Genomic DNA, 56,519 nt, shown 5'->3' with positions numbered 1-56,519 from the left:
CGGGCGGTGCGCCCGACCCCACGTGCCCGGGGCACAACTCCCAGCTCACCCCACCGGCCCAGCGCGGCATGGCTTCGCGTGTTCGAGGGAATACCCCTGACAGGTCGGCGTCCGGTCAAAAACCAGGCGGACGTCGTGTCCAAGTGAGCGGCATGGAGTCCGCTCGCCCGGGAGGCCCTTTGCACACGAAGGACCGTACGCCCAACGCGGCCGACGCGGAGGGCCGGTTTCCGGCCCGTGCTTCGGGGCCCGAACCCGGTCCGTCCTCTCCCATTGGGATGCTCCGCGACGCCGTCGCACCCCAACCTCGTCCGAGGGGGTACGTCCTTCCGTGGTGACCAGCACAAAGCGCCGCATGCCCGACAGGCGCACCTATGTTCTCGACACCAGCGTCCTGCTGGCCGATCCCAACGCCATGGCCCGGTTCGACGAGCACGAAGTGGTGCTCCCGATCGTCGTGGTCACGGAACTGGAGGCCAAACGGCACCATCCGGAACTCGGCTACTTCGCCCGGCAGGCCCTGCGCCTGCTGGACGACTTCCGGGTCCGCTACGGCCGGCTGGACGACGCGATCCCGCTAGGGGATCTGGGCGGGACACTGCGCGTCGAACTCAACCATTCCGACCCCGGCGTACTGCCAGCCGGCTACCGGTTGGGGGACAACGACTCACGGATCCTCGCGGTCGCGCGCAACCTCCAGGCCGAGGGGTACGACGTCACCGTCGTCTCCAAGGACCTGCCCCTGCGCATCAAGGCGTCCTCGGTCGGTCTCCTCGCCGAGGAGTACCGCGCCGAACTCGCCATCACCGACTCCGGCTGGACCGGCATGTCGGAGGTCCCGCTCTCCGGCGAGCAGGTCGACCTGCTCTACGGGGAGGAGACGCTGTACGTTCCCGAGGCCGCCGAACTTCCCGTGCACACCGGACTGGTCCTCCAGTCCGAGCGCGGCAAGGCGCTCGGCCGGGTCACCGCCGAGGGCAATGTGCGCCTGGTCCGCGGCGACCGGGAGGTCTTCGGCATCCACGGCCGCAGCGCCGAACAGCGCATCGCCCTCGATCTGCTCCTCGACCAGGACGTCGGCATCGTGTCGCTGGGCGGCCGGGCCGGCACCGGAAAGTCGGCGCTGGCGCTCTGCGCCGGTCTCGAAGCCGTCCTGGAGCGCAGGCAGCACCAGAAGGTGATGGTCTTCCGCCCGCTGTACGCGGTCGGCGGGCAGGAACTGGGCTATCTCCCCGGCACCGAGGCCGAGAAGATGAGCCCCTGGGCGCAGGCCGTCTTCGACACGCTCTCGGCCGTGGCCGGGCGCGAGGTCATCGAAGAGGTGCTGGGACGCGGGATGCTGGAGATCCTGCCGCTCACCCACATCCGGGGCCGTTCGCTCCACGACGCCTTCGTGATCGTCGACGAGGCGCAGTCGCTCGAACGGAACGTACTGCTGACCGTGTTGTCCCGGATCGGCGCGAATTCCCGGGTGGTGCTCACGCATGACGTGGCCCAGCGGGACAACCTCAGGGTCGGCCGGTACGACGGAGTGGTCGCCGTGGTCGAGAAGCTGAAGGGTCATCCGCTCTTCGCGCACGTCACCCTCAGCCGCTCCGAGCGCTCCCGGATCGCCGCGCTGGTGACCGAAATGCTGGAGGAAGGTCAGATCTGATACGGGATGCGACAGTTGGTGCCGCCCGGCGGGCGAAGCAGCTTAGCCGGGCGGCACCGTGCTGCGGCACCATTTCCGTAAATCACTTGCTCCAAACGAGGTGTGAGCTTTAACACGCAACAGAGAATTGCTTCCCGGCGTGCCGTTCCGGCAGAGTCTTGCTTCCGTCAGGCCCCGCATACGGCACACCCGCACCTCCAGAGGTGCCACGCACCACACAACTCAACAAACGCCGTCCGTATGCCGCCCGCGAGCACCACGCGGCGCTTCCTCCGGGGAGTCGCCCACCGGGCCAGTGCCTCCCGTGACCCAGGCAGTAGGGAGGCCAGCGCCAGGGGCACGATTGCGTCCGCGAGGTCACCTAAGCGGGCGATGCTGGAAGGACACCGTGTGAGCCGGATCTCGGTCCGGGGGTTCGCCGTGGCATCTGCCACCGCCGTGACCACCGTTGGCGCCGTCGTGGGCGTTGCATCGGGCAGCACCCCTGCTGTCGACGACAACAACTTCGAGGCGACCGCAGCCGACACCACGCTGCTCGCAGACATCCCCGCGGGCCAGCAGGCCCAGGTGCAGACCGCCTCGCTGACACAGCAGGCCGACGCCCAGGCCTCCGCGGCCGACGCAGCCGCGAAGAAGTCCGTGGAGGAAGCGGCCCGCATCCAGGCCGCCAAGGACGCCAAGTCGAAGAAGGCGGCGGCCGAGGACAGGCTGGAGCAGGAGCGCAAGGAGAAGAAGGAGCGCGCCGAGCGCGCCAGCCGCTCCTCGGTCCGCAGCGCCTCCTCCTTCGCCCAGCAGGGCTCGTACACCGTGGCCGAGATCCAGGCGATGGCGCGTCAGATCGTGCCCGCCGACCAGTTCCAGTGCTTCAGCAACATCGTGAACGTCGAGTCGAGCTGGAACTACCGGGCGAGCAACCCGTCTTCCGGTGCCTACGGCCTCGTCCAGGCGCTGCCCGGCTCGAAGATGGCATCTGCCGGCGCCGACTGGCAGACCAACCCGGCCACGCAGATCAAGTGGGGCCTCGACTACATGAACAGTGGCCGCTACGGAAGCCCGTGCGCCGCCTGGTCGTTCTGGCAGGCCAACCACTGGTACTAGGACCCTGAACCTCCCGAGGTTCGCGTTCCTCTCGTGCGGAGCCCCTCACCGTCCTACGGTGGGGGGCTTCGCGCGTGTACGGTCGGTCCGAACCGTCCAGTGGGGGGAGCGGTGGGGAGAGTAAACGGGGGAAGAGGAACGATCATGTCGAAACTTCCGGGCTGGCTCGGCCGGCTGGGCGCCGAACTGACCGAGCTGGGGGACCGGCTGGAGCGGCGCAGGGACGAGGCCGTGGGCCAGGGGTCCGGGCGGGCCGAGCTGCCGGGGTCCGCCGGGGACGTGACCGCCTCCGCCGTGCCCGCCGCGGACGTTCCGGCCGAAGCGGCGCGGCACGCGGACGACCGCGTCCCGCCACCGCCCTCGTACGCCCCTTCCGTCGCCGCCCGGCCCGATCCGGTCGCGGCGATCCCCTGGGGGATGCGCGTCGCGGCCGAGGCGGGCTGGCGGCTGCTCGTCCTGGCGGGCACCCTCTGGGTGCTGATGAAGGTCATCAGCGCCGTGCAGCTGGTGGTTCTGGCGTTCGTCGCCGCGCTGCTCGTCACCGCGATGCTCCAGCCGACCGTCGCCCGGCTGCGCCGCTACGGGCTGCCGCGCGGTCTGGCCACCGCCGTCACGGCGATCCTGGGCTTCGTCGTCATGGGCCTGGTCGGCTGGTTCGTGGTCTGGCAGGTCATGGACAACCTCGACACCCTCTCCGACCGGGTGCGGGACGGTATCGACGAGTTGAAGCGCTGGCTGCTCGACAGCCCGTTCCACGTCACCGAGCAGCAGATCAACGACATCGCGAAGAACCTCAACGACACCATCGGCACCAACACCGAGCAGATCACCTCCGCGGGGCTGGAGGGCGTCACCGTGATGGTGGAGGTCCTCACCGGGATACTGCTGGCGATGTTCTCGACGCTCTTCCTGCTGTACGACGGAAGGCGCATCTGGCACTGGGTGCTGAAGCTGGTGCCGGCCCAGGCCCGGCCCGGGGTGGCGGGCGCCGGGCCGCGCGCCTGGCGGACGCTGACCTCCTACGTGCGGGGCACCGTCATAGTGGCGCTGATCGACGCGATCTTCATCGGGCTCGGGATCTTCTTCCTCGACGTGCCGATGGCGGTGCCGCTGGCCGTCTTCATCTTCCTCTTCGCCTTCATCCCGCTGATCGGTGCCGTGGTCTCCGGGGCGCTGGCGGTGGTCGTCGCGCTGGTCACCGAGGGCGTGTTCACCGCCCTGATGGTGCTGGCGGTGGTGCTCGCCGTGCAGCAGATCGAGGGTCATGTGCTCCAGCCCTTCATCCTGGGACGCGCGGTGCGGGTGCATCCGCTCGCCGTCGTCCTCTCGGTCGCGGCGGGCGGCATGATCGCGGGCATCGGCGGTGCGGTCGTCGCGGTGCCGCTGGTCGCGGTCACCAACACGGTGGTCGGCTATCTGCGGACGTACGGGCAGGAACAGGCCCTGAGATACACGCCGTCCCCGCGCGGGGCGACCGCGGTCGACGTCGCTCCGACCCCCGCGCCGGGCTCACGGCCCGAGGGCACCGGCCACGACGAGGACGGCGACGGCGCAGGCAGCACGAAGGCCGGGCCCGGCAAGTAGGGCCCGCCGCGGACGCGGGACGCACGGGTACAGGAGAGAAGGGCCCCGGGACGGTCGGTCGTCCACGGGGCCCTTCTCGTACAGGGGGTACTACTGGTCCTACTCGGCGAGCACGGCCTCGGCATCGAGGGTCACGCCGACCGCCTGGATCACCGAGGCGATCTTGACGGCTTCCTGAATGGTCTCACGGTCCACGCCGGCCTTGCGCAGCACCTGCTCGTGGGAGTCCAGGCACTGGCCGCAGCCGTTGATCGCGGAGACGGCGAGCGACCACAGCTCGAAGTCGATCTTCTCCACGCCGGGCTTGCCGATGACGTTCATCCGCAGACCCGCACGGAGCGTCCCGTACTCGGGGTCCGACAGCAGGTGCCGGGTCCGGTAGAAGACGTTGTTCATCGCCATGATGGCGGCGGCCGACTTCGCGGCGGTGTACGCCTCCGCGGAGAGGTTGGCCTTCGCCTCCGGCTCCAGCTCGCGCAGCACCTTCGGCGAGCGCGAGGCGATCGCGCAGGCGAGGACGGTGCCCCACAGCTGCTGCTGCGTAAGGAGCGCCGTGTCGTCGGCGTTGCCGATGACCGAGCCGAGGTTCAGCTTCAGGTCCTTGGCGAAGTCCGGAACGGCGGCCTTCAGTTCGTCGAGTGCCATGTCGCTGTCAGCTCACTCGCCCGAGAGCAGGGCGACCGGGTCGAGGGTGTTCTCGCCCTTGGTCCAGTTGCACGGGCACAGCTCGTCGGTCTGCAGGGCGTCCAGGACCCGCAGGACCTCCTTGGGGTTACGGCCCACGGAACCGGCGGTCACCATCGTGAACTGGATCTCGTTGTTCTGGTCGACGATGAAGACGGCGCGCTGGGCGAAGCCGTCCTCGCCCTCGATGCCGAGGTCACGCATGAGCTCGTGCTTCGAGTCGGCCATCATCGGGAACGGCAGGTCGGTCAGGTCCGGGTGGTCCTTGCGCCAGGCGTGGTGCACGAACTCGGAGTCACCGGAGAAGCCGAGGATCTGGGCGTCACGGTCGGCGAACTCCTCGTTCAGCTTGCCGAACGCGGCGATCTCGGTGGGGCACACGAAGGTGAAGTCCTTCGGCCACGCGAAGACGATCTTCCACTTGCCCTCGTAGGTCTTGTGGTTGATCTGCTCGAACTCCTTGCCGCTCTCCAGCGAGACACAAGCAGTCAGGTCGAACTCGGGGAACTTGTCACCGACAGTGAGCACGCGCTCTCCTTGTAGCGTTGGAATTCCCTTTTGGGGGGAGTTCCTGAGGGTTGGACGGAGTCCACCTTGGCACAGAGTGCATTGATCGCGGAAATAGCTACACTCGGCCGTGGTGATCGGAGGTGCCTATCAGTGGCTCAGGGAAATCAGGGCAGCAGGCCCAAACAACCCAGCCTGTCGCAGCTGCGCGCCTTCGTGGCCGTCGCGGAATATCTGCACTTCAGGGACGCGGCGGCAGCAATCGGGATGAGTCAGCCGGCGCTGTCCGGGGCCGTGTCGGCGCTGGAGGAGGCACTGGGTGTCCAGCTCATCGAGCGTACGACGCGAAAGGTCCTGCTGTCGCCGGCCGGGGAGCGGCTCGCGGTGCGGGCCCGCGCGGTGCTGGAGGCCGTCGGCGAGCTGATGGAGGAGGCCGAGGCGGTCCGGGCGCCGTTCACCGGGGTGCTCAGGCTCGGAGTGATCCCGACCGTCGCCCCTTACCTGCTGCCGACGGTGCTGCGGCTGGTCCATGAGCGCTACCCGGAGCTCGACCTCCAGGTGCACGAGGAGCAGACCTCCTCGCTGCTGGAGGGGCTGGCCGCGGGAAGGCTCGATCTGCTGCTGCTCGCCGTTCCGCTCGGGGTGCCGGGTGTCACCGAACTCCCGCTCTTCGACGAGGACTTCGTCCTGGTGATGGAGCAGGACCACTGGCTGGGCGGGCGCGTCGACATTCCGCGCGAGGCGCTGCGCGAGCTGCCGCTGCTGCTGCTCGACGAGGGGCACTGCCTGCGCGACCAGGCCCTGGACATCTGCCGGGAGGCGGGCCGCACGGAGGGGGCGCCGGTCACCACGACCGCGGCCGGGCTCTCCACGCTGGTCCAGCTGGTGGCCGGCGGGCTCGGGGTGACGCTGCTGCCGCGGACCGCGGTGACGGTCGAGACCGGCCGCAACGAGGCGCTGATCACCGGGTACTTCGCGGAGCCGGCACCGTCGAGGCGGGTGGCGCTGGGGATGCGGACCGGGGCGGCGCGGCACGAGGAGTTCGAGGAGTTCGCGGCGGCGCTGCGGGAGGCGATGCGGGGGCTGCCGGTACGGGTGGCGGGCGGCCCGCGGAACGACCGAAGCGGCTGAATCGACTGAAGGGGGTGTGGTTCCGCAGGACCGCACCCCCTCCGTTCACCACCGCTCCGTCACTCCGTGCGCAGGCCCTCCGGCCGCATCATGCGCCACAGCGAGGGCAGGGACACCAGCGTGACCAGCAGGATCAGCGCCGCACCCGCGCCGGTCATCGGCACGAACAGCCACCAGTCGGTGATCTTCTTGTCGAGCATGGTGATCAGCGCCGCGCCCAGGCCGAGCCCGCCCGCCACGGCGACCGTCAGCCCGATGACCACGGGTACGGCGGTCTGCCAGAGCACCGACCAGCCGAGGGTGGAGCGCCGGGTACCGAAGGCGACCAGGACCGACAGCAGGCGCTTGCGTTCGCGCAGCTGCTCCAGCTGGGAGACCAGCATCGCGGCGGCGATCAGCAGCAGCGTCGAGGTCGCGCCGACCTGGAGGCCGCGCTGCACACTGGCGTACTTCTCGTCACGGGTCTTCGACGTGAGGGACGCGACCCGCATCGCGGGGTCGATCCGGGCCGCCGTGTTCCGTACGTACTCCGCGGCGTCCTCGACGCTCTCGTCGACCCGGATCTGCGCCTGGGTCGTCGCGCCCGGCAGCTTGCTCGGGTCGAGCGCGCCGATGGTGGCCATGATGCCCCAGGAGTCCTCGCCCAGCGGATCGTGGCGGGCCTGGACCGTCCGGGAGCCGGCGGGCAGGGTCCACCGCATCGGCTTCTGGCCGTAGCCCGAGCCGATCAGGACCTCCTCGCCCTTGCGGGCCGTCACATCGACCCAGTCGGACATCTCCTTGTCGTTCCTGGGGTGAGCCACGAAGGTGTCGCCGTCCGCGCAGGAGCCGATCCGGGCGAGTTCGCGCAGGGTCGCGCAGTCACCGACGATGAGACTGGTGGTCGGCTGGACGTCGGACTTCGAGTACTTGCCGGGCCTGGTGGCGTACGTCTCGACCTTCCCGATGACGGCGTCCACCCCCTTGGTGGCCTTGAACTCCTCGATGGTCCGGGTGGCCGCCCCGAGTTCGACCTTCTCGGAGTACGTGTAGAACTGGGCCCGCGACGGGTCCTGCCCGGTCACCCTGCTGAACTCGTCGCCCACCGCGGCGAACAGCATCTGCAGCGCCACCGCTCCCGCGACCGCGACCGTGATGCCGCTCACCGCGCGGGAGGCGGCCCCGCTGCTCAGCTGGAGCCTGCGGGTGGCGAGCTGCCAGGGCACCGGGCCGCCGTGCAGCCGGTTCACGCACGCCTCGACCAGCCAGGGCAGCAGCAGCGCGAGCCCGACCAGGACCAGCACGGCCCCGCCCGCGATCGGATACGGGTTGACCGGGGTGAACTCGTCGACCTTGCCGGTCATCCAGAGCACCGCCAGGCCCGCGACCGGCATCGGCAGCCGCCACCAGAGCCGGCGCCGGCGGTTGCCGCCGCCCCGTACGACGCCGAGCGGTTCGATCACCACCGAGCGCATCGCGACCAGCGTGACCAGCACCGCCGCCACCGGGACCGAGACGACGACCAGCGCCGTCAGCGCGGGGTCGGGCACCAGGTCGGACGGGAAGACGCTGACGTTCCACACCTCGATGTGACCGATGAATCGGCGCCCCAGCAGGAAGAGCACCGCCCCGGTCAGCACGCCGAGGAGCGCCCCGAACAGGGCCTCGCCGGCCGCGATCCGACGGGTCATCCGGATGTCCGTACCGACCAGCCGCAGCGCGGCGAGCCTGCGGTCGCGGCGGTCGCCGCCGAACCGCACCGCCGTCGCGATGAAGATCGCGATCGGCACCAGCAGTACCACGCAGATCATGATGATCAGCACGACGAGGACGGGCGGCATCTCCTCGCCCTGCCCCGGATCGCCGTAACCGGCGATCCGGTGGCCGCCGTCGGCGGGGGTCAGGGTGTCGCTGCCCGCGTAGTAGACCAGGTCGCCCGGCGAGACCAGGCCGGAGTCGGCGATCGTGCCGGTGATCCGGTACGGCAGCCGCTCCTTGAGGAGGCTGCCCTCCGAGGAGCCCAGCAGTTCCTTCAGCGCGGGGGAGACCACCATGTCGCCCGCGCCGGGGAAGCGTGCGACGCCCGGCGGGACGACCGGGTGCGTACCGTCCGCGCGCATCAGCCAGCCCTCGACGGTACGGCTGCGGTACTCGGTCTCCGAGTTGATCCGCAGCACCGAGGCGTCGGTCTTCCTGGCCTGCGCGTCGGGCCCGCCGGGAACGGTGCTCTCGGCGCGGGCCTCGCTGCGCGCGGAACGCTCCTGGAGCAGATGCGGTGCCGAGGCGGCGGTCAGCAGCAGTGCCACACCGAGACCGACGCCGACGGCGGTCAGCAGGGTGCGGGTCCAGCCCTCGCGCCCGCCGCCGGAGGCGAAGCGGATGCCGAGGCCGAGGTCGCGGAACCAGGCGGCGGCGCCGGTCGGCGGGCTGGGCACGGGCGGTGCCGCGGCCGGCGCCTCCTTCCGGTCGAGCAGCGTCATACGGCGTGCTCCAGGTCGCGGGTCCGGCCGTCGCGCACGGTGACGTCGCGGTCGGAGTACGCGGCGACCCGGGCCTCGTGGGTCACCAGGACCACGGCGACGTTGGTCGACCGGGCCGCCTCGGTGAGCAGCTCCATGACCCGTTCGCCGTTGAGGGAGTCCAGGGCGCCGGTCGGCTCGTCGGCGAAGATCACCTTGGGCGATGCGGCCAGCGCGCGGGCCACGGCGACGCGCTGTCCCTGCCCGCCGGAGATCTCGCCGGGCCGCTTGGCGCCGACGGTCTCGACCTCCAGGCGCTCCAGCCAGTGGCGGGCGGTGCGCTCGGCGTCCTTGCGCCTGGCGCCGTTGAGCCGGATCGGCAGGGCGACGTTCTCCACACAGGTCAGCTCCGGGACGAGCTGGCCGAACTGGAAGACGAAGCCGAACTCGGTGCGGCGCAGGGCGCTGCGTTGGGCGTCCGACATCGCGGAGAGCTCGCGGCCCGCGTAGGTGATCGTGCCCCGGTCGGGGGTGACGATGCCGGCGAGGCAGTGCAGCAGGGTGGACTTGCCGGAGCCGGAGGGGCCCATCACGGCGACGACCTCACCGGGGTGGATGGAGAACGACGCGCCGTCGAGCGCGGGCGTATGGCCGTACGCCTTGTGCAGGCCGTCGGCGCTGAGCAGGGAGCCGGCGGGGATCACGCGACCACCTCCGCGGCGAGCCGGTCGAGCCGGGCGGCGGTCAGTTCCAGCCAGCGCAGATCGGCTTCGAGGTGGAAGAGGGCGTGGTCGCAGATCAGCTGATCGGCGAGGTCGCCCTTGCGTTTGCGGTCGGTGAGTATGCGCATCAGGCGCAGGTGCTCGGTGCGCTGGGAATCCAGCAGGGCCTCGGCGCTGCGGCCGGTGAGCAGGGCCAGGACGACCTTGGTGTAGAGCGTCGACTGGAGGTACGGCTCGGGCTTCTCCGGCTGCGCGAGCCAGGAGCTGACATCGGTGATCCCGGCCTCGGTGATGGCGTACCGCTTGCGTTCCGGGCCGCCGCCGCTCTCCACGCCGTCGACCTCGACGAGGCCGTTCTTGAGCAGCCGGGACATGGTCGAGTAGACCTGGCCGTAGTGCAGGGGGCGGTCGTGACCGAACTTCTCGTCGAACGTCCGCTTGAGGTCGTAGCCGTGGCGGGGGCCGGACTCCAGGAGTCCGAGCAGGGTGTGACCGATTGACATGCCGAGCACTGTACTCGGCGTGTATACCCCTGGTGTATACCGGGGTTCCGCTTCCGGAATCCCGACTTCCGGAACCCCGGAGCTCAGGTGCCGGGCGGGCCCGGAGCATCCTTCGGGGGTCGCCCCCGGCGGGGGATCGGCCGTGCCGTGCCCGGCAGGCGGCCCGCCTCGGCCAGCGCCCTGCGCAGCAGGAACTCGATCTGCGCGTTCGCGCTGCGCAGTTCGTCCGAGGCCCAGCGGGCCAGCGCGTCATGCACCGCGGGATCCAGCCGCAACAGCATCTGCTTGCGCTGCGGCGGGGTCCTGCGGGCCGGCGGGGTCTGTTCGGTCACTGGTAAAGAGTGCCCGTGTTCAGCACCGGCTGGGCCGCGCGGTCACCGCACAGGACCACCATCAGATTGCTGACCATGGCCGCCTTGCGCTCCGAGTCCAGCTCGACGATGTCCTGCTCGGCGATCCGGGTGAGCGCCATCTCGACCATGCCGACCGCACCCTCGACGATCTGCTGCCGGGCCGCGACCACCGCGCCGGCCTGCTGGCGCTGGAGCATCGCGGAGGCGATCTCGGGGGCGTACGCGAGGTGGCTGAAGCGCGACTCGATGATCCGTACGCCGGCGGCCTGGACCCGGGCGGTGAGCTCCACGGCCAGCTTCTCGGTGATCTCCTCCGCGTTGCCGCGCAGCGAGAGGCCGCCCTCGTCGTGGGCGTCGTACGGGTACTCGATCGCGATGTGCCGGACGGCCGCCTCGGTCTGGGTGGCGACGAACTCCAGGAAGTCGTCGACCTCGAAGAGCGCCTGCGCGGTGTCCTCGACCTTCCAGACGACGATCGCGGCGAGCTCGATCGGGTTGCCGTAGGCGTCGTTGACCTTCAGGACCGCGGTCTCGTGGTTGCGGACCCGGGTGGAGATCTTCCGGCTGCTGGTGAGCGGATTGATCCAGCGGAGCCCGTCGGCGCGGATCGTGCCGACGTACCGGCCGAAGAGCTGGATCACCCGGGCCTCGCCCGGTGCGACCATCTTCACACCCGTCATGCAGAAGAACGAGACGATGACGAGAAGCACCCCGAAGATGCAGACCGGGATGCCCAGGCCGTTGTTGCCGTTCGAGCCGACCACACCGCCGACGATGGCGAGACCGATGCCGGTGATCACGCCGACCACGGTCAGCAGCAGTCCGAGACCGCCGGGAATGCTGTGCGCCGACACCTCTCTCACCTGCGGCTCGGGCATCTGGGGCGTGTCGGGAGCGAGGTCGGCGGCAAGGGTGGTCACTGTGTGTGGATTGTCGTGATCGGTCATGGGATCCCCCGTTTGGAAAGTCCGGCTCAGTGCTAGCAATGTGATTACACATTACCTGTGTTCGCAACCTTGGGCACCCTTCATGAGTCGGTTCCCTTAAGAACGGGTGCTGATTGTCACGTCCGTAAAAGACCGCATCGCTCGCTTTTTGTCCTGGCCGACGGTGTTAGCTGGTTTGGCTGAGCGGATCTGGTCGAGCAGAGAAACGGGAGCAACACAGCGATGGGTCGAGCGGATGCGCGACGAGCCCAGCGGCGCGGAGCGCGGCGGGCCGCGAAGAGCGGCGGCATACGCAGACTCTTCACCTGGAAGAAGATGCTGGGCACCTTCCTCGGGTTCTGCCTGCTGATCATGGGCGCCTTCGTCGCCCTCTACATGTACGTGGACATCCCGAAGGCCAACGCCCTGGCCGAGCGGCAGAGCAACGTCTACCAGTACAGCGACGGGTCACTGCTGACCCGGACCGGCACGGACGGGGTCAACCGTCAGATCGTGGACCTGGCCGAGGTCCCCCTGAAGGTGCAGCACGCCTTCGTCGCCGCCGAGAACAAGTCCTTCTACGACGACGAGGGCATCGACCTGAAGGGCACCACCCGAGGCATCCTCAACACCCTCAGCGGCAAGGGCAAGCAGGGTGGCTCGACCATCACCCAGCAGTACGTGAAGAACTACTACCTGACGCAGGACCCGACGATCAGCCGGAAGCTCAAGGAACTGGTGATCTCGCTCAAGGTCGACAGCAAGAAGAGCAAGGAATACATCCTCGCCGGGTACATCAACACCGCGTACTACGGGCGCGGCGCGAGCGGCATCCAGGCCGCCGCGCAGGCCTACTACGGGGTCGACGCAAAGGACCTCACCGTCTCCCAGGGCGCCTACCTGGCCTCTGTGCTCCAGGCCCCCAGCCAGTACGACTGGCAGACCGCCACCCCGACGGGCAAGAAGCTGGTCAAGGACCGCTGGGCCTATACCCTCGACAACATGGTCGAGATGCACTGGCTCGACAAGGCCGAGCGCGACAAGCTCGAATTCCCGGTCCCGGGCAAGGCCAAGCCGGCCAAGGGCATGGAGGGCCAGACCGGTTACCTCGTCGAGGCGGCCAACCAGGAGCTGGACAAGCAGGGCATCACCGCGGATATGCGGCGGGCCGGCGGCTGGACCTTCACGCTCAACATCGAAAAGAAGCGGCAGAAGCAGCTGGAGCAGTCCGTCAACCGCCAGCTGGAGTCCAAGCTGGACCGCAAGGGCAACAAGGTCGACGCGACCGTCCAGGCGGGCGCCACCTCCGTCGACCCGAAGACCGGCGCCGTCGTCGCGATGTACGGCGGAGTGGGCTACACCGAGCACTACATCTCCAACGCCACCCGCCAGGACTACCAGCCTGCCTCCACCTTCAAGCCGCTGGTGTTCGCCTCCGCGCTGGAGAACGAGTCGAAGACCCAGGACGGCGACCTGATCGGCGTCAACACCCGCTACGACGGCACCAGCAAGCGGCCCGTGGTCGGCAGCGACACCCCGTTCGCCCCGGAGAACGAGGACGAGCAGAGCTACGGCAGCGTCACCGTGCAGAAGGCGATGAACGCGTCGATCAACTCGGCCTTCGCGCAGATGGTCGTCGACGTCGGCCCGCCCGCGGTGAAGAAGACCGCGCTGGCCCTCGGCGTACCGGACAAGAACTTCCCCGAGCGCCCCGCCATCACGCTCGGCACCATGAACGCCTCGACCTGGGACATGGCGGGCGCGTACGCCACGCTCGACAACCACGGCAAGAAGGTCACCCCGTACATCGTGAAGTCGGCCAAGCACCGTGAGCGGACGGTCGAGCCGGTCGAGGGCATCGGCAGCCAGGTGATCAGCCGCAAGTCCGCCGACACCGTGACCTCCGTGCTGACCGGCGTGGTGGACAGCGGCTCCGGCCGGGCGGCCAACACCTCGGCGTACGAGGCGGCGGGTAAGACGGGCACGTCGGAGAACAACAAGTCGGCCTGGTTCGCCGGTTACACCCCCGAGCTCACCACCGTCGTCGCGCTCTTCGGCGAATCGCCCAAGGAGGGCGGCGGCCAGGTCAGCCTGACCGGCACGGCCAACTCCGGCCGGGCCAACGGCGGTGGCTTCCCGGCGCAGATCTGGGCGGACTACACGCTCGGCGCGCTGGGCGGCGGCTCCAGTGCCCAGTTCGACCTGGAGGACGTCGAGCGCGGACAGTCCACCGTCCCGTCCTCGCCGTCGACGACCCCCTCGCAGACGGCGAGCACCGACACGACCGCGTCGCAGTCGCCGGACGTGCCCTCGCAGAGCGCGAGCAAGTCGCCCGACGTGCCGCCGAGCAAGTCGCCGGACGTGCCGCCGCCGAGCAAGTCGCCGGACGTGCCGCCGCCGACCCAGTCCCCGGAGCTGCCGGGCAGCGGCGGGGTCCCTGGCAAGCCGGCCGACGGCAACGAGAACAACATCGTCAACAACGCTCCTCCCGCCCGATGAGCGCCTGAGCCGGCGGTGAACACATGAGTCAGGGGCGGTGCCGGCCGGCACCGCCCCTGACCCCTTTCCCGCGGGTCTTTCCGTGGGTCAGCCGCCGTTGACCTTCTTGGCGATCCGGTCGCCGAGGTCCTTGTCCACGTTGCGCCAGTACTGCAGCGCGCGCTCCAGGACCGGGGCGCTCACCCCGTCCAGCAGATGGCCGGAAATGTTCCCTACCAGCCGCTCGCGGGCCGCGTCGTCGAGCACCTTGCGCACCATCGTGCCCGCCTGGCCCCAGTCGTCGTCCTCGCTGTGCAGCTTGTACGCCTCGTGGACCATCTCGCCCGCCGTCGCCCAGCCCGCCGGGTCGCCGTAGCGCGCGGTGTCCGCCGCCGGGCCGCCGTAGGAGTTCGGCGCGTAGACCGCTCCCGTACGGCTCGGCTCGTACCGCATCGGGCCGTCCTTCGCGTACGAGTTCCGGCCGAACCGCGGACGGTTCGGGGGCAGCTGCGCGTAGTTCGGGCCGATCCGGTACCGGTGGGTGTCCGGGTACGAGAAGAGCCGGCCGAGCAGCATCTTGTCGGGCGACGGACCGATGCCGGGCACCAGGTTCGACGGCTCGAAGGACGCCTGCTCGATGTGGACGAAGAAGTCCTCCGGGTTCTCGTTCAGCGTCATCCGGCCGACTTCGATCTCCGGGTAGTCGCCGTGCGGCCACACCTTCGTGAGGTCGAACGGGTTGAACCGGTAGTCGGGTGCGTCGTCGAACGGCATGACCTGGATGTACAGCGTCCAGCTCGGATGGTCACCGCGCTTGATCGCCTCGAACAGGTCGCGGCGGTGGACGTCGCCGTCCACACCGGCCATCCGGTCGGCCTCGTCCTGCGTGTAGAAGTCGATGCCCTGGTCGGTCTTGAAGCGGTACTTCACCCAGAACCGCTCGCCGCCCGCGTTGACCCACATGTAGGTGTGCGAGCTGTAGCCGTTCATATGGCGGTACGTCTTCGGGATGCCCCGGTCGCCCATCAGCCACGTCACCATGTGCGCGGACTCGGGGGACAGGGTCCAGAAGTCCCACTGCATGTCGTGGTCGCGCACCGCGCTGTCCGGACGGCGCTTCTGCGAGCGGATGAAGTCCTGGAACTTCATGGGGTCACGTACGAAGAAGATCGGTGTGTTGTTGCCGACCATGTCGTAGTTGCCCTGCTCGGTGTAGAACTTCAGGGCGAATCCACGAGGGTCCCGCCAGGTGTCGGGGGAACCCTGCTCCCCGGCGACCGTGGAGAACCGGGCGAGCATGGCGGTCTGCTTGCCCGGCTGGAACAGGTCGGCCTTGGTGAACTGGCTGACGTCGTTGGTCACCTTGAAGGTGCCGTACGCGCCGGATCCCTTGGCGTGAACCACTCGTTCGGGGACCCGTTCGCGGTTGAACTGGGCCATCTTCTCGATGAGGTAGTGGTCCTGGAGCAGGATCGGTCCGTCGGATCCGACAGTGAGCGAGTGTTCATCGCTCTCCACCGGGATTCCGGCATTGTTCGTGGTGTACGGGGTGTTTTTGGTCTTCGATTCCTCGGACACGAGCGTCCTCCCGTCGGTGGGGGGTTCGGTCAGGCCGTCTCGTTCACGACTGAAGTCAAACCCGCCGACAGGAGGTCGGCAACATTTCACTACCGTGCGTACAGGGCTCTGCCCCGCGCCCGTTCCATGCCCTTGTGCCGCTCCTTCGCCGGCCCGGCTACTGGCCCGGGGACGGCATCTCGAACCAGACCACCTTGCCGGTCGAGAGGCGTGTCGCCCCCCACCGCCTGGCCAGCCGGTTCACCAGGAACAGGCCGCGCCCGCCCTCGTCCATGTCACGCGCCCGGCGCTGCCGGGGCAGCTGCGGGGAGTCGTCGCCGACCTCGCAGCGCAGCACGTCGGTGCGCAGCAGCCGCAGCGTCACCGGCCGCTCCGCGTAACGCACCGCATTGGTCACCACCTCGCTGATCAGCAGCTCCACCGAGTCGGAGAGATCGTCGAGACCCCAGCGGCTGAGCGCGCGGCGGGCCAGCCTGCGGGCCCGGCCCGGCGCGGTCTCCTCCGGTTCGAGGTGCCAGTAGGCGACATCGCTCGGTGCGATGCCGCCGAACCGGGCGGCGAGCAGCGCGATGTCGTCGTCCCGGTCGCCCGGACCGAGCATGTCCAGCACGTCGTCGCAGAGCGCCTCCAGCGGCGGCGAGTGGTCCGGGCCGGTCAGGCGGGCGGTGGCGGCGAGCCGTTCGCGCAGCTGCTCGATCCCGGTCCAGACGTCCCGCAGCCGGGACTCCACCAGGCCGTCGGTGTACAGCAGCAGCGTGCCTCCCGCGGGCGCGTCCAGCTCGACGGCCTCGAAGTCCACCCCGCCGACGCCGATCGGGGCGCCCGGCGGCACCCGCAGCACCTCCGCACGGCCGCCCAGGTGGAGCAGGACGGGCGGCGGATGCCCGGCGTTGGCGATCGTGATCCGGTGCGCGACCGGGTCGTACACCGCGTACAGGCAGGTCGCCATGCGGTCGCTGCCGAGCCGCTGGGCCTGCTCGTCGAGGTGGTGCAGCACCTCCTGCGGCGGCAGGTCGAGCTGGGCCAGGGTCTGCGCGGTGGTGCGCAGCTGGCCCATGATCGCCGCGGACGTCATGGAGTGGCCCATGACGTCGCCGACGACCAGGGCGACCCGGCTGCCGGGCAGCGGGATCGCGTCGTACCAGTCGCCGCCGACCCGGGCCGTCTCGGCGGCCGGGAGATAGCGGGAGGCGAGCCGGACGCCGGTCGGCTGCGGCAGCGAGTCGGGCAGCATGGTGCGCTGGAGCTCGTCGGCGATGTACGCCTCGCGCCCGTACAGCACGGCCTTGTCGATGCCGAGCGCGGTGTGCGTCGCCAGCTGGGCCGCGACCAGCAGGTCGTTGGACTCGAAGGGCGGCCGCTCCGTGCCGCGCAGGAAGACGGCGGCGCCGATCACCCGCCGCCGGCCGCGCAGCGGGGCGAGGATCGCGCGGTGTCCGGTGGGTACGGTCCGGCCGGCGCCGAGCAGCTCGGGCAGCGCGGCACGGGCCGCCGCCGAGTCCCCGAAGACCGGCCGTACCCCGCGCAGCACCTCGGCCAGCGCGCCGCCGGAGCGGACCTCGCACAGCTCGGCCGCGGGCATCAGATCGCCGTGCGGATCGATGACGGGCAGCCGCAGCCGCTCGGTCTCCGACAAGCTGTCCGTCTCCTCGCTCAGCCGCAGCCGGTCGGACCGGCGCAGCCGCAGCACGAAGGGGGAGACCGGCCGCTCGTCACCGACCGGGAGCGGGTCGCGGAGGTAGACCAGTATGGCGTCGGAGAACGTCGGCACACTGGCCCGGCACAGGCCCAGCACGATCTCGTCCAGGTCTATGCCGCGGGCGATCCGCCGGGTGGCTGCCCCGACGAAACGCAGCCGGTCGCCCTCGCGACGGGCTGCGGCCTGTGGGTCGAGTCCTGCGGGGCCGGTCGCGGGGCCGGCTGCCGGCCCCGGAGCCGCGGCCGGGCCGGGGATCGCGGCGGTGGCAGGGGAAGCGGCCGGCGCGGCGTCCTGCTGCCGCGGCCGGGTGCGTTCCTGCGACCGGGCGGCGAGAGGCTGCCGGCCTTCGTGGGAGGTGGGGTGCTCCGTCACGCGTGGGGTTCCGTCCGTCCGGGCCGGTTGTATGAGGCAATCACCTCGTGGGGCGTTACTGTGCCCCGGCAAGAGCGGCGATAACAACGGCTGTCACCGGATGCCCCGGAACGAGGGGCTGAAACCGGATGCTTGCGGGGTTGGCCGGTGACAACGTTTCCGGCGACGGGGCAGGCAACAGCGAGCACGTCTCCACCCCCTCGTAGTGGTTCATACGATTCATACGTCTGATGTGGCTCATACAGCTCATGCAGTACGCGGTGCTCGTGCGATGACTTGTGGTCAGTTCGCGCGCCGCGCCTCCCGGTTGGGTCGGAGCGGCAGCCCGGAGGACGATCCTACGTTTGTCCCCCTGGGGTGCATCAAGGGTCTCACGACGGCGTATACGAGGGGGTGCGGTCCCAGTCATCCGGAAGCGCGGGAACACGCCATTGTGGATCGGGCCGCCAGTCCTCCCAGCCGTCCCGGAACGGAGCGCCCCACTCCTCGATCAGCCCGACGGCGGCCCGGCCCGCCTCCCGCACCCGCCGCGCGGTCCGCGGGGCCATCAGGCCGGCCCGCTGCGCCATGGCGAACTCGTCCTCGTCGCGCCAGACCCAGCTGCGGTCCGGATACACGGAGATGTCGAGAAAGTGATCCTCGGAGTCGACGCCGCCCTGCCAGCGGGTGTGCGGTTCCTCCAGATTCACGTACCAGCTGCGGAACTGCCAGACCGGCTCCCAGAACAGCCAGACCGACCACGGCTCACCGGGCCGGGCCAGCTTCAGCACACCGTTTCCCAGCCAGGGGGAGCGCGCGGTGGTGCGCGGGGCGGTGTAGCGGGTGGCGAGCGGCTCGGCGTGCACCTCCCTGCCGTTCGCCAGCACCGGCTTCACACACTCGGTGCCCGGCGCCACCCACACCGCGAGCAGTTCGTCGGTGTCCTGGACGACGGTGACGGGGCGGCAGATGTGGAACGGGTCCGGGGCCCGCTCCGGCGCCCCGGACCCCGCCGGCGCGCCGTTGCGGCGGTAGCGCCACAGGATCTGATCACCCGGCGCCCAGTGCTCGATGTCTCCGGTACCTGCCATGGACGGATCTTAGAGGGACCGGAAACCCCCTGGGGTCTGTCGTCGAACTGCCGTCTGCCGAGCGGCGACGGCAGTTCGACGACAGGGCCGAGCTGCGACGCAGATCACGGGTGGGTCATACGCAGCACGTCGAGCGCCTCGTCGAGCTGTTCCACGGTGAGGTCGCCCCGCTCGACGTAGCCCGAGTCCAGTACGACCTCGCGAATGGTGCGGCGCTGCGCGAGGGACTTCTTGGCGACCTTCGCCGCCTCCTCGTAGCCGATGTACTTGTTCAGCGGGGTGACGACGGACGGCGAGGACTCGGCGTACTCCCTGGCCCGCTCGACGTTGGCGGTGATGCCGTCGACCGTGCGGTCGGCGAGCAGCCGGGAGGCGTTGGCCAGCAGCCGTACCGACTCCAGCAGGTTCTTGGCGATGACCGGGAGCATCACGTTCAGCTCGAAGTTGCCCGCCGCGCCCGCCACGGCGACCGTCGTGTCGTTCCCCGTCACCTGGGCGGCCACCATCAGGACGGCCTCGGGGATGACCGGATTCACCTTTCCCGGCATGATCGACGAGCCCGGCTGGAGGTCGGGGAGGTTGATCTCTGCCAGGCCGGTGCGCGGTCCGGACGCCATCCAGCGCAGATCGTTGGAGATCTTGGTGAGCGAGACGGCGATGGTACGGAGCTGGCCCGAGGTCTCCACGAGCCCGTCCCGCGCGCCCTGCGCCTCGAAGTGGTCCCGGGCCTCCGCGAGCGGCAGCCCGGTGGCGGAGGCGACCTCGGCGATGACGGCGGCGGAGAAGCCGGGCGGCGTGTTGATGCCGGTGCCCACGGCCGTGCCGCCCAGCGGCAGTTCGGCGAGGCGGGGGAGCGAGGCGCGCAGCCGTTCGATGCCGTACCTGACCTGTGCCGCGTAGCCGCCGAACTCCTGGCCGAGGGTGACGGGGGTGGCGTCCATCAGATGCGTACGCCCCGACTTCACGACCGTCGCGAACTCGGCGGCCTTGCGCTCCAGGGAGGTCGCCAGCCGGTCCAGGGCGGGGATCAGGTCGCCGGTGACGGCCGCCGTCGCGGCGATGTGGATGGAGGACGGGAAGACGTCGTTGGACGACTGCGAGGCGTTGACATGGTCGTTCGGATGGACCTCGCGGCCCAGCCGTTCGGTGGCGAGGGTGGCAAGCACCTCATTGGTGTTCATGTTGGACGAGGTGCCCGACCCGGTCTGGAAGACGTCGACCGGGAACTGGTCGTCCCAGCGCCCCTCGGCGACCTCGGCGGCGGCCTCCTGGATGGCCGCGGCGATGTCCGGGTCGAGCACCTTCAGCTCGGCGTTCACCTTGGCCGCGGCCGCCTTGATTCTGGCCAGGGCCTCGATGTGGGCCCGTTCCAGGCGCTGGCCGGAGACCGGGAAGTTCTCCACCGCGCGCTGAGTCTGGGCCCGCCACTTGGCCTCGGCGGGCACTCTCACCTCGCCCATCGAATCGTGCTCGACGCGGAAATCTCCACCGCTCGCGGGGGACCGCTCGCCTGCTTGTGAGTCGTCCATCTCGTTCAACCTCCTGAAAAAGTTGAGCACTTGTCTTGTTCTTTCTATTCCCAAGATGCCTACCGACCAGTAAATACCGGGGGTAACCACAACCCGGGGAGGCGCAATGAGGCGCATGAGGCACAGGTTCCGCTGTACGGTCGCGGCCGCCGCGGCCATGGCGGCGGCGGTCGGCGGCATGACCGTGGCTGCCGGTACGGCCGGTGCGACGGAGCGGTCCGGTTCCAGCACCACCGCATCCACCCCCCTGTCGCCCGAGCTGGAGGCCATCCGCGCCGCGGAGGCCACCAAGCTGTACGGCGACCCGGCCGAGCGCCCGCTCGCGGACCGCAAGACCGGGCTGATCTCGCTCGGCGACAGCGAGATCTCGGGCGAGGGCGTCGGCACGTACGAGGCCGGCACCAACGGCCCCGACAACTGGTGCCACCGCTCGCCCGACTCCGCCATCCACCGCACCGGCATCCCGGCGGACGTCACGTACAACGTCTCCTGCTCCGGCGCGTACACCGGCAACATCGTGATCGGCGGCTCGAAGCAGTACGCCGACGAGCTCGTGCAGAGCGACAACCTCGCCATCAAGGCCCGCAATACCCGCATCAAGATGATCGTGCTGGTGGCGGGTGCCAACGACGACCTCCAGTTCGGCCCGGTCATGACGGACTGCGTCGAGCGCTGGGTGCTCTCCCAGGGCACCTGCCAGCCCAAGTACGAGGGCGGCTGGCAGGCGCGCGTCGACGGACTCGTCCCCAAGGTCGAGAAGACGGTGCGCGACCTGAAGACCGTCATGTCGGGGGCCGGCTACGCCGACAACGACTACAAGCTCGTGGTCATGGGCTACCCGAGCCCCATCGGCCCGGACTTCTACGACAACCCCAGCTTCCCCGGGAAGCTTCCCGGCGGCTGCGCCGGGTACGACTCCGACGCGGCCTGGGGCCGCAACGTGGCCGTCCCCGCCTTCGAGCGCGGCATGCGCAAGGTCGCCGACGACACCGGGGCCTTCTACCTCGACAACTCCCGGCTCTTCCACGGCCACGAGGTGTGCAGCGAGTCCACCTGGGCCCGCGGTCTCTACATCGACCTCGGACACTTCCCGCCGGACTCCAACTCCCTGCGGCAGTCCTACCACCCGAACGCGAGCGGCCACGGCGCCTTCGCGTCCTGCCTGACCCAGATCTACAACTCCAACCTGCGCCAGGCGAGCTGCGCCGACCCGGCGAGCACCGGAAAGCCGGTACTGCAGGCCGGGGCGTGGGACGACGCCTTCAAGCCCCTGAAGAACGAGGCGACGGGCACCTGTGTGGACGCCCCCGGCTCGGTGACCGGTAACAGCACGAAGATCGGCGGCTGGGACTGCCACGGCGGCCGCAACCAGGGCTGGTGGTACGACTCCGGTACGAAGACCCTCCGTACGGAGCTGAGCCACGACCGGTGCCTGGACATACCTGGCGCCGACTACAAGGCGGGCGCCACGGCCATCCTGTACAACTGCTCGGGCGCGGCCAACCAGCAGTTCGTGAAGCAGTCGGGTACCTTGCGCCCGGCGGCCTCGACCGGACTGTGCCTGACGCTGGCGGCGGCGAAGGACCCGCTGAAGCTCCAGGCCTGCGACGGCAGCGCGCAGCAGCGGTTCGTGTAGCGGTCGCCGTTCTACGAGTGCGTGAAGAAGGGGCGGGGCGTCCGGTGCCGCTCCGCCTCTTCGGGCCGTCCGGCGCGGATCAGCCGGACGTCATGAACGCGCCGAGCGCGGCCGCCAGATGGCCGGGGTCCTCGACCCCGCACAGCTCGCGCGCCGAGTGCATGGACAGCCCCGGCACCCCCACGTCGACCGTCTCCACGCCCAGCCGGGCAGCGGTGAGCGGGCCGATCGACGTACCGCACGGCATCGCGTTGTTGGAGACGAACGGCTGCCACGGCACGCCCGCCCGCTCGCACGCCGCCGCGAACACCGCCATGCCGGTGCTGTCGGTGGCGTACCGCTGGTTGACGTTGACCTTGAGCGCGGGGCCGCCGCCCGGCAGCGGACGGTGGTCCGGGTCGTGCCGCTCCGCGTAGTTGGGGTGCACCGCGTGGGCCATGTCGGCGGAGACGCAGAACGCCCCGGACAGGGCCCGCGACCAGTCCTCCGGGCTGCCGCCGCGGGCGGTGACCGAGCGGCTCAGGACCTGCTCCAGCAGCGGACCCTGCGCACCCGTCGCCGAACCGCTGCCGACCTCCTCGTGGTCGAAGGCGGCCAGGACCGGGATGTACGCCGGCTCGTCGGCCGCGGTCGCCGCGGCCGCCAGGGCCGTGACGCCCGCGTGCACCGAGACCAGGTTGTCCAGCCGAGCCGACACCACGAACTCCCGGTCGGCGCCCAGGTACCCGGGCGGCTGGACGTCATGGAGCATCAGGTCCCAGCCGAGCACCTCGTCCGGGTCCGCCTCGGCGGCCGCCGCGACCCGGCGCAGCAGCGCACCCTCCGCCCGCGGCCCGAGCGCCCAGACCGGAGCGACGTGGCGCTGCGGGTCGAGCGCGAGCGCCTCGTTGACCGTACGGTCCAGATGGATGGCCAACTGGGGTACCCGCAGCAGCGGTTCGTCGATCCGTACGAGCCGGGAGGCGACCCCGCCGCCCGGGGTGCGCACCGCGAGCCGCCCGGAGATGCCGAGGTCGCGGTCGAGCCAGGTGTTCAGCGGAACACCGCCGTAGATCTCCACGCCGATCTGCCGCCAGCCCGCCGATGCGGTGTCGGGGGCGGGCTTGACCCGCAGGTTCGGGGAGTCGGTGTGGGCGCCGACGATCCGGAAGGGGGTGTGCGCCGGGGCCCCCTCGGGGACGTACCAGGCGATCAACGCACCGGCGCGGGCGACGAAGCTGCCGCCGGTCGTGCCCGTCCAGTCGTCGGTGCCCCGCAGTTCACGGAAGCCCGCCTTCTCCAGGCGCTCGGCGGAACCTGCCACCGCGTGGTACGGGGAAGGGCTGGCACTGATGAAGGAAAGCAGGTCGTCGGTGTGGCTGCGGTGGGTAAGCGGCGTCATCGGGCGTCCGCCTTTCCGGAGTTCGACGGTGAGGGTGGAGGAACCCGCGCCGGGCCGTTGGGTGCGGCGCGGTGCGGGCGGTGTGCGAGGCGTGGCCGGCCTCCGGGCACCCGGGCGATCCGGCGGGGGTGCCGGTCCTCAGGGGCGGGTATCCCGGGGCCGGGCCGGCCGAGTGGTGCGGGAACGTCCGACAACCCACCAAAGCGGGCCGGTACGGCGCAAGTCCGCAGCGCGGCCCGCTGCGTGAAAGCGGCGGTGCCCGACCGTCCGCGGCGGCGGCGTTCCCCGGTGCGGGCAGGGGCGTGCCGGGGCAGGCACCGGGAGCGTGCGGGACACCACGGCGTGCGCCCGGCCCCTCGCCGAGCCCGCCGAGATTGGCCGAATATCGTCGTACGGGAACCTCATCGCTCCGGACCGGCGCGGTCGGCGCCGGAACGGGGGGCGGAAACGGCGGCCCGCCCGCGTGCGCCGGGCACCCTGATCAGGAACCCCACGGCGACCACGATGGCCGCCCCGTGCGACCAGCCGACGACGGCCGGCGGGCTGAACCGGTCGAGGGCCGCGGCGACCAGGATCATGCCGACGCCGAACCCGAGGTTCTCCAGGGTCGCGGAGAGCCCGAAGGCGTGAGCGCGCAGATCGGCGGGGAGCGTCTGCAGATGGGAGGTGTACGAGACCTCCGTGAGCCCGTCCGCCGCCCCCGCGCCGCCAGCGCGATCACGACGGTCGCGGCCCATGGGAACCCGGCGAACGCGAGGATGAAAGCCCCGGACATCAGACAGGTGCCGTACCCGAAGCCCGGCGCCCCCACCGTGCGCCCGGTTCGTCTGACGTACCGCTGGATCACCTGCTGCGCGACGACGTTCCCCACCGCCCACAGACACCAGAACGCGCTGACGGACACGGCCGGGTGGGCGGCGTCGAGCGCGGCGGGGTGGACCGGCAGTGCGGCGTTGTGGGAGGACGAGCCGAAGGCGTCGACACTCCGCAGCACAACCATCAGACCGAGTCCCGGCGCGGCCGCCGACGCGAGCAACGCGCCCGGCCGCCCCCGCCGCCTCCGGCCACCGGTCCGCTTCTTCTCCCCGTCCTCGCCGGAATCCCCCTCCGATTCCGGCCGGGCGTCCTTTCCCCGGCCCCCGTCCGGGATCGGCAGCAGCGCCACCGTGACGGCGCGGAGCATGTGCGGAAGGTCTCCGAGCAGCTGGGCAGCAACAGCCGGGCCCAACTCGGCTGTCCGGTCGCGACATCGGGCCTGCTGGAGGCATGAGCACGGCCCCGCGGAACGCTCCGCGGGGCCGTGATGCTTTGTACCGACAGGTCAGGCGAGACCCGGGCCCCGCACCGGAATGCTGGTGAACGTCGGTGCCGGGGCGGGCTCGGTGAAGAAGTCGTTGCCCTTGTCGTCGACGACGATGAACGCGGGGAAGTCCTCGACCTCGATCCGCCAGACCGCTTCCATACCGAGCTCCTCGTACTCGACGACCTCGACCTTCTTGATGCAGTCCTGCGCGAGGCGGGCCGCCGGCCCACCGATCGAGCCGAGGTAGAAACCGCCGTGCGCGTCGCACGCGTCGGTGACCTGCTTGGACCGGTTGCCCTTGGCGAGCATCACCTTCGAGCCGCCCGCCGCCTGGAACTGCGCGACATAGCTGTCCATCCGGCCGGCCGTCGTCGGACCGAAGGAGCCGGAGGCGTACCCCTCGGGCGTCTTCGCCGGGCCCGCGTAGTAGACCGGGTGGTCCTTCAGGTACTGCGGCATCTCCTCGCCCGCGTCCAGCCGCTCCTTGATCTTGGCATGCGCGATGTCGCGGGCCACGACCAGCGGGCCGGTCAGTGAGAGCCGGGTCTTGACCGGGTACTTGGTCAGCTCGGCGAGGACGTCGTCCATCGGGCGGTTGAGGTCGATCTTCACACTGTGCCGTTGAGCGTCTTCGCCGCGGGCACCCGCCTCGTCGAGGTGCTCGTCGGTGGTGTCCGGGAGGAAGCGGGCCGGGTCCTTCTCCAGCTGCTCCAGGAAGACGCCCTCGGCGGTGATCTTCGCGGTGGCCTGGCGGTCCGCCGAGCAGGACACGGCGATCGCCACGGGCAGCGAGGCGCCGTGCCGGGGGAGGCGGACGACACGCACGTCGTGGCAGAAGTACTTGCCGCCGAACTGGGCGCCGATGCCGATCTTCTGCGTCAGCTCGAAGACCTTCTCCTCCAGCTCCTTGTCCCGGAAGCCGTGGCCGGTGGGGGAGCCCTCGGCAGGCAGCTCGTCCAGGTAGTGCGCGGAGGCGTACTTCGCGGTCTTGAGCGCGAACTCGGCCGACGTACCGCCGACGACGATCGCCAGGTGGTACGGCGGGCAGGCGGCCGTACCCAGCGAACGGATCTTCTCCTCCAGGAACTTCATCATGGAGGTCTCGTTCAGCACCGCCTTCGTCTCCTGGAAGAGGAACGACTTGTTGGCCGAGCCGCCGCCCTTCGCCATGAAGAGGAACTTGTACGCGCCGCCGTCGGTGGCGTAGAGCTCGATCTGGGCAGGGAGGTTCGAGCCGGTGTTCTTCTCCTCCCACATGGTGAGCGGAGCCATCTGCGAATAGCGCAGGTTGAGCTTGGTGTAGGCGTCGAAGATGCCGTGCGAAAGCGCCTCCTCGTCACCGCCCTCGGTGAGCACGTTCTGCCCGCGCTTGCCCATGACGATCGCGGTGCCGGTGTCCTGGCACATCGGCAGCACGCCGGCCGCCGCGATGTTCGCGTTCTTCAGCAGGTCGAGCGCGACGAACTTGTCGTTGGACGACGCCTCGGGGTCGTCCACGATCCGCCGCAGCTGCGCCAGGTGGGCGGGGCGCAGATAGTGCGAGATGTCGTGCATGGCCTCGGCGGCCAGGGTACGCAGCGCCTCCGGCGCGACCTTGAGGAACGTACGACCGTCGGCCTCGAAGGTGGAGACACCCTCGGAGGTCACCAGACGGTACGGCGTGGTGTCCTCTCCCAACGGGAGCAGATCGGAGTACGCAAACTCTGGCATTACGGCCATTCCTCACTCGGCAGACGGCGGCTGACCTCCCTTGGGCAGCGCACCCACCAGGGTAGAACGCCACAGGAGCGCCGAAGCTGTGAGGTAAGGCTCAGTTCGGCCACTCCGGGGGGCCGTTCCTGGGCGGGGTGCGACACGGCGGGGGCTAGTCGCGATCTATCGCGTTTGGGTACGCTGGGCCGGTGGACCTCGAAAAGCAGCCCCAGCAGCCAGTGGCCCCGGTGGAGCCGGCCGGTATCCGCGCCTCCGACGCGGACCGGGACCGGATCGCGGACATCCTGCGGGAAGCCATGGCCGAGGGCCGGCTCACCGCCGACGAGCACGCCGAGCGGGTCGACGCGGTCTACCGCGCCAAGACCGTCGGCGAGCTGGAACCGCTGGTACGTGACCTGCCCGCTCCGGCGGGCGCCGCCCGCACGGCTGCCGCTCCCGGCGTCCATGGTCACGAGAGCCCCATGGGTCCCGCCGACAACCTGGTGGCGATCTTCAGCAGCTCGACCCGCAAGGGCCGCTGGCGGGTCGGCAGCCGTACGAACGCCTTCGCGCTCTTCGGCAGCGTGGAGGTCGATCTGACCGAGGCGCTTTTCGGTCAGAGACTCACGGTCATCAACGCGACTTCCATCTTCGGGAGTGTCGAAGTCAAGGTCCCCGAGAACATCTCGCTGCGCGGCAGCGGCACGGGCGTCTTCGGCAATTTCGAAGTCGCCACCCTGGAATCCGCGGACCCCGAAGCGCCGGTGGTCGTCGTGAACGGCTATTCCGTGTTCGGTAGCGTGGAGGCGAAGCCCAAGCGCGGGAAGTTCATCGCGGATCTCCAGGACCGGCTGCGCAAATACCTCGGATAGCTCCTGCCGGAACTCGCCGGGAACTCCCTCGATTCCCCTTCGAAAACAAGCCAGATTCCTGGCCGGCCGCTATTTCGCGACCCGGAACCGAGTGCCACTCAGTGCATAGGCGTGCGCACAGCGGGTAGGGAATGCTGCATCGTCTCTCGCTCGCGAAGCCGTCGTCAGGAGTAGACCGTGCTGCAACTGCCGCATCAGCCCCTGCAGGTCGCCGCCGTCCCTCCCCAGCGCACCCCCGCGCGGGAGGACCAGGCCGGCCCCTGGCATTCGGAGGCGGTGTGCCGCCGGGACGAAGCCGGGCTGTTCTTCGCCCCGTCGAAGGAGCCGACTGCTGCCAGACTCGCGCGCGAGGAGTCCGCGAAGCGGGTCTGCGCGCGCTGCCCGGTGATGATCGAATGCCAGGAACACGCGCTCATACAGCCGGAGCCGTACGGGGTGTGGGGCGGCCTCACCGCCGCCGAGCGTCGTGTGGTGCTCGCCCGTCGCAGACGTCGCGAGATGGAGCGCAAGGCCTCGGCCGTGTCCTCCGGCGCGACGGGCCGGATCGCGGCGGCGGGCTGACCGGCCCGGACCCGGCCGGTCCGGCCGCCGGCCCGCACCCGTGTCCGTATCCGTGCGGTTTCGTGCCCGCGCGCTCGCGTCCGTACGGTCCCGTGTCCGGACGGCGCCGTCCTGTACGGGCCCGTGTCCGCACGCACCACGCGAAGAGGCGCCCCCACCGCACATGGGGGGCGCCTCTTCGCGTGGTGTCTCCGGAGACCTCGCACTGTCTTCCGGAGCTCTCCGGGACCGGGTCTACTTCGCGCGGTCGAAGTCGATCGCGCTGTAGGCGCGCAGCTTCGAGAGCCGGTGCGTGGAGTCGATCTTCCGGATGGTGCCGGACTTGGACCGCATGACGATCGACTCGGTGGTCGCCGTCTCCGCGCGGTACCGCACGCCGCGCATCAGCTCGCCGTCCGTGATGCCGGTCGCGACGAAGAACACGTTGTCGCCGCTGACCAGGTCGTCGGTGGACAGCACCCGGTCCAGGTCGTGCCCGGCGTCCAGCGCGCGCCGGCGCTCGGCCTCGTCCTTGGGCCAGAGCTTGCCCTGGATGACGCCGCCGAGGCACTTTATGGCGCAGGCCGAGATGATGCCTTCGGGCGTGCCGCCGATGCCCATCAGCAGGTCGACGCCGGTCCCCTCGCGGGCGGCCATGATGGAGCCGGCGACATCGCCGTCGGAGATGAACTTGATCCGCGCGCCCGTCTCGCGGATCTCCTTCACGATGCCCTCGTGACGCGGGCGGTCGAGCACGACGACGGTGACGTCCTCGGGAGCGGAGTTCTTCGCCTTCGCGACCCGGCGGATGTTCACCGAGACGGGGGCGTTGATGTCGACGAAGTCGGCGGCCTCGGGGCCGGTGACCAGCTTGTCCATGTAGAAGACGGCCGACGGGTCGAACATGGCGCCGCGGTCCGCGGCGGCCAGGACGGCGATCGCGTTCGGCATGCCCTTGGCGTTCAGGGTCGTGCCGTCGATCGGGTCCACGGCGATGTCGACCTCGGGGCCGGTGCCGTCGCCGACGCGTTCGCCGTTGAACAGCATGGGGGCCTCGTCCTTCTCGCCCTCGCCGATGACGACGACGCCGTTCATCGAGACGGTGGAGACGAGGGTCCGCATGGCCTTCACGGCGGCGCCGTCGGCGCCGATCTTGTCGCCGCGGCCCACCCAGCGCCCCGCCGCCATGGCGGCGGCCTCGGTGACCCGGACCAGCTCCAGGGCGAGGTTGCGGTCGGGGGCCTCGGGGGAGACCTCGAGCTGAGACGGCAGATGATGCTCGGACATCGGAGCGCACCTTTCTGTACGGCGACGACCGGAAGAGGGTGCTGCGACTCTATCGTCAGGTCGACAAAATGAGCAGACCGGGTCACTTATGAGCACCTGCCCCCGGGTCGGGTCCGTCGGGGCTAATGCGACCATGGACCCGTGGCTAGCAAGCGAGGCAAGCAGACGGTGCGGGACATGTTCCTGTCGATGGCGGTCATCTCCGCCGCGGCAGGGGTTGTTTACATCTTCGTTCCGCACGACGAGAACGCCAACCCGGTCAAGGCCGTCGACTACCGGGTGGAGCTCCTGACGGCCCGCCGCGCGGCGCCGTACCCCGTGGCAGCCCCGGACGGACTGACCGGGAAGTGGAAGCCGACCTCGGTCAGCTACGACCGCAAGGCGGGCAACAGCTGGCACCTGGGCTTCCTCGACCCGGAGGGCAGGTACGTCGCCGTGGAACAGTCCACGTCCCCGGCGAAAAAGTACGTCACCGAGGTCAGCCAGGACGCCAAAAACACCGGGCGTACGCAGCAGGTCGCGGGCGAGACCTGGCAGCACTGGGAGGGCTCGAAGTACGACGCCCTGGTGCGCCACGACAAGGGTTCGACCACCGTGGTGACGGGTTCCGCCTCGCCGGAACGGCTGGCGGAGATGGCCGCCGCACTCAAGACGTCCTGACGCTGCCGCGCGTCCGCGCACGGCGTACGGAGGAAGGCCCTGGAGCACTCGGTGCTCCAGGGCCTTCCTCCGTACGGCTGTGACGCCGGGTGACCGGGGTGACGGTCCGGCGCGGGGGCCGGACTCAGACGGTCTTGATGACCTCGTCGTAGGCGAGACGCGGCAGACGCGGGAACCAGGCGTCCTCGCCCGGCTTGCCGATGTTGACGACCATCAGCAGGCTGTGGTCGCCGTCCAGGAACTCCTTCTCGATGCCAGCGGCGTCGAAGCCGGTCATCGGGCCCGCGGCCAGACCGGCGGCGCGGACGCCGATGATGAAGTACGCGGCCTGCAGCGCGCCGTTCAGTGCGGCGGCCGACTCGCGGACCGGGCGCTCGGAGAAGAACGCGTCCTTGGCCTGCGGGAAGTGCGGCAGCAGTGCGGGGAGCTCCTCGTGGAACTCGTTGTCGGTGGCCAGGATCGCGACCAGCGGGGCGGTCGAGGTCTTCGGCTGGTTGCCCTCGGCCATGTGCTTCACGAGACGCGCGCGGGCGTCGTCGGAGCGGACCAGGACGACGCGCAGCGGCGACTGGTTGAACGCGGTCGGCCCGTACTTGACCAGGTCGTAGATCGCCTGGACCTGCTCCTCGGTCACCGGCTCGTCGGTGAAGGTGTTGGCGGTGCGGGCCTCACGGAAGAGGAGGTCCTGGGCGGCGGGGTCAAGAGCGAGGGACATCGTGCGTATTGCCTTCCGGACGTTCAGATGGATCGACTGACTAGGACCACGGTAGCCGGAAAGTAGGTTAACTTTCAACTAAAACTGGGCAGGGTGATCCGTTCCACAGCGCTCCACGGTCCCGCAGCAGCCTCGGACAGCCGCAGCGCTCCCGCCCGGCCCCGCAGCAGTCCTGGACGGCCTCAGCCGTTGTCGGCTGTTGCCGTGCCGCCGTTCTCCTGGCCGTCGGCCGGACCCGCGAGGGCCGCGTCCAGCCGGGCGCGCGCGCCCTCCAGCCAGTGCCGGCACACCTTCGCCAGCTCCTCGCCCCGCTCCCAGAGCGCGAGGGACTCCTCCAGCGTCGTACCGCCGGCCTCCAGGCGGCGCACCACCTCGATCAGCTCGTCGCGGGCCTGCTCGTAGCCGAGTGTGCCCGTGGCACCCGCCGCCGTAGTCGCGTCGTCCGTCATGCGCCCCACCCTACGTTCCGGCCCGCCAGGGGCCCGTGACCTCGTACGTCCATGATTTCGACCCGGTCCATGATTTCGGTCCGGTCTGCGACCCCGGCCCGGTCTGCCACCTCGACCCCGTTCACTCGCTCACACGCACCGCGAACTCGCCACCCGAAACCCGGGCCCGGAGCACCTCGCCCGGCGCCCCCGCCTCCGCCGGATCCCGCACGACGTGGCCGTCGGCCCGCTGCAGCACCGCGTAACCGCGCTCCAGCGTCGCCGCGGGTGACAGCGCGACCACCCGCGCCCGGGTGTGGGCGAGCTCGGAGTCCGCCCGGTCCAGCAGATGCCCCAGCACCCGCCGGCTCCTCCCGACCAGCGCGTCGATCTCGGCCGCGCGCTCGTCCACCATCCGCTGGGGACGTTCCATCGACGGCCGGCCCAGGGCGTGCGCCAGCCCGCGCTCCTCCCGGTCCAGCAGCCCCCGTACCGTCCGCAGCGCGCGGTCACGCAGCTGCCGCACCCGGTCCAGCTCCTCGCCCACGTCCGGCACGATCTTCTTCGCCGCGTCGGTCGGCGTGGAGGCGCGCAGGTCCGCGACCAGGTCGAGCAGCGGGGAGTCCGGCTCATGACCGATCGCCGACACCACCGGCGTACGGCACGCGGCCACCGTCCGGATCAGCTGCTCGTCCGAGAACGGCAGCAGGTCCTCCACGCTGCCGCCGCCCCGTGCCACGACGATCACGTCCACGTCCGGCAGATCGTCCAGCTCCTTCACCGCCTGGACCACCTGATTCACCGCGTGCACACCCTGCACCGCCGCGTTGCGCACCTCGAAGCGGACCGCGGGCCACCGCCGCCGGGCGTTCTCCAGCACGTCGCGCTCGGCCGCCGACGCCCGTCCGCAGACCAGGCCGATCAGCTGCGGCAGGAACGGCAGCGGCTTCTTCCGGTCGAGCGCGAAGAGCCCCTCCGAGGCCAGCGACTTCTTCAGCCGTTCCAGGCGGACCAGCAGCTCACCGATGCCGACCGGCCGTATCTCCGTGGCCCGCAGGGACAGCTGGCCGCGCGGCGCGTACCACTCCGGCTTGGCCAGGACGACGACCCGCGCCCCCTCCGTCACCACATCCGCGATCCGGTCGAAGACCTGTCGGAAGCACGTCACGCTCACCGAGATGTCCTGCGACGGGTCGCGCAGCGTCAGGAACACCACCCCGGCGCCCGGCCGCCGGGACAGCTGGGTGATCTGCCCCTCGACCCAGACCGCCCCGAGCCGGTCGATCCAGCCGCCGATGAGCCGCGACACATCACCTACGGGCAGCGGAGCTTCCGCGGACGTCTGGAGAGCCATGCGAGCGAGCGTATCCGCCCCCACCGACAATCGGGCGCCCACGACAGGACCGCCGGGGCTCAGGAGTGCCGGTTCACCCTTCACCTCACCCTCGTCACCCCAGGCCGTACGCCGCGCCCCCACTGCAACGCCAGCACCACCAGCCCCACCGCGAACCAGCACACCCCCACCACCTGAGCGCTCGGGGTCGCCTCCACGATCACCGCGATCAGCACCCCCGCGCCCACCACCGGCACCAGCACATGCCGCCACCAGCTGGGCGGTCCCGCCATCCGGCGCACGGCGAACCAGCCGACCACCGACGCGTGCAGCAGCACGAAGGCCGTCAGCGCACCGATGTCGACGACCGACACCAGACGGTCGAGCCCGTCGGCGCGCCGGGCCGCCCACACCGCGGCGATCAGAGTCACCGTCGCGGCCAGCAGGATCGCGACCCGCGGCACCCCGGACCCCGGGTCGACCTTGGCGAGCACCGAGGGCAGCCGCCGCTCCCTGGCCATCGCGAAGAGCAGCCGTCCCGCGGCCGCCTGCCCCGCCAGGGCCGCGAACGCCGCCCCGATCGCCTTGCTGACGGCCACCAGATCGTGCAGCCAGCCGCCGACCGCCGAGTCCACCGTGTCGTAGAAGGCCGACCCCTGCGCGGCCGGATCTGCGGCCAGCTCCGCCGACGTCATCGGTTCGAGCAGCGCCGCCAGATACGCCTGCGCCACGAACAGCACACCCGCCAGCACCAGACAGAACAGCAGCGCCCGCGCCACCTTCGCAGAGCCCCCGGTCACCTCCTCCGCGAACGTGGCGATCGCGTCGAAGCCCAGATACGACAGCACCGCCACCGACACCGCCCCCAGCACCGCCGAGGCGGAGAAGCCCGAATCACCGGTGAGCGGAGTCAGCCAGCCGCGCTGCGCCCCGTCCCGTACGAGCACCACCACCGCCGACACCAGGAACACCAGCAGCACCACGATCTCCATCGCCAGCACCGCGAAGCCGACCCGGGCGGCGGCCCGTACACCCCAGAGGTTGAGCAGTGTGGTGACGACGACGGCGAGCGCCGTCCACACCCACCGCGACACCGACGGCATCAGCGCGTTCAGCGCGATCCCGGAGAAGAGATAGGCGACCGCCGGGATCAGCAGATAGTCGAGCATCGCCATCCACCCGGCGATGAAGCCCGGCCCTTCCCCGAGCCCCTTGCGCGCGTACGCGAAGACCGAACCGGCCAGTGGGGCGACCCGCACCATCTGGGCGTAACTGAACGCCGTGAACGCCATCACCACCGTCGCCGCGACGTAGACCAGCGCGACGGCACCGTCGGACTTCGCGTCCAGCGTGCCGAACACCCCTACGGGAGCCATCGGCGCGATGAACAGGAGCCCGTAGACCACCAGGTCCCGGAACCCGAGTGTCCGCCGCAGCCTCCCGCCTTCCTGATGCGCCCCCGCCACCCCAGTAGTCCCGCCGCTGCCGGTGTCCGGCATGAGCCCTCCCAGAGTCGCGTACGGTTTCAGCCCCGTCAGGTCCTGCCAGTCCCGTCAGTCTCGCCAGCGGGCTGATCATCCGCGCGTTCGACTCGGCCTTACGATGGTTCGCATGACTGTTACGACACCTCGCCGCGTCCTGCTCGCCGCTCCCCGTGGCTACTGCGCGGGGGTGGACCGTGCCGTGATCGCCGTGGAGAAGGCCCTGGAGCAGTACGGCTCCCCGGTGTACGTGCGCCACGAGATCGTTCACAACAAGTACGTCGTACAGACCCTGGAGAAGAAGGGCGCGATCTTCGTCGAGGAGACGGCGGAGGTCCCCGAGGGCTCGATCGTGATGTTCTCCGCGCACGGCGTCGCACCGACCGTGCACGAGGAGGCGGCCGAGCGGAAGCTCGCCACGATCGACGCGACCTGCCCCCTGGTCACCAAGGTCCACAAGGAAGCCGTCCGCTTCGCGCAGGACGACTTCGACATCCTTCTGATCGGCCACGAGGGCCACGAGGAGGTCATCGGCACCTCCGGTGAGGCCCCCGACCACATCACACTGGTCGACGGCCCCGAGGATGTCGCCGGTGTCGAGGTGCGCGACCCGTCGAAGGTCGTCTGGCTCTCCCAGACCACGCTCTCCGTCGACGAGACGATGGAGACGGTCGGCGCGCTCAAGGAGAAGTTCCCGCTCCTGATCTCGCCGCCCAGCGACGACATCTGCTACGCCACGCAGAACCGCCAGATCGCGGTGAAGCAGATGGGCGCGGACGCGGACCTCGTGATCGTCGTCGGCTCGAAGAACTCCTCCAACTCGGTTCGCCTGGTCGAGGTCGCCCTCGGCGCCGGTGCGAACGACGCCCACCTGGTCGACTTCGCCGAGGAGATCGACGAGGCCTGGCTGGAGGGTGTCTCCACGGTCGGCGTCACCTCCGGGGCGTCGGTCCCCGAGGTGCTGGTCGACGGCGTCCTGGCCTGGCTGTCCGAGCGCGGTTTCGAGGACGTGGAGATCGTGAAGGCGGCCGAGGAGTCCATCACCTTCTCGCTGCCCAAGGAACTCCGCCGCGACCTGCGCGCCGAGGCCGCAGCCCTCCAGGAGAAGTGACACCCGGCTTACGCCGTCCGGCTTTCGGGAAGTGGGCCGGGCAGCCTGCCCGTACCGTGGACTGCATGCAGATCTTCGGCGTGGACATCGGCGGATCCGGGATCAAGGGCGCTCCCGTGGACCTGGACCGCGGAGACCTGGCGCAGGAGCGCCAGAAAGTACTGACACCGCATCCGGCCACGCCCAAGGACGTGGTCGAGTGCGTGGCCGAGGTCGTCGGCCATTTCGACTGGGCGGGCCCGGTGGGCGTCACCTTTCCGGGCGTGGTCACCGACGGGGTCACCCGTACCGCGGCCAATGTCGACAAGGGCTGGATCGACATGGACGCCCGCGGACTGCTCGGCGCCCGGCTCGGCCTCCCCGTCACCGTGCTGAACGACGCGGACGCGGCCGGTGTCGCGGAGATGACTTTCGGCGCGGGCCGGGGCCGCAAGGGAACCGTGATCGTCCTGACGCTCGGTACGGGGATCGGCAGCGCCCTCTTCAGCGACGGCCGGCTCGTACCCAACACCGAGCTGGGCCACCTGGAGCTGAACGGCCACGACGCGGAGAAGCACGCCTCCACCAAGGCCAAGGAGGACGAGGACCTGAGCTGGCACCACTGGGCGCACCGGGTGCAGAAATACCTGGCCCATGTGGAGATGCTGTTCTCACCCGAGCTCTTCATCATCGGCGGCGGGGTCAGCCGCAAGGCCGACAAGTTCCTGCCCCTGATCGAGCACGTACGGGCCGAGATGGTGCCCGCGGAGCTCCAGAACAACGCCGGCATCGTCGGCGCGGCGATGGCGGCCAAGCGCAACTAGAGCCTTGCGCGCCGCTCGCGGCTCCGCACTCACCGCCGCGGGCGGCGCGGTCCCCGGGAGGAGGGCCGGGCCGTCTGCGCGGCGAGCAGCATGCGGCGCTGCCGCTGACGCATCAGCCGTACCTTGCGTACGGTCGCGATGAGCCCGGCGATGAGCGTTCCGCCGTACAGCCACCCGGCGTGCACGGCGAGCGCGGTGACGACCGCCATGGTCTGGCCGCCGAAACCGCCCGTGCCACCGGCGATCGGGACGACGCCGACGGCGAAGGCGATCGGCACGATGATCGGCGCGGTCACCAGGTCCGCGGGCCGCACCCACAGCGCGGTCAGCGCGCAGACCGGCAGGAAAAGCACACCGAACACCACCGATGAACCGTCGAGGACCAGCAGGTCGAGACAGGCCAGTACGAACATGGTGGCAGCGGCGAAGAGCCCGGCCCCGATCCCGGTCAGCCGGGGGTTCGGCAGCCTGCGCAGCGCGAGAACGACGGGCGGCACCGGACGCGTACGGCCCTCCGGTGCGCTCACCACCCGGTAGACGGTCGCGGTCTCCTCGATGGTGCCCTGCGGGGACAGCGGGGCCTGGCGAGACTGCCTGCGCTGCGGGGGACGTGTCCTGGGCTGCTCCACCGGGACAACGTAGGTCGCCGGGCGGCAGGAATCAGGTACGGGACACGCCCTTTGCGCGACCTAGGGGATGAGTTCGATGCCACACGGCCGAACGGGAACCGAATCGGCACCCGACCGGACCCGTGGGGACCCGGTTGCCCCCGCCCGTAAACTGGAGAATCGGCCCACCCGGTCCGCGGTCCCCTCCACCCACCTCACTCCTCAGGAAGTCGCCAACGTGTCGCTCACGATCGGGACGGTGAGCCTTAGGCGCAAACTTGAGCCGCTGTCTCCCCCGGCGTCGAGCGGATTGGGCAGCGCTCGCGGAGGAAGCCTTCCAGCTCGGCCGTGTCCAGGTCGTGCATTGTGAGCCCGGTAAGGAAGACGGCCGGGTGGCCCATCTGCCGCGCCGCGTCAGCTGCGGCGTAGTGGCCCCCCTTCCTCCGGGGCGAGGCGCGCGATCGTGCTGCCGGGCGGGCCCCGGACCGGCAATGACCATCTGCATCGCGTGCAGGCCCGGCAGAGGGCGCAGGTTCACCGCTTCTGCGCCCATCATCCGGCGCAGAAGCGGACCGTGAGGCTGGTCTCCAGGCACACGACCTTCTTGGCGGAGGGGAACCGCCACTCGCCCTCCGAAGGGAAGGCGACTTCATCGAACATGTACTGGGCGTACAGCCCGACTCGTCTGCCGTCACCTGCGGCTTTGCCTGAGAAAGGGCCTCTGACCTGTGTCTGAGGCCCTTTCCGGTCTTTCGGTGGCTTGCCGCGTTACGCGGCGGAAAGTCCCTCGGAAGTCCCTCAGACAGTGTTGAAAGTCCCTGAAAAGTCCCAGGAGTGTGGGGTCGATGGACGCCGCCGAGCTGGGTTGGAGCGATCAGACATAGTGCTGTTGGCGTTCGTGTGCTGTTCTGCAACTGCCGTGAGGCAAGGGGGTGCCCAGCGGTCGGGTCGGGCATCCAGAACTGGTTGCGTCAGAGGCCAGGCGGCAGAAACTCGACCCACGTATGCGTCAGCTTCCAACTACCCCATGTGATCCCTCGATCGCCGGAGGCGGCAACAGAACGGCGCCGACTCACGCAGGTGAGTCGGCGCCGCACATGACCTCAGAGGTCGATGCGGGCGACCTTGCGGCCCACCTTGAGGTACAGCTCGGCACCGTCGAGTGCCCCGACCTCGCTCACGACCGCGCTGAGCACCTGCTGGACAGAAGCCTCCGTGAGCTGAGTGGTCTGCTGCTCTCCGCCCGACTCGAGGATGAGGCGGAGGCCGTTCTGCTGGGCCACGCGGCGCACGGCGGAGATGCTGGGAGCGAAGTCCAGCGTGTGACGGATCAGCACCCCGAGCGTTTCCTCGGAGTGGTCCTTCAGGGAGATGACGGGGAGGTTCTGAGTGTCGCCGAAGGAGCGCTTGGAGAAGCGCGCCGTGAACTCCGCGCGGGCGGCGGCAGCGGCGTCCAGGCCGTGGAGAGCTGCCACCACTTCGCCGGCGAGGATCCGCTTGATCGCCATCGGGTGCGCGGTTCCCTCCTCCAGGCGCTTGGTGAGCACGCGGATCTCGTCGTCCGTCCACTCGGTGAGCAGCTGGAGGTACGGCTCGGTGAGGTGGTCGGGGATGGACATCAGCCGGCCGTAGACGTCATCAGGCGATGCCGTCAGGCCCACGTAGTTGCCCTTGCTCTTGCTCATCTTGGCGCCCGTGCCGTCGGTACCCTCGATGAGCGAGGTGGTGATGACGACCTCGGGGGTCTGGTCCGAGATCTCCATGACCTTGCGGCACATCTGGAGGTTCAGCAGCTGGTCCATGCCGCCGAGTTCGACATCGGCGTCGATAGCCACCGAGTCCCAGGCCATGACGACGGAGTAGACGAGCTCGGCGATGGACAGCCCGTGGCCCTCGGCGAGCCGGGTGCGGAAATCCTCGCGCTGGAGCGACATGGAGACCGGCACCCGGGCGAGGACCCCGACGAGCTCCGGCAGGGTGACCTTGTTCAGCCACTCGCCGTTGAAGCGCAGGTCGGCCCGCTCGAAGTCGATGAACGGCGTGACCTGCTGCTGGTAGCCACTCAGGTTGCGAGCGATGTCCTCGTCGGTGAGGGGCGGTCGCTCCGAGGAGCGTCCCGACGGATCGCCGATCTTGGCCGTGACGTCGCCGATGATGAAGACGACGTGGTGGCCCATCCGCTGGAACCGGCTGGCGATGATGATCGGCACCGCGTGGCCGAGGTGGACATCGGGCGAGGTCGGGTCGATGCCGTACTTGACGACGAACGGTCGTCCCGCCGCCTGCGCGGCCTCGATCTTCTCGGCGAGTGCCGCGGCCGAGGGGATCAGGTGGTTCGCGCGCCCCTCGACCAGGGCCGCCTGCTCGCGGGGAGAGAGGTCGGAGAGGTCGAGGGAGCGCCGTGCTGTTGTCTCGCCGAGCAGCTGCGCGGCCGTATAGTCCGCGCCCAGGTCCGCTCCATCGAGGATGTGCATGACACGGGTGACGGACTCGCTCAAACGGCTCATGGCGCCTATACGCTCCTGCGTCGGACAACTGGCCTGGCCAGTAGTGGGATTGGAAGCGGCGATTTTATCATCGCCGCCTTCATTACATCGTCGGATTGATCATGAATGACCCGGTTGTCCCGGGTTTGCAGTCAGCCGCACCAGCGGCCGTCCCGCGACCGTACTGGAGAGCGACCGGAGCCACGGCTTTATCGGGTCACGGGAACGGAGCGTGCCCATGAGCATTCCTGGAATCAGGAGCATCGCGGACAGGCGCTTCTCCCGCTGCATGGCGGATTCCACCCGGTGGCCGAAGGCCAGCGTGCGGAAATGCCAGGAGATCCTTCGTAGCTGGCGACTGTTCGCCCACGCGGGAGGATTCCCGTCCATCGCACGGAGACGGTCCGAGAGCGCGACGCAGACCTCGGCCCGGTAGTCCTGTGAGACACCAGGCGTACCGCGGTCGGTCATGCTGCGAGGGTGGACCCGGTAGAAGGTCAACGGATCCCGGAGGGCGATGCCTCGGCCGGCCTCGCGCAACGCGTGGAAGAAGATCTCGTTGCTCACCGGAAGGAGGCTCATGGCGGCGTCGCGGTGGACCACCAGCGTGCTCGTGTTCCCGCCCGGGTGCGGCTCCTTCAACATCGGGTTCCCGTCGGAGTCGACCACGTGCTCCCAGTGCTCGATGAACAGCGTCCCACCCGTCATCGCCTCGGCGCATGTACGCAGCTTCGACGGGTGGAACCAGTCGTCGGCGTCGAGCGGAGCCACCCAGTCACCGGTGCTGACGAGAAAGGCGTCGGTCAGGGTCTGTCCGAAACCCTGCTGGTTCCTCCGAAGGACCTTGACCTTGTCGTTTCCCGCGTGGCGCAGGCACACCTCTTCGGTCTCGTCGACGGAACCGTCGTCGATGACGATCACCTCGTGCAGGACGAAGTCTCCGGGTTCCTGTTCCAGGCAGCTCGTTATGGCCCGGTCGAGATACCGGCCGTAGTTGTGGCACGGGATCACGCACGAAATACGAGGCGGGCCGTTCATCGGTCACCTCCGTACACGCGGGCGTACTGCCGCAGAATCGCTTGATGTTCCTGAGCCCTGTGGTCGAGGAACTCACGATTCAGACGGCGTGGCCTGGAGTCGAGCCGAGCCGCCGCGTTTTCCAGGGCGGTCAGGAACTTCTCTCCGAAGAGATTGGGGTGCCCCTGCGACCAGTCGAACCACTCAGGCTCCTCGACCAGTCCCTTGTGCTGCTCGTACTGCTCGGTCAGATGTCCCGTGAGGGAGCAGACCGGGAGCAGGTTCAGGTCGAAGGCCAGCTCCAGCTGGCCGGAGTGGCTGCCCCAGAGGTAGGGGAGCAGCAGCGCGTCCGATGCCAGGCCGGCTTCGACCACTTCCTGGTCCGTGGGATACGGGCGCATGGTCAGGCGGATACGGGGATCGCGCCGGGCCGTCTCCAGTAGCAGCGGAGCGCGGCCTCCGTCGGCGAAGTCGGCAGGGCTGAAGGCGCGCAGAAGGACGTGGAGGGTGCTGTCGGGGTTCGTGAACCCCAGACTCCAGTTGGCCAGGGTGGATAACTGGTCCCGGCTGGCCCGTGAGGCCCCGAACATGAGGTACCGGGGCGAGGCGCTGGACTCGCGCTCCAGGCCGGCCAGTTCCTCCGGGGCCGCGACGTACCCGTGGGGGACGACGGCCGCGTCGGGACGCTCGCCGAGGACCTCGGTCAGTTTGGTGACAGAGCCTTCGGTGAGGCAGACCCAGCTCACCTCGGCCGAGTGGAGCAACCGCAGCCGTGTGGTGAAGTCCTCGGCGCTGCCGACCATGGGCCGCGTGTCGTGGGCGGTGAAGACCACCTTCACTCCGCCGCCCACGCACGCGTCGAGCAGGCGCTCCAGAGTGGCGGGGTCCTCGAAGTCGATGTGGTGCAGGTGCAGGACATCGAGCCATGTGAGAGGGGCATGTTCGAGGAGCCAGGTGGCGTTGACCGCCGTCGGCACCGTGTCGCCGCCGGGGATCTCGGTTCCGTTCAGGATGTGGAAGTCGTGGCTCCGTAGTTTCCACGCGTACGGTGTACGAGCCGGGAGGTGAACGACACGCATGCCCTCGGACCGGGGAACCGCTGTCACCGCTGTTCTCCCTCCGCTACTTCCGCGCCGACGAGGAGCAGCTGGGTGGAGAGGCCGTTGGAGGCGTCGTCGCTTCGCGTGAGCTTGGCGTGGTGGATCGCGAAGCCCGAAGCCTTCAGCAGCGCCTGGAATTCGTCGCTCGCCCACTCCCGCACATGACTGGGATTGCGGGGCGGTCCGGGAGTGTCGTAACCGCTGCGGCACTCGCGGGCAGGCGTGGAAAGCACGGCGGCGGCGCTCCCCTCCAGGAGGAGGCCACGGATCAGGGACAGGGCCGGAACCGGATTCACCAGGTGCTCGATCACGTCGGAGCAGACCACGATGGACCGGCGTACCAGGGCGGGGTCGATGGGCAGACGCTCGGCCGATTCGAGATCGACCTCGATCCACTCGCCGAAGGGGTGGTTGTCGCGGCACCACACGAGGTTGTCCCCGAAGTCCACGCCGATGAAGGACCAGGCCGGGTACTCGTAGGCCAGCGACGCCAGTTTGCCCGCCCGGCCGCAGCCGATGTCGATCACGACGTCGCGGCCGAGCTCCCTGGCCCGAGCGGCGGCGTAGGGGTAGACATCGGGCTGCCAGATCACGGTCTCGTCCGTCTCGTCGAGGAAGTACTCCACCCGGTCCCGGCTGCGGTAGCCGCTCCTGATGAAGTAGGACTCGGCGTCGCCGAGGGGCCGGCGGGCGGTCGTGGTGTCTGTGTGCACGAGATGCTCCTTGCTTACTTCGGCCAGTGGGAGAACAGCGAGAGCATCCGCTCGACCAGCTGTTCGCGAACGGTGTGCCATTCGGTGCCGCCGGCACGGCGCGCGGCCGAGGCCCGGGTGTACTCTCGGCCGTCGACCTCGGGCAGGCACGCGTACATCTGAAGGAGCGCCGAGCCGTCGTCGGTGGGGGAGGTGTCGGTGTCCGCCCTGAGCAGGGCCCGGATGTCCTCGGCGCACATGGAGACGTCGATACCGGAGCCGGGGATGCTCTTGCTCATCTTGGGGAGGCCACCGAAGCCCGGGATCATCTTGGTGTAGATGCCGGACAGCCGTTCCGCGGGCAGGCCCCAGCGCTCCGCCCCGCGCCGGGCGAGGGCGACGTACTTGTGCTCGTCGACCCCGAGGGAGACCAGGACGTGACGTCCTTCGCTGAGGAGATGGACGAAGTCCGCGGCCATGAGCAGGGTGGCCTGCTTCATCCCGTAGTTGAGGTGGTCGAAGATCCCGTGGTTGCGGTAGAGACCGGCGAGGTCCTCCTCCGCCCACTGGAAGTCGTCGTCGTCCAGGTGGCGTGACAGCAGGAACGCGGTGGCCAGGACCTCGGTCTCGCCTTCTTGTCTGCGCAGCACACCCCGCACGGCGTCGAACCCGAGGCGCAGGACGAACTCCTCGTACTGGTCGGCGAGTCTCCGTACCGAGTCCAGGGGCGTACGGCGGGCGTTGTAGGAGTCGAGATCGCCCAGCACGATCTGCACGTCGAGCCCGCATTGCTGCAGCTTGACGGCGCGCAGCAGCTGGAAGAGGGTGCCGGCGTGGGGCGGCCCCCCGAGCCCGACCCCGGTGGTGACGATCGTGGGCTGACCGTCCGCGACCGCCTCCGCGAACTGGCGCGCTCCGGTATGGCACACCCATTTCGTGTGCAGGTCGTCGGGACTCATCCCCGCGAGGCCGAAGTCGATGGCGCCGAGCCCCAGACGTTCGTAACTGTGCTGGTCGATGACGCTCTCGTAGTACGCAGTGTCGAACTTCATGCGATTCCTTCCAACTGAGTCTGCTCACGGAGGGCGAAGGCCCGACGGACCAGCGGCTCGAAGCCGTCGGTCAGGAGATCGCCGAGCTCCGTGTTGCGAGGCGTCGCGACGCTGCCGAGGTCCGCTGTGACTGTTCCGTCGGCGAGGACCCAGACGCGGAACGGGTACGGGTCCTCCGGCGCGCGCGTCGGCTGGGCGTAGACCGGCACGCCGTTGACGTCGCCGCGTACGTCGTCCACGGCCCGTACGAAGTCGTCCCGCTCGAAGCCGTAGATCTCCGCCTTGCGCGTGCTGGCGCGGCCGATGGGGCGGTACTGGGAGATCAGCCAGTACTCGACGTCCGTCCGCTGGGTCACTCCGGAGATGAGCCGCGCGAGGCTCGGCAGCTCCTTCACGGAGCCGGCCGTGGTGAACGTGTTGAAGGCGAGCCGCCGCTGGTCGCAGGCGAGGAACTCGACGTTGGAGAGGAAGCGCGCGAAGTACCCCTGCCCGCGGAACCAGTCAGCCGTCTCGGAGTTCGGTCCGTCGACCGCCAAGGAGTACACGGTCACGTGATCGCGGACGCCGGCATAGCGATCGCTGAGGAGCAGCCCGTTGGTGTGGAGGTTCGTCTCGAAGCCGACCTCGGTGGCGTGCTGGAGGGCGACCTCCAGGTGGTTGTCGTACGGCATCACGGGGTCGCCGCCGGTGAAGACGCACCGATGGGCCTCGGACTCGGAACGGACCCGGTCGATGACACGGCGGACCGTGTCCGCGTCGGTCCGGACCCGGTTGCGCTCGCGGTAGCAGAAGCGGCATACGCCTGGTGAGGCGCTGGTCGGAGCCAGATCCCAGGCATTGCAGTCGGTGTTGAGCACCAGGTGGACGATCCCGAGCTCGTCGTGCGTCAGCATGATGCCTTCTCCCTACTGCCGGAGCTGACCAGGAGGGCCGTCGAGGAGGCGGGACGCAGGAGCGAGCGAAGCTTGTCCGGGGCACCGCCCGTGAGACGTACGAACTGCTGGAGTGTGTCCAGACCCGCGCCCGCGTCGATGATCGTGAGTGCCCGGTCGATACCGGACTGAATGGTGGGAACCACCTCGGAGGTCAGCATGAGCAGGCCCGCGTTGAGGGCGACCGCGTTCCGCGCCTGACTGGCGTCCTGCCCTGCCAGCACGCGTATTGCGGCGGCGACGTTCTCCCGCGGGTCCTCGTACTGGGTGACGGACATCAGGTCCTGCGGCATCGACGCTGCGCCTTCGCGCACCTCGTTGTTGAACGCCAGATCCTCGTGGCCGGCGTTGATCCGGCAGGCCCGCACTGCGCTTCCGGGGATCAGTTCGTCGACCTGGACCGCCTGGCCGAGGCTGGAGTTGATGACCGTCACGTCCGGCAGGCCGAGCCTGGAGAGCAGCCGAGCGGAAGCGCCGACTGCGGGGTGCGACAGGCCGTACACGTAGGCGGGGCAGGCGACCGGGCTGAGGAGGGCGGGAAACGCCAGACTGAGGGCGTGTACGGCCTGAAACCTGCCTCCGTAGCGACGGTCGAACTCGGGCACCCGGTTCTCGATGGAGAAGAATCCGAAGCCGGTCTCCGTCGTGATGTCGACCATCTCCTGATGCGGCACCGTGTCGCTCGTCGCGCCCACCTGGTCGATGAAGTCGCGGGACCCGGTCTTCGACGACGCGCTGCGCGATCCGAGTTTCGCGACGTGCGCTCCCCCTGCGGCCGCCACCAGCGCGGCGGCGGTACTCAGGTTGATCGTCTTGAACGTCTTCTTTCCGCTGCCCGTATAGCCGACGAACCGCATGCCCTCCGGCGGGTGGTGGAAGTGCCAGCCGTTTCGGTCCAGGGCCGTCGCGGCCCGGACCGCGGCTTCGACCTCCTCCAGCCTCGGCCCCCGCAGGAGCAGGCCCGTCAGGACGCTTCCCAGCATCACGTCGCGCGTGTGGCCCTCGGGTAACCCGAGGATGCTCGTGATTCCTTCGTGTACGTCGTGGGGTGCGATATCGGCCGGCGCGTTGATCTTGTGGGCCAGCAATGGCGTTGTGACCGCCACAGCGGGGGCTCCTTCCCTCAGGTGTCGCATGTGAGCAGGATTTTGAATGGGCGATGACGTGCTTGGCTGCCGAGGGCCGCCAGCCCTTGCGGCAGTTCGCTGAGCGGGAATCGGTCCCGGGTCATCAGGGCAGCCCAGTCGCCGCCCCTGGCGATGACGTCGATGGCGTCTCTGAAGTCGTCGTGACCATCGGCGCGGCAGTACGAGAAGGAGCCGCGCAGGGTGATCGAGCGACGGAAGATGTCCCGCAAGGGGGCGGAGAGCGTGACGCGGGGCGCGTAGGCGTTCTGCACGAGCACCGTTCCGCCATCACGAACGACCTTCAGTGCCTGGCGTATCGGGGCGTCACTGAGACCGGACGCGGCGTCCACGACGACATCGCACGGTGGCATGTCGGTGGAGTGGAGGGTGATGTGCGAGTCGAGGACGTATCTCAGTTGATGCGACCGGGAAGGTTCCCTGACCATCATGTGGACGTCCCACCCCGCCTCTGCCGCGCAGATGGCCGTGCAAACTCCGAGGACGCCGCCCCCGATGATGCCGAGCTGCCCAAGAGGCGTCCGGAGTCCGCAACGGACTCCGTGCAAGGCCACCGCTACAGGGTCGGCGAGGACCCCGTGCGCGGGATCATGCAGATGGGGTAGCGGGACGACGTTGTCGCGGGGCACCCTCACGGCGTCGGCGAGGCCACCGGGGAGATCCCATCCGATCCGTCGGAGCCTCGGGCAGAGGTGAACATGGCCGCGGTCGCAGTAGTGGCACGAGGAACAGGGGACTAGCGGGTCGACTGCGGCCCAGTCCCCTGTCTCTGCGTCGACCCCGACGAATTCGTGCCCGAGGTGCCACGGTTCCGGTAATCGCCCCTGCCAGGGGTGATTGAGCTTCGCGACGTCGCTTCCGCACAATCCCGTGTAGCGGGTCTCGATGATCATCGTTTCACGCTCGGAGGACACGTCGAGCGGAGCCGGAAGCTGACAGAGGGTGCCGCCCTCAACGGCCCAGGCAAGCGGGTTACTCATCGATTCCCCACCTGTCCAGCAGGGAGGGGAGGGCCTCCACGTCGGGTATGGCAGTGCCATGCCAGGCGATCTCGCCGAACGCCAGGCCGGTCATCCCGCCCCGGCGGGCCACGCGCAGAGCACGTATCCCGGCTCGTTCCGCGCCGCCCAGCTCGTCACCGCCACCATCGCCGCAGTAGAGGGTCTGAATCGGCGCGACACGGAGTTCTCCGAGGGCCGCGACAAAGAGCTGACGGTCGGGCTTCACCGCACCCGCCCGGCAGCTGAACACGACGGCGTCGAAGTGCGGTGCGAGTTCACTGCGGCGCCACACCTCGGCGATGTCAGGGGAAGCGTCACTGAGGAGGCCCAACCTGACTCCGCGGTCGCGGAGTTCATCCAGTGCGTGCAACAGGGTCTCATCGGTCCGCAACCGATGGTGGGCGAGCCGTGCCAGGAGCGCTTCGAGCTCGTCCGTGCAGGCGGTGGAAGCGTTGCAGCGGGCGGCGAGGTGAATCGCGACTTCGGTCGTGGACCTCAGCTGCCCGTCGTGCCGCGCCCGCCAACTGCCGGAGAGTGCCGACTCGACGACCTCCGCGGATACGCGCATGACCGCAGCGAACTCGGCAGCTGCGGCGCTCCGTTCGACTGCGCTCGGGGCCGCGACGAGCGTGCCGAAGAGATCGAGTATCACCGCTGTCGGGCGTGGAACTGGAGCTGCGGAACTCCGCCGGAGGGAAGTGCCAAGCGGTACCTCGCCTATTGGGTGTGTGTTGACCGCGAGCGGACTCGTCGACGGATAGCGCATGTCGGGGCTCCATCAGTAGGTCGGTGGGCGTGTGCAGAACCGAACTCTTCGGCCGGCTAGGTATCTACGGCCCGACGACGTCTTGGTCGTTGGGGCGAAGGAAGGGGGAATGCTCTCTGGGGAACCGGGCCCTGGCGGTGTGCGTTGTGTGCAGGAGGATTCCACCCGGGAAGGCGTGCGAGCGGACAGATTGTCCGCGCCTTCTTCGCCCGTATGTCTTGACGGATCCACCAACTATCGATAAAAAGCCGATCGCTTGTGGCATCGCACTTACAGGGGTGAATCGCGCAACTTATGCCGTTTTCTGCACTCTTGTGCGTGAGAGGTGCTTGATGGTCGAGCCTGCACCTGCGGGCGACCATGCTGTTAACACTTGGCGAGCACATCTGTGAGGGCTGGACATTGTCCGTACGCTGAGCGCAGTGCTCCGTCGCGAAGGGAACGATCCACCGATGAGTGAAAACCTGACGCTGGGAGACCGTCTCCGTATAGCCCGCCGAACACGGAAGCTGTCTGCCGCTCAACTGGCACAGAAGGCCGCGATATCGCCCAGCTACGTCCAGAAGCTCGAATCCGGCGCGCGCAAGGCTTCGCCTTCTCTGGTCCTGGCGCTCGCCAAGGCGCTCCACTTCGGTCCCGAGGTTCTGACCGGCCAGCCGTACTACGGTGAGCCGGAGGCTGAGGACGGAGTACACGCAGTGGTCCCCGAGCTCCGGAGGATCATGTTGTGCTACGACACTCCGGACGAACTCGAGATCGCGCCAAGAGCACTGCCGGTTCTCGCGTCCGAGGTCGACCAGGTGGCGGCTCTGCGACGGGATGCGCTCTACGCCCCCATGGGGCCACTCCTGCCGCCCATTCTCACGGAGCTGACGCACCTCGCTCTCGACGGCCGCAACGGTGACCAGGCCAAGGCGTTCTGGCACCTCGCTCGCGCCTACCGGGCAGTGAACTCCCTCGCGCACAAGATGGGGCATCACGACCTGTCCAACACGGCGCTGGAACGGGTGCGGTGGGCGGCGGACCGGTCCGGCGATCCGCTGATGAAGTTCACCGCTGGTTACCTGGTCGCTGGGGCAATGCTTCGCCAGGGGGCTTACTCATCGGCTCGTCGCAAGCTCCAGGCGCTGCGCCAGGAACTGGAGCGCCTGCAGCCGGAGCGTTCATTCACCGACGACGCGCTCGCGGTGGACGGGGCCCTGCTGCTGAAGTTGGCCGTGCTGGAAGCCAGGGAGAACAACCCGGACCGCGCAGACGACTACCTGCGCGAAGCCGAGACCGTGGCCAGGATGGCCGGCAACCGTGACTCCCTCGCCTACGAGATGTCCTTCGGGCCGACGAACATCCGAATTCACGAAGTGCACGCCATGATCGACCTGGGCGACACGGAGCAAGCCCTGGCGCGACTCACGGAGTGGTCCGACACGCCGGGTGAGGAGTGGGCGCCTCCAACGTCAACGGTGGGTGAGCGGTCGAGCCACCACTTCATCGACGTGGCTTCGGCGAAGCTGGCCGCGGGGGACAGGACGGGCGCATTTGTGGACCTTCGACGTGCACGGAAGGTCGCTCCGAACCACACGCGATTCCACCCTTCAGCTCGCGAGACGACCGCGGCGCTTCTGCGGATGGACGCCCACCCGTCCAACGAACTTTCTGCGTTTGGCAGTTGGTCGGGAGTTATCACAACCTGAGGAGCAGTCAAAGGGCTTCGCGAAGGAAGCCCACGGACAATCTGTCCGCGCACGGAGCCAGCAGGGTGGAATGGTCTTCTCACAGATGGTTGTGAGGAGGCCGTTTCCGTGTCCTATGTCAGTCCACGTGTTCCCGCTCTGCCGCCCCGGTGGATGCCGATAGGCGACGATCCCGAACTGTGCTCAGCGGGCCAATGGTGGGACGCCATCCGCGCAGTAGAGATCACTGGCCGGCGGGCGATAGAGCTCCTCCGGGAGGGCGGCACAGAGGTCGGCCCGGTCATTCTTGACCCCGGGGGGCCGGAGCCTCGTCTGTACTTCCTCGTGCCACCCGGCACTGCCACTGACTGGGAAGAGCCGGGAACGGTGCCCCTCGGACAGAAGTGCCACGTCGTCGTGCCGCCCGCCGGAACCACGGAGCCGCCCGGAATGCACTGGCATGTCCTCCCGCATGGCCCGAGGTCGCTGACGCAGCCCGGCCCGCTACGCAGAGCACTCCGCCAGGCGCGCAAGGAGCGGCGCGGGCCAGGGGAAGCCGCAGATTCCTGATGACCCTGAACATCTCCCTCGTTCTGCTACTTGGCATCGTCCTGGTCGTACTGATCCGAGGTGGCACTTTGAAGGCAGGGCCCGCGATCGTGAGCGTGCTCTTCGGGTTCTTCCTGGCCAGCACATCGATGGCGCCGGATATCAATCGGTTCGTATCTGGTGTTACGACCGTGATCGGCCAGATTCAGTTCTAGCGGACTGCCTGGTCGCGCTGTTACTCCTGCTTGCCGCGGATCAGTCGGCCCAGAGGTGTCAATCGCTCTCGATCGATACGAGAACGTTCCGTGACGTCTTTCCCGCATGCTCCGGGCGCACCGCGTCAACTCTGTGTTCGCTCTCCTGCGGGCCGACCGAAGAACCGACAACGGCACTATCTTGTCCCGAAGTTGGAGCGACGAGTGCGCCACGCGGCACTGACGGCGGCTCATCGTTCGCTGCGGGATCCAGAGCCATGTTGCCGCTCACGCAGTCGCGGACCGTGCCTGACCGGTTCTCGTCGATGCGTCCCTGAGCGAGACCCAGCTCCCACCAGGCGTGGGTTGGGTGCGCTCACTCGCCAGGACGAGCGACGGCACCGTGATCGCCGGATGCAAGGACGGCGCCGTTCGCGTCTGGACCGCGGGGGAGAGCAGGCTCAGGACACTGGCCAGCGGCTCGAACACCGTGTGGTCCACACAGTTCGCGGCCGGTGGACGCACCGCCGTGGCCGGCGACGGCGCTGGCGGCGTCGGCGTCATCGACACCACGACCGCGACAGTCAGCTGCGCGGCCTTCGAACCCGCGACGACGGGCGAGGTGCTGGTAGGCAGTGCTGCCGACGTTGTGGCCCTGGGGATCATGGACTCGTGAGCGAAATGCGAAAGGCTTGGACACCATGACAGAGAAGACTTCCCGAACCTCGCGCGGCGAGGCCGTTCGCGACACCATCCCAGTTGGTGCTCCGGTCATTCTGAGTAACGAGCCCGGCTCGTTCGCCTGGGGTGTGCTGGCCAAGCGCCACCCTGCCCTCATCCAGCAGGTACGAGATGCCTTCCCGTACGGCCGCCGACAGCACGAGGCCCTCGACGCCCTGCTGGAGGAGATCACCAACAGTGTGGTCGAGCCGCTCGCCCCCGCGGAACACGACCACGAGCGCTGGGCGGACTGGGGGCAGGAGCACTTCGGGCGCTCGTGGTACGACGCCCCGTTCCTGTGGGCGGAGAGCTACTTCTACCGCAGGCTCCTCGCCGCCGTCGAGTACTTCGGCACCGGCCCATGGCAGGGAGTTGATCCGTTCGCGCCGTTCAAGCAGGCCGAACTACGAGGCGACGCGGTGGAAGAGGAGCTGAGGGCCCTCGACGCGTATGCGGACGCGCCGGCCGAGGAGCGGGCCACGGCCCTGCTCCACGCCTCGCTCTGGGGCAATCGTGCGGACCTCGGCTTCCGCGTCTCGGCGGGGGAGCCGGCGATCGGTGACGCCGCTGCCTCCACGCTGGTCGCCGACGACAGCGCCGTGCTGTGGCAGCTCCTGCCCGCCGGAGCGTCCTCCACTGTCTCCGTGGTGGCGGACAACGCGGGACGAGAGCTCATCCCGGATCTGATCCTCATCGACCACCTCCTCGAACAGCGGCACGCCGAACGGGTCGTGCTTCACGTCAAGCCCTACCCCTACTACGTCTCCGACGCGATGACGGCTGACGTCGTCGACTGCCTCCGTCGCCTCACCGAGGCGCCCGGCGAAGCCAGCCGGATCGGCGCCCGACTGTGGAAGGCCATGGCGGCAGGAAACCTGGAGGTCCGCACCCACCCGTTCTTCTGCGCTCCCCTGTCGTACGAGGAGATGCCCGAGGACCTTCGCGGCGAGTTCGCGAGCGCCACGCTCACCATCCTGAAGGGTGACCTCAACTACCGTCGCCTGGTGAGCGACCAGGCGTGGGACGCCACGGCGCCTTTCACTGACCGCACCGACTACTTCCCGGGGGCCGTCGCGGCGCTCCGGACCCTGAAGTCCGACGTCATCGTCGGTCTGGAGAAGGGAACGCTGGACGCCCTGGAGCGGTCCAGGGCTGCCTGGCGTACGAGCGGAACTCATGCGCTGATTCAGGTGCGACGGTAGACCTGGGGCGGGGTGAGCTCGCGCGCATCAGGTCTCATACCTGGAATGGGCGGCCAAGTTAGCCGCGCGGATCAACTGCTCACGGAGCCGTGCCGAGAACTTGTGAGGGCGGGGCGGAGCCGCAGGGCGGCTGGGTCACCGAAGGAGCCCGAACGTGACTGCCGCCGCTGCCGCCCCCAGGGCGGCGCCCGCGATCGTCTGGGCCGTCGTGTGGTCGCGTAGGGCAACGCGCGACCAGCCGATGGCGGCCACAGCAAGCACCAAGGGACACAGAACGAGACCGTAGACCTGGATGAGGATGACTACGACACCGCCCGCGACGGCGGTGTGTACGGAGACCTTCCACCAGACCGTGACTGCCATGGTCGCGGCAAGGCCCACGAGCATCGCCGTGACGAGAGCGAAGACCTCGCGGGGAGCGTCGAACACCACGAGCAGAGAGATACCCAGGAGGACCGAGGCCATTGTGGCACTCAGGGGAATCGCACGCTGGCTCCGCACCTTCACGTGCTTGTCGGTCCAGTGGCCGAACTTGACGCCGAGCAGGATGACGGCGAAGGGGATGCCACCGCAGAAGAGTGCCGCCAGGAGGCCCCAGCCGAGTCCCGCCCAGTCGTTGGTGCTGTGCCAACCGACAACGAGCAGGATGCCCATCACTAGATAGGCCGGGGCCAGGGCGTCAGTTATCACGCGGGCCAGGCGCACGGGCGGATGGGGAGTGCTCATCGAAAGTCCTGACGGTTGGATAGGGCGAAGTCACGTACCAGGTCGGACCGGTAGGCCGTGGACAGCTGTTTCAGAGCCTGGATCTCGGTGCGGAGATCTGGGCCGCCGCTGGCGGGTGGGACGACGCCTCCGGAAGCGGAATGATCACCGGCGGTGTGGTTGAGCCGTGCGGTAAGTACCCAACACGCCTCGGCGGTGACGGCTGCTTGGGCGCCGACGAGCCCTTGCCGTGCGATGTACGCGTGGGCTTCTTCACGGAGACTCGTAGGTGCGTGGGATCCGAGCGCGAGTACCGCATCGCGGATCTCGATTCCCCGGCGATAGAGCCGGTCCCGACTACGTCGGACGTCGAGGGCTTCGGGGATACGGCCTCGTGGCGCTTCGTAGCGAACTGTGGGTGCCACGCTGGTGAGGTCGAACCAGAGAGGTCGCAACAGCACGAGATCGCGATGCATGGGGTACCAGGCGCCCAGACGGCGCCCAACGGGCAAAGTACTTCCGGCGATGATGAACAGCAACGCGCTGAAGAGGAGAGTGTTGCTGATCGTGCTGTCCGCCTCGGGAGAGAGCGCGTCCACTCCGAAGAACCGAAGGGCGAGGGCGACTACGCGGTGCGCGGCGTAGACCATGCCGATCGTTGTGCCGATGCCGGTCAGTCGAAGTCCACGCCCCAGCAGACCCGCGTTGGGATGGCGGCCCCACTGCCAGCAGAGGCGTGTGGCGCTGAGCAGAGCCGTAGCCAGGAACGCGCTCCAGATGACGCCGTAGAGAGCGATAGGCCAGTCCGCGGCGTACTCGGTCAGGATGTCCTCCGCCTCCCGCGGTTGCGGAGCTGAGAGGAACAGCACGGTAAGGCATGCGGCGGCCGTCACAGGGACGGCGACGTGCTGTCTGGAGCTGGGTAGTTCAGGACTGCGTTCGTCGGCAATGTCGTGAACGAACGTCAGGACCGAATAGGCGGCCAGAATTCCAGCCACGTGCTTGCAGAGCGTTGCGACGTTGTGAACGCCGAGGGTGTCGTCGAGCGCGGAGGCTATGTCGGCCGGCTTGATTGTCATGGCGATCGCGAGAGCGATGAACGCGCTCCATAGCGGGCGCTTGCGCTTGTCGCGCATGGCGGCAGGTGCTCGCCACAGGGCGACAGCCCATAGGAGGATCGCCGGAACGAGGAAGATCATGGGAATTTCTCAGGTATCGCTCAGGGCGTCGTCGAGCCTCTGAAGGACGGACTCTCGGTCGCGGTTTTTCTTCGTGGCCAGGTCTGCCTCGGAGGCGATGAGACCTGCCAGGTATTCGGCACTTCGCTCATCTTCGGTGTTGTAACTGGCCCGCTTCATAAGGCTGGTCACCATGGCCGGCGACAGGTCCGGGAACAGGGCTGCGCTGATCCCCGTTCCGCTGTTGTCCAGAGCGGACTGGTGTCCCAGAAGCATGTGGCCCAACTCGTGCAGGATGATGTGCGTCCGGTGCAGTGGGCTGGTCGACTGTTCGTGAAAGATGTGGTCGGCCTTTTCTGTTGCAAGCCAGGCGCCGCACGGAATGTCTGTACCGGTGACGCCAGGTGTGCTGTGTAGATAGAGAGGACGTCCGCGCTGTTTGGCGATGCTCCTGCACAGGGCCTCCACGTCGAAGGGGGCCTGGATGTCGAGGGACCGAACCAGATCCTCGCAACGCTCCCGGCTTCGGGGTGCGCGGCCGGCGGATTCACGACGACTACGCAAAGACAAGGCGCCTCCGCAGGTTTCTTTTGGCCCGTACTCAATATGAGCCGGTGCAATAAATGGTGCGTCCCCCGCACTCGCAACGTTAACGGATGTGCGGTGCACTCAATCGCGAAACTAGATGAATCTGCAATCAGTTTCATGATCAAGTGACTGTTGGTCAATTGATTACGTGGTCAAATTGGATCAAACGACCACAAGGGGCAGTCGTTGTGGGCGAACGCGGGTTGGGCATTAAATTGGTGACGAACGTCACCCTGCATTCAAGTGGGTCATTCCCTGGGCTTTCCCGAAGGTTCTTGTGTCCTGGCAGGGGTGTCTATTTGCTCTGCGGGGGAGATGGGGATAGGTGAACGCCCGACGGTGAGTCGGTCGGATGGCGACCCGTGGGGGTTCGCTTCCGCTCTTTGATTCCTGCCTGATCTCAAGGAGTCCTCTTTTGAACCCGCTTGCGCCTTGTGCCTTGTGGCAAGGTGGCGGGCGGCGTTACTACCGAACGAGTTGGAAGGGCTCATGGCCGCGGACGTTTTCGACGAAATCGACCATCGCTACCGGGTATCCGGTCGCCGAGTCGCGGCAATCCGCGCGCCGTCGCCTCTCATGGCCTGCGGCCGACGCTCGTTGGTGCTCCTGTCGTTTCGCGGCAGGCGATACGGGCGTGCCCCTGCACGGGCGGCCATCGGCGTCGAGGTGGCGGCGTCCAGGCTTCCTGGATCCAGGGCGGGGTTCCGTCGAGTCCTGGGATCCAGGAGTGGATCCTTGTGTGTCTATGTGTGAGGCCGCCAACTGCTCTGACTTCACGTGAGATACCGAATGAGCTTGCCGGGTTGCGGCATGCTGCTCAGCCCTCGTCGCTGAGCCCCTCCAGGGCGCGCGCCCTCTCCACGAAGCCGCGGATCGTTTGAAGGGTCTCCGATGAGAGCCCGGAGGATCTCAGGGCGACGCCCCGAACCTCGGCGTCGCGGAATGCGGTGAGGAGTGCCAGTTCGGACTCGACGCGTTCCGAGTCCTCGGCGGAGAAGAAATATGAGGGGGGTACGCCGAAGAAGTCCGCGAGGGCTTCCAGGTGGCGCATGGTCGGGTTGTCCTTCTTGCCGGTCCGCAGGCTCCAGATGTAGCTGGCGGAGACGGTGGGCCCTCCCCGCTTGGCGATCTCGGTCGCGACCTCTTCGTGCGTGTACGCGGCTCGGCCGCGAGGGCGCACCGTCTCGAACAGGTAGTCGAGCTTGCTGGCGAGGGTGCGCTTCCCCTCGGGGGTTCCGTCGCTCACCATGCCTACTCCCCGTTCGGTGATTCGTTCAGTGTGACTGATGAGAACGATACCCCAGGGTCGCCATTTTCCCTGGTTGACGTTGATCATATTTGCTGGTCTAGTGTCGTCGCACGATCATCGACTCATGGAAACGAGGTGGTGGGCAGGGCAGGCGAGACGGGTGGGTCACCCACAAGTTCTGCGTCCCAGCAGACAGAGACGAGAAACGGCGCCCAGGAGCTGGTAACTCCCAGGCGCCGTCAACCCCGAGAGGGGCGGATTCATACATCGGTGAGCGGCCGGGCTTTTGCACGAGAACGGCCACTCACCGTCCAAGCAAGGGAGTATTGCATGCTGCTGTCCGCAGAGGAGTGGGCGAGTACCCCGCCGGACGTCGCGGATCGCGAGTGGCGCTTGGTGTCCCACGCCATCGTCGATGACGAGGCCGGGGAGAGGTTGGCGCTGGGCCGGACGACCGCTGGAGCCGCAGTCCGCAGGCTTCAAAGGGGACGGCCGGAAACGGACTGGAACCGGTCATACATCTTCGATCTCGCCGACGCGCCCCTCAACAGCGGCAACCTGCTCGCCGCCGGTCGGGGCCGCTGATATGGCGCGGATACGCACCATCAAGCCGGAGGCATTCGTCTCCGAGTCGCTCGCCGAAGTGAGCGTCGAGGCAGAGCGGACCTTCTTCGGACTGCTCACTCAGGCCGACGACCACGGCCGCCACCGTGACAACGCAGCGATCATTGCCGGGCTTCTCTGGCCCCTGCGCGCCGAGCACACCTCGGTCCACGTCGAAGACGACCTTCACCAGCTCGCCAATGCTGGCCTGATCTGCCGGTACACCGGCTGCGACGGCCGCCGCTACCTCCACATTGTGACCTGGTCCGACCACCAGAAGATCGACAAGCCGAGCCAGTCCCGCCTGCCCTCCTGCCCGCAGCACCACGGTGCCGACCGGTGCGCCCCCTGCAAGGGCACCTGCACCAAGCGGACCGAGGAGCCGCCCACCCCTCCCCGAGGGCTCGCCGAGCCTTCGGGGAGCGCTCCCCGAGCCCTCGATCTGCCCGCGAAACCCGCCGCGACGCCTCGCGGCCACGCAGGCGAGGCTCCCGCCGCCCAGCAGGACGCCTTTGACGGCATGGTCGGCACCTCTAGCCACGCGGGTCTTAAAAGTGCAGGTCAGGGCACATTCGCCGAGGATTCCCCGAACCTTCCCCGAAGCCTCGGAGAGGGCTCGGCGCCTGGATCTAGGATCTTGGATCCTGGATCTTCTTTCCCTACGGGGCGCACAGCGCCCGCAGCCCCCGACTCGGCCAACCAGCTCGTCGGCGAGTACGTCGCTGCATGCGACGAGCGCCCGCCCAGCGACGTGATCGGACACCTCGGGCGGATCACCAAGAAGCTCCTGGGCGAGGGCATCGCCCCGGAGCACATCCGGGCCGGACTGCAGAACTTCGCAGCCAACCCCAAGCACCCGAGCGTGCTGACCAGCATGGTCAACGAGGCCATGAACGCACGGTCCGGCGGTTTGGCGCGGCCGGGAATCCGGCCTAACGTGCCCGCTCACCAGGCGTGGACCAACCCCGCCAACGCTGCCGCCGCCTACGCCGAGGAGCTGTAATGCGCACCCGTAACCGCGAACCGCAGACCCTCGGCGAGGGCACCCTGGACCGGATGGCCCGGATCCTGGCCGCTCGTAACATCGCCCCGGCCGCCGTCGCCACACTGGTCGACGAACCCGAGCCGTTCTCCCCGCTGGACGCCCTGTCCGCAGGGATGCCCCCGCGCTACCAGGCCGCAGTCGCCGACCACCCCCAGGTCCTGGCCTGGGCCCGCGATGTCGCCGAGGCGGCCGTCGCCCCCAGCCGGGGAGCCCGGCGACAGGTCACCACCGGGCCCAGCCTGCTGATGGCCGGGGTCGTCGGCGCGGGCAAGACGCACCAGGCGTACGGCGCGGTCCGGCAGCTGGTACAGAGCGGAGTCGGCGTGCGCTGGCGCGCGACCACCGCCGCCGACCTGTACGCCGACCTGCGGCCCCGGCCCGGGGTCGACAGTGAGCGGGAGCTGGCGGCCGTCAGCCGCTGCCCGCTGCTGATCATCGACGACCTCGGC

50 protein-coding genes and 2 pseudogenes (1 of these 52 cut by a window edge) are annotated in these 56,519 nt (G+C 69.0%); 18 read left to right on the top strand and 34 right to left on the bottom strand.

Annotated features, from left to right (window positions below; translation table 11 throughout):
* The first annotated feature begins 331 nt into the window (after positions 1–331).
* From ACIRJP_RS25970 to ACIRJP_RS25960, 3 genes are all read left to right on the top strand, one after another.
* On the top strand, positions 332–1,654 hold the full coding sequence (locus tag ACIRJP_RS25970) for a PhoH family protein (protein WP_404178654.1): 1,323 nt from the start codon (positions 332–334) through the stop codon (positions 1,652–1,654).
* A gap of 390 nt (positions 1,655–2,044) precedes the next feature.
* Positions 2,045–2,752 carry a transglycosylase SLT domain-containing protein gene (locus ACIRJP_RS25965; protein ID WP_404178651.1) on the top strand — a complete coding sequence of 236 codons (708 nt, stop codon included), beginning with the start codon at positions 2,045–2,047 and terminating at the stop codon, positions 2,750–2,752.
* 144 nt (positions 2,753–2,896) lie between these two features.
* Complete coding sequence (locus tag ACIRJP_RS25960; RefSeq protein ID WP_404178648.1) at positions 2,897–4,336, top strand: AI-2E family transporter; 1,440 nt, start codon at positions 2,897–2,899, stop codon at positions 4,334–4,336.
* Between the two features lie 99 nt (positions 4,337–4,435).
* Here ACIRJP_RS25960 and ACIRJP_RS25955 read toward each other — a convergent pair whose 3' ends face one another.
* On the bottom strand, positions 4,436–4,981 hold the full coding sequence (locus ACIRJP_RS25955; RefSeq protein ID WP_404178645.1) for an alkyl hydroperoxide reductase: 546 nt from the start codon (positions 4,979–4,981) through the stop codon (positions 4,436–4,438).
* A 12-nt stretch (positions 4,982–4,993) separates the two neighbouring features.
* Positions 4,994–5,548 (bottom strand): peroxiredoxin, encoded by a 555-nt coding sequence (locus ACIRJP_RS25950; RefSeq protein WP_259934020.1) that lies wholly within the window; start codon positions 5,546–5,548, stop codon positions 4,994–4,996.
* Between the two features lie 132 nt (positions 5,549–5,680).
* Between ACIRJP_RS25950 and ACIRJP_RS25945 the strand changes: the two genes are divergently transcribed.
* Positions 5,681–6,658: a hydrogen peroxide-inducible genes activator gene (locus ACIRJP_RS25945; RefSeq protein WP_404178642.1), complete on the top strand. Its 978-nt coding sequence runs from the start codon at positions 5,681–5,683 to the stop codon at positions 6,656–6,658.
* A 59-nt stretch (positions 6,659–6,717) separates the two neighbouring features.
* Here the strand turns inward: ACIRJP_RS25945 and ACIRJP_RS25940 are convergent, their stop codons facing one another.
* From ACIRJP_RS25940 to ACIRJP_RS25920, 5 genes are all read right to left on the bottom strand, one after another.
* Complete coding sequence (locus ACIRJP_RS25940; protein ID WP_404178639.1) at positions 6,718–9,117, bottom strand: ABC transporter permease; 2,400 nt, start codon at positions 9,115–9,117, stop codon at positions 6,718–6,720.
* Complete coding sequence (locus ACIRJP_RS25935; protein WP_351261489.1) at positions 9,114–9,800, bottom strand: ABC transporter ATP-binding protein; 687 nt, start codon at positions 9,798–9,800, stop codon at positions 9,114–9,116. The genes ACIRJP_RS25940 and ACIRJP_RS25935 overlap by 4 nt, the downstream gene beginning before the upstream one ends.
* A complete protein-coding gene (locus ACIRJP_RS25930) occupies positions 9,797–10,321 on the bottom strand; it encodes a PadR family transcriptional regulator (protein ID WP_404178635.1) in 525 nt (174 codons plus the stop codon). Before ACIRJP_RS25930 ends, ACIRJP_RS25935 begins: the two co-directional genes overlap by 4 nt.
* Before the next feature lie 83 nt (positions 10,322–10,404).
* Entirely contained in the window at positions 10,405–10,653 is a 249-nt protein-coding gene (locus ACIRJP_RS25925; protein ID WP_327273194.1) for a hypothetical protein, read from the bottom strand.
* Positions 10,650–11,621 (bottom strand): SPFH domain-containing protein, encoded by a 972-nt coding sequence (locus ACIRJP_RS25920; protein ID WP_404178631.1) that lies wholly within the window; start codon positions 11,619–11,621, stop codon positions 10,650–10,652. Before ACIRJP_RS25920 ends, ACIRJP_RS25925 begins: the two co-directional genes overlap by 4 nt.
* 222 nt (positions 11,622–11,843) lie before the next feature.
* On the opposite strand from ACIRJP_RS25920, the gene ACIRJP_RS25915 reads away from it, so the two are divergent.
* The gene (locus ACIRJP_RS25915) at positions 11,844–14,099 is read left to right on the top strand and encodes a transglycosylase domain-containing protein (protein WP_404178628.1); all 2,256 of its coding nucleotides are present in this window, start codon (positions 11,844–11,846) and stop codon (positions 14,097–14,099) included.
* A gap of 87 nt (positions 14,100–14,186) precedes the next feature.
* Here ACIRJP_RS25915 and ACIRJP_RS25910 read toward each other — a convergent pair whose 3' ends face one another.
* From ACIRJP_RS25910 to ACIRJP_RS25895, 4 genes are all read right to left on the bottom strand, one after another.
* Positions 14,187–15,656, bottom strand: a complete 1,470-nt coding sequence (locus ACIRJP_RS25910; RefSeq protein WP_266729985.1) for a catalase — start codon at positions 15,654–15,656, stop codon at positions 14,187–14,189.
* Positions 15,657–15,813: 157 nt separating this feature from the next.
* Positions 15,814–17,727 carry a SpoIIE family protein phosphatase gene (locus ACIRJP_RS25905; protein ID WP_404178625.1) on the bottom strand — a complete coding sequence of 638 codons (1,914 nt, stop codon included), beginning with the start codon at positions 17,725–17,727 and terminating at the stop codon, positions 15,814–15,816.
* A gap of 371 nt (positions 17,728–18,098) precedes the next feature.
* Entirely contained in the window at positions 18,099–18,797 is a 699-nt protein-coding gene (locus tag ACIRJP_RS25900; RefSeq protein WP_404178622.1) for a DUF402 domain-containing protein, read from the bottom strand.
* A gap of 104 nt (positions 18,798–18,901) precedes the next feature.
* The gene (locus ACIRJP_RS25895; protein WP_404178619.1) at positions 18,902–20,326 is read right to left on the bottom strand and encodes a class II fumarate hydratase; all 1,425 of its coding nucleotides are present in this window, start codon (positions 20,324–20,326) and stop codon (positions 18,902–18,904) included.
* Positions 20,327–20,432: 106 nt separating this feature from the next.
* Between ACIRJP_RS25895 and ACIRJP_RS25890 the strand changes: the two genes are divergently transcribed.
* Positions 20,433–21,962, top strand: coding sequence for a ricin-type beta-trefoil lectin domain protein (locus ACIRJP_RS25890; RefSeq protein ID WP_404178616.1), 1,530 nt, complete (start codon positions 20,433–20,435; stop codon positions 21,960–21,962).
* A gap of 79 nt (positions 21,963–22,041) precedes the next feature.
* Here the strand turns inward: ACIRJP_RS25890 and ACIRJP_RS25885 are convergent, their stop codons facing one another.
* The 3 genes and pseudogenes from ACIRJP_RS25885 to ACIRJP_RS25875 form a co-directional block, all read right to left on the bottom strand.
* Complete coding sequence (locus ACIRJP_RS25885; RefSeq protein WP_404178613.1) at positions 22,042–23,343, bottom strand: M18 family aminopeptidase; 1,302 nt, start codon at positions 23,341–23,343, stop codon at positions 22,042–22,044.
* 401 nt (positions 23,344–23,744) lie between these two features.
* Positions 23,745–24,517, bottom strand: a pseudogene (locus tag ACIRJP_RS25880) (MFS transporter); the annotation flags it as partial.
* Positions 24,518–24,664: 147 nt separating this feature from the next.
* Positions 24,665–26,356 (bottom strand): fumarate hydratase, encoded by a 1,692-nt coding sequence (locus ACIRJP_RS25875; protein ID WP_404178610.1) that lies wholly within the window; start codon positions 26,354–26,356, stop codon positions 24,665–24,667.
* Positions 26,357–26,547: 191 nt separating this feature from the next.
* Here ACIRJP_RS25875 and ACIRJP_RS25870 point away from each other — a divergent pair, with 191 nt between their 5' ends.
* Both ACIRJP_RS25870 and ACIRJP_RS25865 read left to right on the top strand, forming a co-directional pair.
* Positions 26,548–27,210, top strand: coding sequence for a DUF1707 domain-containing protein (locus ACIRJP_RS25870; RefSeq protein ID WP_404178607.1), 663 nt, complete (start codon positions 26,548–26,550; stop codon positions 27,208–27,210).
* Positions 27,211–27,387: 177 nt separating this feature from the next.
* Entirely contained in the window at positions 27,388–27,771 is a 384-nt protein-coding gene (locus tag ACIRJP_RS25865; RefSeq protein ID WP_351261468.1) for a WhiB family transcriptional regulator, read from the top strand.
* Between the two features lie 234 nt (positions 27,772–28,005).
* Here the strand turns inward: ACIRJP_RS25865 and glpX are convergent, their stop codons facing one another.
* Positions 28,006–29,037, bottom strand: a complete 1,032-nt coding sequence (gene glpX / locus ACIRJP_RS25860) for a class II fructose-bisphosphatase (protein WP_342287201.1) — start codon at positions 29,035–29,037, stop codon at positions 28,006–28,008.
* A gap of 141 nt (positions 29,038–29,178) precedes the next feature.
* Here glpX and ACIRJP_RS25855 point away from each other — a divergent pair, with 141 nt between their 5' ends.
* On the top strand, positions 29,179–29,697 hold the full coding sequence (locus tag ACIRJP_RS25855) for a DUF4245 domain-containing protein (RefSeq protein ID WP_404178602.1): 519 nt from the start codon (positions 29,179–29,181) through the stop codon (positions 29,695–29,697).
* 124 nt (positions 29,698–29,821) lie between these two features.
* On the opposite strand, the gene ACIRJP_RS25850 is transcribed toward ACIRJP_RS25855, so the two are convergent.
* From ACIRJP_RS25850 to ACIRJP_RS25835, 4 genes are all read right to left on the bottom strand, one after another.
* Positions 29,822–30,412: a malonic semialdehyde reductase gene (locus tag ACIRJP_RS25850; RefSeq protein ID WP_404178599.1), complete on the bottom strand. Its 591-nt coding sequence runs from the start codon at positions 30,410–30,412 to the stop codon at positions 29,822–29,824.
* Positions 30,413–30,594: 182 nt separating this feature from the next.
* Positions 30,595–30,861 (bottom strand): exodeoxyribonuclease VII small subunit, encoded by a 267-nt coding sequence (locus ACIRJP_RS25845; protein ID WP_383720121.1) that lies wholly within the window; start codon positions 30,859–30,861, stop codon positions 30,595–30,597.
* A 121-nt stretch (positions 30,862–30,982) separates the two neighbouring features.
* Positions 30,983–32,194, bottom strand: coding sequence for an exodeoxyribonuclease VII large subunit (gene xseA, locus ACIRJP_RS25840; RefSeq protein WP_404178595.1), 1,212 nt, complete (start codon positions 32,192–32,194; stop codon positions 30,983–30,985).
* Between the two features lie 80 nt (positions 32,195–32,274).
* Positions 32,275–33,672 (bottom strand): APC family permease, encoded by a 1,398-nt coding sequence (locus ACIRJP_RS25835; RefSeq protein WP_404178592.1) that lies wholly within the window; start codon positions 33,670–33,672, stop codon positions 32,275–32,277.
* Positions 33,673–33,775: 103 nt separating this feature from the next.
* Here ACIRJP_RS25835 and ACIRJP_RS25830 point away from each other — a divergent pair, with 103 nt between their 5' ends.
* Positions 33,776–34,765, top strand: a complete 990-nt coding sequence (locus ACIRJP_RS25830; RefSeq protein ID WP_404178589.1) for a 4-hydroxy-3-methylbut-2-enyl diphosphate reductase — start codon at positions 33,776–33,778, stop codon at positions 34,763–34,765.
* A 65-nt stretch (positions 34,766–34,830) separates the two neighbouring features.
* Positions 34,831–35,568, top strand: a complete 738-nt coding sequence (gene ppgK, locus ACIRJP_RS25825; protein WP_404178586.1) for a polyphosphate--glucose phosphotransferase — start codon at positions 34,831–34,833, stop codon at positions 35,566–35,568.
* 29 nt (positions 35,569–35,597) lie between these two features.
* On the opposite strand, the gene ACIRJP_RS25820 is transcribed toward ppgK, so the two are convergent.
* The 11 genes and pseudogenes from ACIRJP_RS25820 to ACIRJP_RS25770 form a co-directional block, all read right to left on the bottom strand.
* Positions 35,598–36,143: a DUF6542 domain-containing protein gene (locus ACIRJP_RS25820; protein WP_404178708.1), complete on the bottom strand. Its 546-nt coding sequence runs from the start codon at positions 36,141–36,143 to the stop codon at positions 35,598–35,600.
* Positions 36,144–37,279: 1,136 nt separating this feature from the next.
* Positions 37,280–38,683, bottom strand: coding sequence for a tyrosine--tRNA ligase (gene tyrS, locus ACIRJP_RS25815; protein WP_404178582.1), 1,404 nt, complete (start codon positions 38,681–38,683; stop codon positions 37,280–37,282).
* A gap of 99 nt (positions 38,684–38,782) precedes the next feature.
* A complete protein-coding gene (locus tag ACIRJP_RS25810; protein ID WP_404178579.1) occupies positions 38,783–39,700 on the bottom strand; it encodes a glycosyltransferase family 2 protein in 918 nt (305 codons plus the stop codon).
* Complete coding sequence (locus ACIRJP_RS25805; RefSeq protein WP_404178576.1) at positions 39,697–40,785, bottom strand: hypothetical protein; 1,089 nt, start codon at positions 40,783–40,785, stop codon at positions 39,697–39,699. The genes ACIRJP_RS25810 and ACIRJP_RS25805 overlap by 4 nt, the downstream gene beginning before the upstream one ends.
* Positions 40,782–41,492 (bottom strand): methyltransferase domain-containing protein, encoded by a 711-nt coding sequence (locus ACIRJP_RS25800; RefSeq protein ID WP_404178573.1) that lies wholly within the window; start codon positions 41,490–41,492, stop codon positions 40,782–40,784. Before ACIRJP_RS25800 ends, ACIRJP_RS25805 begins: the two co-directional genes overlap by 4 nt.
* A gap of 14 nt (positions 41,493–41,506) precedes the next feature.
* The gene (locus ACIRJP_RS25795; protein ID WP_404178570.1) at positions 41,507–42,523 is read right to left on the bottom strand and encodes a hypothetical protein; all 1,017 of its coding nucleotides are present in this window, start codon (positions 42,521–42,523) and stop codon (positions 41,507–41,509) included.
* Positions 42,520–43,416: a radical SAM protein gene (locus ACIRJP_RS25790; protein WP_404178567.1), complete on the bottom strand. Its 897-nt coding sequence runs from the start codon at positions 43,414–43,416 to the stop codon at positions 42,520–42,522. Before ACIRJP_RS25790 ends, ACIRJP_RS25795 begins: the two co-directional genes overlap by 4 nt.
* The gene (locus ACIRJP_RS25785; RefSeq protein WP_404178564.1) at positions 43,410–44,561 is read right to left on the bottom strand and encodes a hypothetical protein; all 1,152 of its coding nucleotides are present in this window, start codon (positions 44,559–44,561) and stop codon (positions 43,410–43,412) included. Before ACIRJP_RS25785 ends, ACIRJP_RS25790 begins: the two co-directional genes overlap by 7 nt.
* Before the next feature lie 17 nt (positions 44,562–44,578).
* Positions 44,579–44,932: a hypothetical protein gene (locus ACIRJP_RS25780; RefSeq protein WP_404178714.1), complete on the bottom strand. Its 354-nt coding sequence runs from the start codon at positions 44,930–44,932 to the stop codon at positions 44,579–44,581.
* A gap of 279 nt (positions 44,933–45,211) precedes the next feature.
* Positions 45,212–45,493: pseudogene (locus ACIRJP_RS25775) on the bottom strand (alcohol dehydrogenase catalytic domain-containing protein); the annotation flags it as partial.
* A 79-nt stretch (positions 45,494–45,572) separates the two neighbouring features.
* Positions 45,573–46,367 carry an HAD family hydrolase gene (locus tag ACIRJP_RS25770; protein ID WP_404178561.1) on the bottom strand — a complete coding sequence of 265 codons (795 nt, stop codon included), beginning with the start codon at positions 46,365–46,367 and terminating at the stop codon, positions 45,573–45,575.
* Between the two features lie 422 nt (positions 46,368–46,789).
* On the opposite strand from ACIRJP_RS25770, the gene ACIRJP_RS25765 reads away from it, so the two are divergent.
* The 4 genes from ACIRJP_RS25765 (at position 46,790) to ACIRJP_RS25750 (ending at position 50,702) form a co-directional block, all read left to right on the top strand.
* A complete protein-coding gene (locus ACIRJP_RS25765; protein WP_404178558.1) occupies positions 46,790–48,058 on the top strand; it encodes a helix-turn-helix domain-containing protein in 1,269 nt (422 codons plus the stop codon).
* Positions 48,059–48,606: 548 nt separating this feature from the next.
* Positions 48,607–48,801: a hypothetical protein gene (locus tag ACIRJP_RS25760; RefSeq protein WP_404178555.1), complete on the top strand. Its 195-nt coding sequence runs from the start codon at positions 48,607–48,609 to the stop codon at positions 48,799–48,801.
* A gap of 349 nt (positions 48,802–49,150) precedes the next feature.
* The gene (locus ACIRJP_RS25755) at positions 49,151–49,456 is read left to right on the top strand and encodes a hypothetical protein (RefSeq protein WP_404178552.1); all 306 of its coding nucleotides are present in this window, start codon (positions 49,151–49,153) and stop codon (positions 49,454–49,456) included.
* A 25-nt stretch (positions 49,457–49,481) separates the two neighbouring features.
* The gene (locus ACIRJP_RS25750) at positions 49,482–50,702 is read left to right on the top strand and encodes a damage-control phosphatase ARMT1 family protein (protein ID WP_404178549.1); all 1,221 of its coding nucleotides are present in this window, start codon (positions 49,482–49,484) and stop codon (positions 50,700–50,702) included.
* Between the two features lie 135 nt (positions 50,703–50,837).
* Here ACIRJP_RS25750 and ACIRJP_RS25745 read toward each other — a convergent pair whose 3' ends face one another.
* The 4 genes from ACIRJP_RS25745 to ACIRJP_RS25730 form a co-directional block, all read right to left on the bottom strand.
* Positions 50,838–51,428: a hypothetical protein gene (locus tag ACIRJP_RS25745; protein ID WP_404178546.1), complete on the bottom strand. Its 591-nt coding sequence runs from the start codon at positions 51,426–51,428 to the stop codon at positions 50,838–50,840.
* Positions 51,425–52,606 (bottom strand): MAB_1171c family putative transporter, encoded by a 1,182-nt coding sequence (locus ACIRJP_RS25740; RefSeq protein ID WP_404178543.1) that lies wholly within the window; start codon positions 52,604–52,606, stop codon positions 51,425–51,427. Before ACIRJP_RS25740 ends, ACIRJP_RS25745 begins: the two co-directional genes overlap by 4 nt.
* Before the next feature lie 9 nt (positions 52,607–52,615).
* Positions 52,616–53,155, bottom strand: a complete 540-nt coding sequence (locus tag ACIRJP_RS25735; protein WP_404178540.1) for a hypothetical protein — start codon at positions 53,153–53,155, stop codon at positions 52,616–52,618.
* A gap of 835 nt (positions 53,156–53,990) precedes the next feature.
* Complete coding sequence (locus ACIRJP_RS25730) at positions 53,991–54,422, bottom strand: helix-turn-helix domain-containing protein (RefSeq protein WP_404178537.1); 432 nt, start codon at positions 54,420–54,422, stop codon at positions 53,991–53,993.
* A gap of 330 nt (positions 54,423–54,752) precedes the next feature.
* Here ACIRJP_RS25730 and ACIRJP_RS25725 point away from each other — a divergent pair, with 330 nt between their 5' ends.
* The 3 genes in view from ACIRJP_RS25725 to ACIRJP_RS25715 are tightly spaced (at most 1 nt apart) and all read left to right on the top strand, a layout consistent with a single transcriptional unit that may run on beyond the window.
* Positions 54,753–55,007 (top strand): hypothetical protein, encoded by a 255-nt coding sequence (locus ACIRJP_RS25725; protein WP_404178534.1) that lies wholly within the window; start codon positions 54,753–54,755, stop codon positions 55,005–55,007.
* Position 55,008: 1 nt separating this feature from the next.
* Positions 55,009–56,028 (top strand): hypothetical protein, encoded by a 1,020-nt coding sequence (locus tag ACIRJP_RS25720; protein ID WP_404178531.1) that lies wholly within the window; start codon positions 55,009–55,011, stop codon positions 56,026–56,028.
* Positions 56,028–56,519, top strand: partial view of an ATP-binding protein gene (locus ACIRJP_RS25715; RefSeq protein ID WP_404178528.1) — the 5' portion only. Its footprint extends 213 nt past the window's final position; 492 of the gene's 705 nt are visible here — the first part of the coding sequence; its start codon is at positions 56,028–56,030; its stop codon lies off the right edge, out of view. Before ACIRJP_RS25720 ends, ACIRJP_RS25715 begins: the two co-directional genes overlap by 1 nt.

The organism is Streptomyces sp. NPDC102437 (genome assembly GCF_044765565.1).
GTDB lineage: Bacteria > Actinomycetota > Actinomycetes > Streptomycetales > Streptomycetaceae > Streptomyces.
The sequence above is the reverse complement of the archived record's forward strand: the minus strand, read 5'-3'. Positions and strand labels throughout refer to the sequence as shown.

Excerpts from the sequence above, each read along its gene's own strand:
- ACIRJP_RS25960 (WP_404178648.1), top strand. The coding sequence starts at position 2,897 with ATGTCGAAACTTCCGGGCTGGCTCGGCCGGCTGGGCGCCGAACTGACC.
- ACIRJP_RS25955 (WP_404178645.1), bottom strand. The coding sequence starts at position 4,981 with ATGGCACTCGACGAACTGAAGGCCGCCGTTCCGGACTTCGCCAAGGAC.
- ACIRJP_RS25940 (WP_404178639.1), bottom strand. The coding sequence starts at position 9,117 with ATGACGCTGCTCGACCGGAAGGAGGCGCCGGCCGCGGCACCGCCCGTG.
- ACIRJP_RS25930 (WP_404178635.1), bottom strand. The coding sequence starts at position 10,321 with ATGTCAATCGGTCACACCCTGCTCGGACTCCTGGAGTCCGGCCCCCGC.
- ACIRJP_RS25920 (WP_404178631.1), bottom strand. The coding sequence starts at position 11,621 with ATGACCGATCACGACAATCCACACACAGTGACCACCCTTGCCGCCGAC.
- ACIRJP_RS25915 (WP_404178628.1), top strand. The coding sequence starts at position 11,844 with ATGGGTCGAGCGGATGCGCGACGAGCCCAGCGGCGCGGAGCGCGGCGG.
- ACIRJP_RS25900 (WP_404178622.1), bottom strand. The coding sequence starts at position 18,797 with ATGGCAGGTACCGGAGACATCGAGCACTGGGCGCCGGGTGATCAGATC.
- ACIRJP_RS25895 (WP_404178619.1), bottom strand. The coding sequence starts at position 20,326 with ATGGACGACTCACAAGCAGGCGAGCGGTCCCCCGCGAGCGGTGGAGAT.
- ACIRJP_RS25890 (WP_404178616.1), top strand. The coding sequence starts at position 20,433 with ATGAGGCGCATGAGGCACAGGTTCCGCTGTACGGTCGCGGCCGCCGCG.
- ACIRJP_RS25885 (WP_404178613.1), bottom strand. The coding sequence starts at position 23,343 with ATGACGCCGCTTACCCACCGCAGCCACACCGACGACCTGCTTTCCTTC.
- ACIRJP_RS25875 (WP_404178610.1), bottom strand. The coding sequence starts at position 26,356 with ATGCCAGAGTTTGCGTACTCCGATCTGCTCCCGTTGGGAGAGGACACC.
- glpX (WP_342287201.1), bottom strand. The coding sequence starts at position 29,037 with ATGTCCGAGCATCATCTGCCGTCTCAGCTCGAGGTCTCCCCCGAGGCC.
- ACIRJP_RS25850 (WP_404178599.1), bottom strand. The coding sequence starts at position 30,412 with ATGTCCCTCGCTCTTGACCCCGCCGCCCAGGACCTCCTCTTCCGTGAG.
- ACIRJP_RS25845 (WP_383720121.1), bottom strand. The coding sequence starts at position 30,861 with ATGACGGACGACGCGACTACGGCGGCGGGTGCCACGGGCACACTCGGC.
- xseA (WP_404178595.1), bottom strand. The coding sequence starts at position 32,194 with ATGGCTCTCCAGACGTCCGCGGAAGCTCCGCTGCCCGTAGGTGATGTG.
- ACIRJP_RS25835 (WP_404178592.1), bottom strand. The coding sequence starts at position 33,672 with ATGCCGGACACCGGCAGCGGCGGGACTACTGGGGTGGCGGGGGCGCAT.
- ACIRJP_RS25830 (WP_404178589.1), top strand. The coding sequence starts at position 33,776 with ATGGTTCGCATGACTGTTACGACACCTCGCCGCGTCCTGCTCGCCGCT.
- ppgK (WP_404178586.1), top strand. The coding sequence starts at position 34,831 with ATGCAGATCTTCGGCGTGGACATCGGCGGATCCGGGATCAAGGGCGCT.
- tyrS (WP_404178582.1), bottom strand. The coding sequence starts at position 38,683 with ATGAGCCGTTTGAGCGAGTCCGTCACCCGTGTCATGCACATCCTCGAT.
- ACIRJP_RS25810 (WP_404178579.1), bottom strand. The coding sequence starts at position 39,700 with ATGAACGGCCCGCCTCGTATTTCGTGCGTGATCCCGTGCCACAACTAC.
- ACIRJP_RS25795 (WP_404178570.1), bottom strand. The coding sequence starts at position 42,523 with ATGAAGTTCGACACTGCGTACTACGAGAGCGTCATCGACCAGCACAGT.
- ACIRJP_RS25790 (WP_404178567.1), bottom strand. The coding sequence starts at position 43,416 with ATGCTGACGCACGACGAGCTCGGGATCGTCCACCTGGTGCTCAACACC.
- ACIRJP_RS25770 (WP_404178561.1), bottom strand. The coding sequence starts at position 46,367 with ATGCGCTATCCGTCGACGAGTCCGCTCGCGGTCAACACACACCCAATA.
- ACIRJP_RS25760 (WP_404178555.1), top strand. The coding sequence starts at position 48,607 with ATGACCCTGAACATCTCCCTCGTTCTGCTACTTGGCATCGTCCTGGTC.
- ACIRJP_RS25750 (WP_404178549.1), top strand. The coding sequence starts at position 49,482 with ATGACAGAGAAGACTTCCCGAACCTCGCGCGGCGAGGCCGTTCGCGAC.
- ACIRJP_RS25745 (WP_404178546.1), bottom strand. The coding sequence starts at position 51,428 with ATGAGCACTCCCCATCCGCCCGTGCGCCTGGCCCGCGTGATAACTGAC.
- ACIRJP_RS25740 (WP_404178543.1), bottom strand. The coding sequence starts at position 52,606 with ATGATCTTCCTCGTTCCGGCGATCCTCCTATGGGCTGTCGCCCTGTGG.
- ACIRJP_RS25730 (WP_404178537.1), bottom strand. The coding sequence starts at position 54,422 with ATGGTGAGCGACGGAACCCCCGAGGGGAAGCGCACCCTCGCCAGCAAG.
- ACIRJP_RS25725 (WP_404178534.1), top strand. The coding sequence starts at position 54,753 with ATGCTGCTGTCCGCAGAGGAGTGGGCGAGTACCCCGCCGGACGTCGCG.
- ACIRJP_RS25720 (WP_404178531.1), top strand. The coding sequence starts at position 55,009 with ATGGCGCGGATACGCACCATCAAGCCGGAGGCATTCGTCTCCGAGTCG.